The organism is Mesorhizobium sp. M1322 (genome assembly GCF_040318085.1).
Lineage (GTDB): Bacteria > Pseudomonadota > Alphaproteobacteria > Rhizobiales > Rhizobiaceae > Mesorhizobium.
Genome location: NZ_JAMYLP010000024.1, coordinates 1 through 57,248, shown reverse-complemented (window position 1 = coordinate 57,248; position 57,248 = coordinate 1). Strand labels below are relative to the sequence as shown.

Sequence of the window (57,248 nt, the reverse complement as noted above, 5' to 3'; positions counted from 1 at the left end):
GGGTTTTGATGATCGCGATCGGGGCAGGCGTGGTCCTGCTCATGTTCAACGATTCCGCGGGCAGCACATTCGGCGTCGAGAATGACGATTTCAGCCAGCTGATCTGGCTTGGCGCATTGGTCGCGCTCATCGGCGCCAGCCTGCTCAGATCAGGCAGACCCTTGGGCGCGATGGCCCGCAATCTCGGCACCTGGGGCGTCATCGCGCTCGCACTGATCGCCGGCTACCAGTATCGTTATGAATTGCAGGATTTCGCCAGCCGGGTAACGGCCGGCCTTGTTCCCGGCAGTCCGCTGGCATTGGGGCTTGAAGACGGCCATGCCACGGTGACCCTGGATAAGGCCGGCAATGGCCATTTCGAAGCGCGCATCATGGTCAATGGCACGCCGGTCCGGGCGGTGGTCGATACCGGCGCAACCAGCACCGTTCTGACCGCGCAGGACGCGCAAGCGGCCGGATTCAATCCAGCCGCTCTCAATTTCACCATACCGGTTTCCACTGCCAACGGCATGGCGCGCGCCGCCGCCGTGAGAACCGACGAATTGGCGATCGGCGGGATCGTACGCAAGGACATGCCGGTCATGATCGCCGCGCCCGGCATGCTCGGCCAGAGCCTGCTCGGCATGAATTTCATCGGCTCACTGTCCGGTTTCGACGTGCGCGGCGACCGCATGATCTTGCGCGATTGAACAGTCGGGTTGCTTCGGCGGCGCTCAGTGAGCGTTGAGCATCTCGACCGCTTGATCAAACCGGCCGTCCCGCTCCGCCCAGCGCAGGAAGCCCACGCGCTCCACTAATATCTCCTTGGGCGTCGGCTCCCGGCTGAACAGAGCCATCGCCTCGTCAATGAACGCACTGAGCGGCATATACTCGTCGCGCGTCGACTGGCCGGGCGTGAGTTCGGTGCGAACCGCGGGCGGCGCAAGCTCGATCACTTCGACCTTGCCCCTGAGTTGCTCGCGCAACGACACCGTATAGGAATGGATCGCTGCCTTGGTGGCATTGTAGGTCGGCGTGCCACTCAGCGGCACGAAGGCCAGGCCTGACGAGACATTGACGATCACGGCATTTTGCCGAACCGCCAGATGGTCGATCAGCGCGTTGGTGAGGCGGATCGGCCCGAACAAATTGGTGACGATCGTCTCCTCCGCGTCGCGCAGATCGCGGGCTCCGGTCAGATCCTCGCGGCGCATGATGCCGGCATTGTTGATGAGCACGTTGAGCGCCGGGTGCTCGGCGACTAAGCGCTTGGCAAATGCTGTGATCGCTCCTGGGTCTTCGACATCGCCGACCATGGCGTGCATGCCTTCACGCCCGGCGATCGTCCGCTCGAGCGCCTCCTTGCGCCGTCCCGCGACGATTACAGTGTTTCCAAGCGCATTGAAGTGCCGCGCCAGTTCCCGCCCGATCCCGGATCCGCCGCCGGTGATGAGGATCGTGTTTCCCGTCATTTTCATCGTTCTGTGCTCCATCTCTTCCAACGGCTCGGAATCAAACGATGCCACCGTTTGCAAAAACCGTTTGTCCGTTATTCCTGGCGCCGTCCCTGCTGCAGAGCGCCGCGTCGGCGATGTCGGAAGGGTCGCCGATGAGCTGATGTGGCGTACGCGCGGCGAAGCCGGTGATCTGCTCCGGGGTCTTCCTGTCAGTGAACAGGATAGAGTTGACGCCGCCCGGCGCCATCGCGGTTACGGAGATCATGCCCCCCGCGAAGAGCCATGGCGACATTCGCCAGCGCGGCTCGTTTCGGTGACACGTTCTGTCCAGACATATGATTTCCCTTCCTTGTCGAGCGGGCCTGTTCCTACCGGGCGATGCAGTCGACAGCTTGCCAACGCATGCGCAAAACTTGCTCGATCCTGCAGCCCACGTGATGTTTGTCCGCCCGCATGCTAGGATCGCCAGGATCGCGCCGCTGTAGGAGACATTGCATGGACGTCCTCAAACATGCCGTTCACACCTATGCCGCCCGCCATGCAAACCGGGATGGCTTGGCGCTGACGCCAGTGCCGGGTCTGAGGATGATGTGCGTCGAGTCACCACATGGCGACTTGCTTTCGGTCTATCGGCCGCTGGTTTGTCTGGTTCTGCAGGGTGCCAAGCGCATGACTGTTGGCAGGGAGCAGCAAGTCTTCACCGCCGGGCAGTCCGTGATCGTGAGCGCGGACATGCCGGTCGTCGGACGGATCGTGCAGGCAAGCCAGCGCGAGCCCTATCTGGCGGTCGCGGTCGAACTCGAGATGACGCTCCTGCTAGAGATCGCGGCGCAGTTGGGCAGCGTGCGTGCGCAGCGCCCGTCAGAGACACGCACCTTGTTCGCTGAAGACACCAATGCGCCGATTCTAGATTGCGCGGTGCGGCTAATGCGCTTGCTGGACCGACCGGATGCTACGTCGCTCCTGCGCCCCGGAATTATGCACGAACTGCATTATTGGCTCCTCTCCGGTCAGCACGGCGCGGCTCTGCGGTCGCTTGCGGATCCGGACGGCCACGCGAGCCGTCTCGCTGCGGCCATCGCGATTCTTAGAACCGAGTATCGATCGCGTGTCCCCGTCGAGCGCTTGGCGGCCGCAGCGGCGATGAGCCTTACGGCCTTTCACAAGCACTTCAAGCACATGACGTCACTGACGCCGGGACAGTATCAGAAGCGGCTTCGCCTAATCGAAGCACGCCGCCTCATGCTCGATGAAGGCTTTTCGGCAATCAGCGCTGGGTTCGAGGTGGGCTACGAGAGCATCTCGCAATTCACCTACGAATATCGCCGTACATTCCGGGCGCCGCCGAAGCGCGACGCCCTTCGCGTCCGGGACGCGGCACGCGGGATCAGAGAAGAAATGCAGGACGGCGAACGGGCGAGCGCCGCTTAGCTTGACCGGCTTGCCCATCTATCGACGGTCCCCTGGATTGCTGAACGACTGCGCAAGACGCGCAAACGGCCACATGGATATTGCGCGACCGAAAGTCAGGCTGCTTCGGCGTCAGCCCCGCCGAAATCGACTGCAGCGAAAGCCGCCTTCAGCACATCCGGTCCAGCGCCGGGCCTTGTCGCTTCGGTCGAAAGAATCTGCCGGTAGCGGCGCGCGCCCGGCAGACCGTGGAACAGGCCGACCATGTGACGGGTGACATGCCCAAGCCGCCCGCCCCATTCGATATGGCGTGCCGCATAATCCGCCATGGCATCGATCAGCGCGGCAAAATCGAACGCGTTGGGTGTATCGCCGTAAAACGCCGCGTCGACGTCCGCCAGAATGCCTGGCGTGTGGTAGGCGGCGCGTCCGAGCATCGCACCATCGACATGATCAATGTGGTCAAGCGCCTCTTCAAGCGATTGAATGCCGCCATTGATGCCGATGAATTTGTTTTGGTTTTTGGCTTTCAGCCGATAGACCCTGTTGTAGTCGAGTGGCGGGATGTCGCGGTTTTCCCTGGGGCTTAGCCCTTCCAGCCACGCCTTGCGGGCATGCACCCAAAGCGCGTCGGTGCCGGCCGCGAAAACTCCGTTCGCCAGCGCATCGAGCGCCGGCTCAGGGTCCTGCTCGTCGACGCCGATGCGACATTTGACGGTGACGGGAATGCTGACAGAAGCCTTCATCGCCGCGACGCAATCGGCGACAAGGAGCGGTGCTTTCATCAGGCAGGCGCCGAACGTACCCGACTGGACGCGGTCGGACGGGCAGCCGACATTGAGGTTGATCTCGTCATAGCCGAAGGCTTCGCCGATGCGGGCCGCCTCGGCAAGCTTCCGCGGATCGGAGCCGCCGAGCTGCAACGCGACCGGATGTTCCGTATCATCGAAGCCGAGCAAGCGCTCGCGCTCGCCATGAGTGACCGCGTTGGCCACGACCATCTCGGTGTAGAGCAATGCCCGGCGCGTCAATTGGCGATGGAGGAACCGGCAATGCCGGTCCGTCCAGTCCATCATAGGCGCCACGGCAAGTTTGTGGTTTATCTTATTCATTTCATCGTCTTTTTTCTGTCTCAGTCCGTCCAATGCCCGGTTGGAATGATTGGGTAATTTGACAGGTTCGCGCGCTCAACCGTGACCCTTATGCGATCTTACCGCCGCTATTGGAAGCCAACTGGCCATGGTACGCGCCCGCTGCGCGGCTCGACATGCTAATGGCTGACGCGCTCGATCTCGGCCGCTCGGATGAACTTATCCGCGATCTCACCGATGCTCACGGCGTGCCTCTTTTTCCTCGCTGTTCTGCTCCTCACCACCGTCGGGACGATTGATTGTCACCGTGCACGCAATCAGGGTGTTCCAATCCGGGCCATGTTCGATGATGTTATGAAGCTCGGAAATCTCTTCAAGATAATGTTCGATCGTAATCGGGCCGTTCTGGTGGCCGTAGACAAGAACCGCTTTCCAGCGCTTGTCACCATGCAGCGTTACCACGTTACTCATGCCGAATATCTCCTGCGGTCATCGAACAAATCCGGCTGCATTGCCGTGGGCCAAAAGGTAGCGGAACCGACCGGCATGCAGCCGGTTGAATCGGCATGAAGAGTCGTCCTCTGACAACCAGCAATGCAAGGCTACATCATGAGCATTCTGCAGAGTACCAAGAAAGCTGTCGAGCAGGTTACCGGTATCGCAAGACCGGGCAGGCAAGAAGTAACCGATCTTATAAGGCGGCGAAAAGCAAATGAGTTTTGGTTCAAGGATGATGGCCTGGTGCCCAATCATCCCTTTTGGCCGCTTGTCGTCTATCGGGGCGCCGTGAGGCTGCCCGAAGAATTTGATCCCGCAGCCGTCTTGGAGGAGCTTTTCGAGGCCAATGCGTGGGAGGACAGTTGGCGAAACGGCATCTACGACTACGTTCACTACCATTCGCGAATACATGAGGTGCTCGGGGTCGCGGCCGGGACGGCCAAAGTCCGGTTTGGAGGCAAAAAGGGACGAACCCTGTCACTGAAGGCCGGCGACGTCGCGGTTCTTCCGGCCGGCACCGGGCACCAATGTCTTTCGGCATCCGACGATTTTCTGGTTGTCGGCGCCTACCCTCCATTTGGGACCTATGACGAATGCACGACTGCCCAGGGAGCATGATGGCGCGCTGGCGACGATTCGGAAGGTAGGTCGTCCACGCAAGGATCCCGTCTATGGGAGCAAAGGCCCGCTTCTGCAAAGTTGGAAGAAGACCTGAAGCAGGCGCAGATCGATCGGAGACTCAGTAAGTACAGAACGCACGAGCGGGAAGTGCGCAGCTCAGGCTACCGGCCGAGCGCCGCGTTGCGCTCAACTGTCCGTCGGCGGCAGGTGAACGGCCAGCCGCAATCCGGCATTACGGCCGGACGGCCGGTGTCTCGACCAGAAGGCCGCGGGCCCGCTCCGTCAGGTGGAGTTCCAGGTCGACGAGTTCGGGTGCGTCGAAGGTGAAGGGCTCGGCCCTGACCCGATCATGCAGTTGCGCAGGCGAACCGACCGTCTGCCACTCTAGTCGGTAGAGCGGATAGCCGGTCGGATGCGCCTGCGGGATGACACTGCCGCCGAGCCGTTTGCCCCAGTTGTCGTCGTGGCAGGAGGCGCAGGAGAGCTCGAGCTGGCCTATGCGGCTCTGGAACAGACGCCGGCCGTTGTCGCGGAACGGCGCGAGCCGGGCGTCGGTCGCCGGTGTGATTGGCATGCCGCGCGACTGATGCGCCACATAGGCCGTCAGGGCGAGCAACGCGTCAGACTCCGGCGCGAGCGGCTCGGCCTGTTGCCGCTCCGCGCGGCAGGAGTTGATGCGCCCGGCAAGGTCGATCGGCCGTCCCGTCACCGCGTCAAAGGCCGGGTAGCGGGCGGCAACCCCGCGCCCCGTCTGGCTGGCATCGTCATGGCAGCCGGCGCAGGCGACATCCGCCCTGCCCTCCGCCTGTTGAGGGCATCGCGTTGAAAGTACGCCAAACTACGCAAAGGGAGAACAAACGGTGAATTTGGTGGGCGCTCGTTTTGAAAGGTGCCCCGGCTTCCTCGTCTTGTCAGAACGAACAGGAAGATTGCGCCCAACTGCGGACGTTTGACTTCTTCCACATAACTTCCGCTCCGCCGACGGCGCTATGGCGCGGGACAATCCGCCCCGGTCTCGGCCCAGCGACGAATAAGTTCGCCGAAAACCTGCTGCGAACCGGGAACAGGTTCGCGTCCCGCACCGGGCTCCCATCCCCAGCCCACCAGACTGTCCTCGGCCATATGGTCGACGATCTGGTCGACGGTCTTCCCGCCGTTGCGCGCCGGGTCTTTCAGTTGCTGGCAAATCTCTCCCAGTGTCTTGCCGACCCAGGCCATCTCGATCGGCGCCACATGCCAAAGCGGATGGCCGGGAATGCTCTTGATCGTTTCAGCCTGGCCAACGACCTCGACATTGGCCGCTCCGTGGCATGTACCGCACATCATGCCGGGCATGCCGAGGTCGCCCTCGCCGCGTGACACCGGTGGCTCATGCACGCGCATCTCCATGCCCTGCAGGGGTTGATCGCCCGCCGGGTGGCAATTGACGCAGCGTGGATGCTGGATCACCTTGCCGGCTTCCTCGAAAAGCGCCCGAGAACGCTCCGCATTGTCGGCGATTGGCTCGAACTCCGACGCCGCCCGAAGCGTCGTGGCCGCGGCATCCGGCTGGTCCTGAGCCACCGACATCGTTGAAACGACCGCGGCCAGGCTCAACGCCGACACGACAAGGCCGATCGAAGCGGCTTTGGACTTGACCATTCTCATCATGACACGCCGCCTGCTGGAACGATCGGAAGGCGGCGAACCGGGTTGCCGGTGAGACGGCGCCAGGCATTCGCAACGGCGGGACCGATTGGAGGCACCCCCGGCTCGCCAACGCCGGTCGGCTTCTCCGTCGAGGCGATGACGGCAACCTCGACCTCCGGCATCTCGTCGATGCGCAACGAGCGATAATCGTGGAAATTCGACTGCACGATCTCGCCGCCTTCGCCAAGCGTGATCTCGTCAAACAGCACGGCGCCGAGGCCATAGCCGATACCCCCTTCCATCTGCGCCGCGATGACATTGGGGTTGATCGCGACGCCGCAGTCCACCGCACACCAGACCTTGTGGATGCGTGGTATTCCACTGTCGGCTCGCGAGATCTCGACGATCTGCGCGACATAGGTGTTGAAGCTTTTGACCACTGCGACGCCCCACTCATGCCCTTCGGGAACCGGCGAGCCCCAGCCGGCCATCTCGGCGACCCTCGTTAGGGTACCGACGTGACGGGGCTCGTTCGCCAGGAGCGCCAGCCGGCCTTCGACCGGATCCTTGCCGACCTTCTGCAAAAGCTCGTCGACGAAGGTTTCCACCGCAAAGCCCGTATGGGTGTGGCCAACCGAACGCCACCACAAGGGCGGCACCGTGAGTTCCACATTGTGGGAGACGACGCGCAGATTATCGATCGAATAGGGAAGGTTGGACGCGCCTTCGACCGACGTTTCGTCCAGATCGGCCTTTTGCTGGATCGATTGGCCGACGATGATCTGATCCCAGGCTGTGATCTTGCCGTCGGCGTCGATCGTTCCCTTCATCTTGTGCAGATACATGGGCCGATAGAAGCCGCCGCGTATGTCGTCTTCGCGCGTCCACATATGCTTCAACGGACGCGAGCCGTCCGTCGCCTTGAAGACTTCGGCCGCCTCCTGCATGTAAGGCGAGCCGAATTGGGCCCGCCGGCCGAAGCTCCCACCGGCGAACTGCGTGTGCAGCCGCACCTTTGACGGCTCAACGCCGAGAATCTTCGCCGCGGTCGCCTCGTCCGAGCCAGGAAATTGCGCGCCGCTGTAGATGTCGAGCGATTCGTCTTCGGCTTTCACGAACACGGCGTCCAGCGGCTCCATCGGAGCATGGGCCAGGAACGGAAAGACGATTTCGGCTTCCAGGCTCTGCACGCCGTCGGCCGAAGAGGCCTTGTCCACGTCGCCTCTGTTCGCTGCCTCCAAGCCTTTTTCCCCGAATTTCCGGGCAAAGTCAGCGGCGAGCGCCTCGGTCGAGCGCTTCTCCGCCTTGGAGAGATCCCAGTCCACCTTGAGGGCGGCGCGTCCCTTGAGCGCGGCGAAGGTGTTGTCGGCATAGACCGCCACGCCCTGCGGCACCTGTTTAATGTCGACCACGCCCGCGACTTTGCGCGCCTCGGTGTCGTCGAACGATTTTACCGTTGCGCCGAAATGAACGGGGTGCGCGACAAGTGCGATAAGCATGTCGTCAGCAAGGACGTCGAGCGTGTAGACGGCCTGGCCGGTCGTTTTCGCTACCGTGTCGAGTTTCGGCAGGTCCTTGCCGATGAGCACGAAATCTTTCGGATCCTTGAGCTTTGGTTCAGCCGGCGGCGTCCGGGCGGCCGCCTTGTCGGCCAACGCCCCAAACCCGCTTTCCTTACCCGACGCATGCTTTATCCGTCCCTTCGACACGGTGATTTCTTCGGCCGGAACGCCCCATTCCTCCGCGGCGGCCGCCACCAGCATGGCGCGCACCGTAGCGCCCGCCTGGCGGAACTGGTCGTAGGAATTGGCGATGGAAGACGAGCCGCCGGTGCCTTGCAATCCAAAGGCCAGGTTGGCGTAGATCTTGTCGTCAGCCGGCGAATGGACCGCGCGCATCTGGCTCCAGTCGGCATCTAGTTCTTCGGCGACGATGGTTGCGAGGCCCGTGTATGGCCCCTGCCCGAATTCGATGTGTTTCGACAGGACCGTTACCGTATCGTCGGCGGCGATCTTGACGAAGGTGTTCATCTCGATCAGGTCGCCGGCGCCGCCCGCAGGATCACCTCGTATGACGCCTGCGGCGAAAACCTTCGGCGCTATCGCGAAGCCGATGACGAACCCGGCGCCTGAGAGGAAGCCGCGGCGTGTGGTGATGATTGGATGGATCGTCATCGCTCAGCCCTCCAGAGTGCCGGCGGCGTCTTTGATCGCCTGACGGATGCGATGGTAGGTTGCGCAGCGGCAGATGTTTCCTGTCATCGCGGCGTTTATGTCGTCGTCCGTCGGCTTCGGCGTGGATTGAAGAAGGGCTACGGCCGACATGATCTGTCCGGACTGGCAATAGCCGCACTGCGGGACGTCGATCGCGATCCATGCCTTGCGGACGGCTTCCGCCTCCACTCCGCTTACGGCTTCGATCGTGGTGATCTCAGAGCCTTCGACGGTCGATATCGGGGTGACGCATGAGCGGCGCGGCATGCCGTCGAGATGAACCGTACAAGCGCCGCATTGTGCGATGCCGCACCCGTATTTGGTGCCCATTAGTCGTTCGAAGTCTCGGATGACCCATAGGAGCGGAGTATCGGGATCACCGTCGAAAGTCCTGTTTTGGCCGTTTAAGGTGAAGCTGACCATGGGATTGAGCCTCCGTATTTGCGTACCGCTCATTGTTTTGCATGGGGGTTATCTGGCGCTATTTCTCCGGAGGTCAAAAAAATAATGGGGACACGCGTGGCAACCGGGCGCCGCGTCGGCCCATGCCGACGCGCTGGCCACGAGCCCCGCAAACAGAACGGGCGCGAACGATCGTCCACCGAGCCTGTTCTTCGCGCGCCCTACGTCATGCGAGGTCATGGTTTTTCAACGGCAGCGTGCGGATGCGCTTTCCGGTGGCGGCGAAGATCGCATTGAGGACGGCCGGCGCAGCGACAGCGATAGTCGGCTCGCCGACGCCGCCCCAGAAGCCACCGGACGGCAGTATGATCGTCTCCACTTCCGGCATCTCGGCCATGCGCAGAACCTCGTAGCTGTCGAAGTTCTCCTGCTCCATGCGGCCGCCATTGACGGTGCACTCGCCGTAGATGCAGGAGGAAAGGCCGTAGACGAAGGAGCCCTCGACCTGCCGCTCCACTTGTGCGGGGTTGACGACATGACCCGGATCGGTGGCCGCTACGATGCGGTGGATCCTGAGCTGCCCGTCGGTGACCGAAACCTCCGCTGCCGCCGCCACATAACTGCCGAAACCCATGATCTGCGCCAGGCCGCGGTGAACGCCGGCCGCGGGCGGGGTGTCCCAGCCGATCCGTTCGGCAACCGCCTCCAGCACGGCGAGATGCTTCGGATGCTTGGCCATCAGCTTGCGGCGGAAGGCGAGCGGGTCGACGTCGGCCGCATGGGCGAGCTCGTCCATGAAACACTCGACGTAGAGCGCGTTCTGGTTGAGGTTCACGCCGCGCCAAAAGCCTGGCGGGATCGGCGGGTTGCGCATGGCATGGTCGACAAGCAGATTGTCCACCGTATAGCCAAGCGCGCCTTCCGTGCCGGCGAGGACGAGGCCCTGAAAGACCACCGGGTCCATACCGTTCTGCATGCCTTCCGGGCGCACCGCGGCAAGGATCGACTGGCCGGATATGCGCATGTGCAGTGCGGTCAGGTTGCCGTCCGGGTCGAGCGCGCCCGTCAGGCGGCATCGCGTGGTCGGGTGATAGGCGCCGTGCAGCATATCCTCTTCGCGCGACCACATGAGCTTTACCGGCGTTCCCGGCACCTGCTTGGCAATGCTGACCGCCTGGCGCACATAATCCTGGAAGTTGCCGCGCCGGCCGAAGCCGCCGCCGAGATGGATCTTGTGCACCTCGCATTGCTGCACCGGCAGGCCGGCGGCTTCGGCCGCTGCAGCAAGGCTCGCCTCGCCGTTCTGGGTCGGTACCCAAACCTCGCAGCGCTCCGGCGTATAGAGCGCCGTCGCGTTCATCGGCTCCATCGTCGCGTGGTTCTGATAGGGGAACGCATAGGTCGCCGTGACCGTCCGGCCGGCTGCGGACAGGGCAGCACCGGCGTCACCTTGCTTGGCGCCGATGAAGGCGTCATTTGCGCCGAGCCCCTCTTCGAGCATCGCCGCGATCGACGCGCTGGTGACCTGCCTGTTGGGACCTTCGTCCCAGACGACCGGCAAGGCGTCGAGAGCGGTCTTCGCCCGCCACCAGGTGTCGGCGACAACCGCAACGGCGGTCTCGTCGACCTGAACGACGGTGCGCACGCCGGGCATGCCTGCGACCGCCGCCGCGTCGAAGCTCTCCACCTTGCCGCCGAAATACGGGCAGGCCCGGATCGCCGCGTTGAGCATGTTCGGCAGCTTGAGATCGACGCCATAGACCTGGCTGCCGTTGAGCTTGTCTGCCGTGTCAAGCCGCGGCAGCGGCTTGCCGGCTATGGTCCAATCCTTCGGGTCCTTCAGCGTGACATTGGCGGGCGGCGTCATGTGGGCGGCGGCGGCGGCCAACTGTCCATAAAAGGTGGCGCGATCCGATGCCGCATGCGTGACAATGCCCATCCTTGCGGCGCATTCGCTGGCCGGTACGCCCCATTCGGCGGCCGCGGCGGCAATCAGCATCTCGCGCGCAACGGCGCCACCAATGCGCACGTATTCATGCGATTCGCGGATGCCGCGGCTGCCGCCGGTCGAGAAATTGCCCCACACGCGGTCGCGCGCGAGGTTCTGGGCCGGCGACGGATATTCGGTCGTGACCTTGGACCAGTCGCAATTCAGCTCCTCGGCGACGAGTTGCGCCAGGCCGGTCAGCGTCCCCTGCCCCATCTCGGAACGGGCGATGCGGATGACGACCGTATCGTCGGGCCTGATCACCACCCAGGCATTGATCTCCGGCGCCGTCTCGGCGCCCTCGGCAAGTGCCGGCTTGATGAACGGCACGTTGAATCCGAGGGACAGGCCGCCAGCCGTGGAGGCCGCGCCGATGATGAAGCTGCGGCGGGAGATGGAAATTATGGCGTTCATGACTATTCTCCTCAACCGCGCTGCGTGGCTTCGCCGCTTTTGGCGGCCAGCTTGATCGCGGCGCGCACCCGGTTGTAGGTGCCGCAGCGGCAGATATTGGTGATCTCGGCGTTGATGTCCTCGTCCGCAGGGTTCGGGTTCTGCATGAGCAGACCCGCCGCGGCCATGATCATGCCGGCCTGGCAGTAGCCGCATTGCGGCACGTCGAGCGCCAGCCAGGCCTGCTGGACCGGATGTGAACTGTCCGGCGAAAGCCCCTCGATGGTGGTGATTTGCTGGTCCGGCTCGACCGCGCTCACCGGAAGCACGCACGAGCGCGTGGCGACGCCGTCTATATGGATGGTGCAGGCGCCGCAGGCGGCAACGCCGCAACCGTACTTCGTCCCGGTAAGCCCAATCTGCTCGCGGATCACCCACAGCAGCGGCGTGTCCGGATCGACCTCGATATCACGGGGCGTGCCATTGATGATCAATCTGGCCATTGTACAATCCTTTCGATCAAAGGCTGGCGAGGACCGCCGACCGGCTGCCGCCGGCATGGTCTGGCGGCAAAGGCCGGAAGTCCCGGCTAGCGACGAGGCCAAGTTAGGCGGAAGCTGTCGCAGAACCTTGTCCCGAACACCGGCAGTTCATCGCAAGCTGTCGCAGGCGCAGCGCTCTGATACACTTCGTTACACTTCTCACGTTTTGTTGATGCCCGGCGCGATTGCAGCGATGGTGCGGAAGGTGATCATCCGTGTAGACGCAAACTAGATATCGTCGATACTGGCTGACTATTCAGTGGCGGCCTTGGAGCATTGCATGGAAGTGGCGCAGCACATCGCGGTCGTCGACGACCACCGGGACATCCGCGACCTCGTGGGGAAATATCTCACCCAGCAAGGTTATCGCGTCAGCGTCGCCGACAGCACGGCCGCGCTCAAGCGGCTGCTCGACCGGAGCCTGCCCGATCTCATCGTCCTCGACGTCATGATGCCTGGCGAGGACGGCCTTGCGGCCTGCCGCCACGTGCGCGGGACGGTCGACGTTCCTATCATCTTTCTTACCGCCATGGCCGAGGAGATCGACCGGATCGTCGGCCTCGAGATCGGGGCCGACGACTACCTGACGAAGCCGTTCAATCCCCGGGAACTGCTGGCGCGGATCAAGGCCGTGCTCAGGCGCGTCCACAGCCTGCCGCCGCAGCGCGGTCGTCTCAAATCGACCGCGCGGCGGTTCGACCGCTGGACGCTGAATGTAGGCCGCCGCGAGCTGGTCGGGCTCGACGGCGTGGCGGTCGCGCTCAGCACGGCTGAGTTCCGCCTTCTCACCGCCTTCATCGAGCATGTCGGGATCGTGCTCAGCCGGGATCAGCTGCTCGACCTCACGGTTGGGCGCACGGCCGACGGTTTCGACCGGGCCGTCGACAACCAGGTGAGCCGGCTGCGCAAGAAGATCGAGGCGGACCCGAAGAGTCCGATGCTGATCAAGACGCACTGGGGCGGCGGCTACTGCTTCACGGCCGAGGTGGCCCAGGCATGATGCTGTTGTGGAGACGCAGCCTGGCGGCCCGCTTCCTCATGCTGGTGCTGCTTGCGCTCGCCCTGTCGCAGGCTATCACCTTCCTGATCTCGTGGGACGAGCGCGGACAGGCCCTGCACGCGGCGGCCAAAGGCGAGTTCGTTAGCCGCACGTCCTCGCTTGCGCTTCTGCTGGACACCACGCCGCCCCCGCTTCGGCCCGACATCCTTAACGTCAGCGGCACGGCCTATACGCGTTTCTGGACCTCCGATAACGGACCGAACAATCCGCTCGCCTGGCAGCAGGAAGCCTTCACCGAGTTCGCCAAGCCGCTGCCAGGGATTGCCGGCAAGTATGCCGCCTCCATGAACGGGCAGGCCTCGACCGCAGTCAAGGCAGCCGACCCTTCCGTGCCGCCGCGCATGCTGGATTTGTCCGGCAATGGCAGGCCCTTCTCTCGGCCGGCCAAGTTTCTTTATATGGACGCCGCCCCAAACGGCATGGGCCTTTCCGTCCGCCTCGAGGACGGCACCTGGTTGAATGCCGCCTACGCCAAGGCGATGCCGAACGCCTTCTGGACGACGCAATCGGCAATATCGCTGGCGCTCACCGCACTCATCCTGTCCGCCATAGCGATTTTCGGGGCGCAGGCAATCGCGCGTCCGCTGCGACGGCTCGCCAATGCCGCTGAACTGTTCGGACGCGGCGAGGCCGTGCCGCGGCTGCCGGAATCCGGGCCGGACGACATCCGCCAGACCGCCGAGGCGTTCAACCGCATGCAGGAGCGCCTGCAGCGCTTCGTCGAGGACCGCACGCGCATGCTGGCGGCGATCAGCCACGACCTGCGCACGCCGCTGACCTCGCTCCGGCTGCGCGCGGAATTCGTCCAGGATCACGATCTCCAGGAAAAGATGCTGAAGACCATCGAGGAGATCCAGTCGATGACGGAAGCAGCGCTCGCCTTCGCGCGCGAGGACGCCGCGGTTGAGGAGACGCGAACAGTCGATCTTTCGGCGCTGGTCGGCAGCCTCTGCGACGATCTCGCAGAGCTAGGCCAGAACGTCACCGTCAGCGACGGGCCAAAGGTGCTGTACCGCTGCCGGCCGGACTCCCTGCGCCGGGCAATCCGCAACCTCGTCGAAAATGCCGTCCGCTACGGCGAGCAGGCCAAGGTGAGCCTAGTCCGGAGTGCCGAGAGCCTGGACATCGTAGTCGAGGACGCCGGGCCCGGCATTCCGCAAGGCGACATGGAACAGGTGTTCGCCCCCTTCTTCCGCCTGGAGCAGTCGCGCAACCGGGAGACCGGCGGCGTCGGGCTCGGCCTGTCAATTGCCCGCGCCATCGCCCGTCACCATGGCGGCGACATCGTGCTGGAAAACCGGAGCAACGGCCTTCGTGCGGTCATCCGGCTGCCGCTCATCGACATGGCCAAGCAGCTTGCGCCGGCGCCCGTGCCTGACACGAAACCTCCGACAGGATTGCGATCCCGAAACCGTCCGGCGATCGGAACTCCCGCGCTGCCGCGGCATAATTAGATCATCGCTGTCGCAACGAAGGACAAGTCACGACCGGCATCCCCCCGCGCCTCTTCGACCCAGCCGCCGCTCTCGCTGCTGAGCGGCTGGTCCTGCCGGAAGCTTCCGGCCACCAGCAAAGCCCCTCCCCCAACGTTCCGCAGAGGTCATCCGATGAGCCATTCACAAGCCACGACACGCAACCACGTTATTTCCGTTGGAGTTGCGACCGCATCCCTGGCGACGTCCATCACGCGAGCGTGTCCGTCCCTGGCTGCGCTCTTGGCAGCCGGCGGTCTGCTGTTGCCGGGCGCCGCTTCCGCGCAGCAGGCCGACGGCGAGCGGCTGTTCCGGCAGCGCTGCGAGGCCTGCCACAGCCTTGAGCCCGGCCAGAACAGAGCCGGCCCGCATCTGTCGGGCGTCGTCGGCCGCACGGCCGGCAGCGTCGAGGGCGCCCGCTATTCGGCCGCGCTGCGAGAGTCTGATATCGTCTGGGATGGCGGCACCCTCAATACCTTCCTCGCGGCGCCACGCCAGATGGTTCCGGGCACGTCGACGACAGTGGGCGTTCCCAACGCCGCCCAGCGTGCCGCGATCGTCGGCTATCTGGAAGGTGCGGTCGCGCAATAGTGTCCGCTGATGAAACCAACGTGCGTGCGTAGCCCTGTTCAATCGACCTGCCCAGAGTATCCGCGAAGCTGTGAGTACCGGCGGATCTGCTCAGGGGTAAGCAATTCGGCCATCTCGAGATGATAGCGCAGGTGCGCTGCCCGTAGCGCGCCCTGCACCTCGGCTATGGCTTTTGTCATTTCAGCGAGGTGCGCCGACGTCATCTTTCGTTCGGAAAACAAGCGGTCCAGTTCGGTCTCTTTCTCGATGACTAGTCTTCCGAGCGAGATCGTTTCTGCCTTCATCTGATCCAGCAGGGCCTTGATCCGCAACGCCTGTTCATCGGTGAGGCCAAGAGCATCCCAGAGTTCGAGGACATGTGATGGACCCGGATAGGAATTGAGTTCGGCCGCCAGCGCCAGACCCATCCCTCGCCCGGCCAAAAGATCAGCCATCTGCTCGCCCGAGAGCGCTTTCACGCGGCATTTCTCCATCCCGGAATAAGACGAAGTGGCTGGATCCTTTCCTTCAGCGGCCTTGTGATGGTTGATGCTGCCATGCTGCTGTGCCATCCCGTAAGGGACGGCAAGAAAAGTCAGCATGAGGGACAGCACGGCAATGCGGTTCATCGAGCGATCTCCGGCGTTTCTTCTTGCGACGTTTGACACAGCCGCAGGAACTGAAACATGATTGCGATCATGTCGGATCTCCTCTTCGAGCGATTCCTTGAACTCGCGGAACGCGAGCAATCTCTCCCTGCCGCCAGCGTCCTGTTTCGTATGGACGACCCGGTGCTGTCGCTCTTCCTGGTTACCGCAGGAGAACTGCGCCTTGTCCGGGTACTTCCTGACGGGTTCCAGCTGACGTTGCAGCGTGCCGGCTCCGCTTCGATCCTGGCCGAGGCTTCGCTGTTTGCGGACCGGTACCATTGCGATGCGTTGGCAGCCGAGGCATCGATGGTGCGCGCCGTGCCGATCACCAGGGCCATGGCGGTGCTCGAAAGTGATCGTGAACTGGCCTCTGCACTGTTGCGACACTTGGCAGGCGAGGTTCATCGGACGCGGACACGAGCCGAGATATTATCCCTGAAATCCGTCGCGGCGAGAGTTAGTGCCTGGATGGCATGCAACGGCGGCGTCTTGCCGCCCAAGGGACGTTGGCATCACGTTGCGTCGGAGATCGCCGTTACGCCGGAGGCGTTTTATCGGGAGCTTGCCTGTCGGCGATGATGTGCCGCCACAATGCGGCTCATCGTGCGGAGGATTCCCGCCGCGCGAAGACGCGGTTCAGCTCGTCGTGGCGACGGCGCATGTCGTCCGGCCAGCGCGACTTGATGTAGGACAAAGCCGCGATGATTTCGGCATCGGTCAGGATTCCCCCGAAAGCTGGCATCCGCGTTTTGTAATCCTTGAGGTTGGCGGCTTCAGCAACGCCGAGTTTAGTTATCCTGAAAAGCAGCGTGTCCGGGTGGTGCCAGGTGTGACCGCTTTCGTCGTGCGGCGGCGCCGGAAGGAATCCATCCTTGTCCTGCGCTTTCCACTCGGGTTGACCTTCGAGGTTCCTGCCATGGCAAGAGGCGCAATGCGCCACGTAAACGGCCTCGCCGCGCGCGATGACACTGGCATCGTCGGGCTTGAGGATCCCGCCCGACTTACCGCCGAAAACAAGAACCACACAGACCGCCACCAAGGCGGCGAGAGCAAGCGTAAGCGCCAGCTTTCCAATCACCCTACGATCCCCTGTGTCACCGCTTCAACGACCGAGTTCGGTCCAGTTCGCGCCGCCGTCGGTGCTGGCCAGGATGTCACCTTGGTGAGACGCGACAAATATCCGATCCTTGTCCGTTGGATCGACCGCGAGGTGCAGCAGGATTCGGTCACTAAAGCCGCTGGAAAGGGGCGCGAAGTTCAGAGCAGCCTCCGCGGAACGGACAAGTCCTCGTCCCACCACGAACGCGTAGACGGAACCGTCGGCCGTCACCTCAACGAGACTGACTGGCGCGCCATCGACGATCGTTTCCCAAGTTTGACCCCCGTCCCTGCTGACCGACAGGCCTCCTTCAGTCGCGGCGTAAATCGTGTCGGCGTCCTTTGCCGATGCGGCGAGGTCGATCAGCTTTTCGGGCAGCGGTCCAACCACCGACCATGTCTTCCCGGCATCGCGGCTCACCTGTAGGCGGCCATAGGCGCCGTAGAGAACCTGAGGATCGGCCGAGCTGACCGTCATCTGGTGAAAGTCGACCGGGCCGTCTGCTCCCGGCGAAACCTGATTCCAGGTAACGCCGTTGTCGGCTGAGGCGATAAACCCGAGATTGCCCCCACCCGCCGGGTGCCCGCTGGCGTAGAGCGACCTCGGGTCGGATGGGTCCGGCGTGAACCCCATAAAATCCTGCACCGGCGAAATGAGCTCTGCCTTTCCGTCCGACCCGGCGCGAAAGAGGCCGTGGTGGGTCGCTATCAGGAGCTTGCCGGAATTCTCCCTATCTACGGCCAGCCCGTGGATGTGGGTATGCTCCTTCAGTTGCGAAACCGAGACGGCCTCGGCTCCTGCAGCCGATCCGGTCGACGTCGCCGCAATCAGACTCGCGACGAAAATTCCCAGGAGTTGTTTCATCTCGCCGCCTCCAACTTCGCCCTTGCATCATGACAGGCATGATATCAGGGCCGGGATTTCGGTGCATCTGACAAGTCTGCGCAGCCCAGCCCGCCGTCTGACCGACGCGGAGCCGGGTCGCGCAATTGCGCCGCCGATGTCAAGGTCGCCGCGACCGCTTTGTTGCAGTGCAACCAAAAGTGAACGCAACTGCCTGCTGCGATGTCCACGATTTCGGTTTTACATCAGGCCGAGCACTGCTCCGGCGACGACCAGATAACGCGAGATCTTCGCGACTGCGACGATTGCGACAAAGCTCCATAGCGGCTCGCGCAAAACCCCAGCGACCACAGTCAGCGGATCGCCGATGATCGGCATCCAGCTTAACAAGAGCGACCATCTTCCATAACGGCGATACCAAGTCATGGCGCGGTTGAGCGTCGCGGGGCGCAGCGGAAACCAGGGCCTGTCCCGGAAGCGTTCGATCCCTCGACCAAGCCCCCAGTTCACTGCAGAACCCAGGACGTTGCCCGCGCTGGCGATAACAACCAGCATTGCGGGCGAGAAGGAGCCCATAGCGAGGAGCCCTGCAAGGGCGGCCTCCGACTGCGCCGGAAGGATGGTTGCCGCGGCGAAGGCAACAAGAAACAGGCCGCCGTATACGGCAAACACATCCATCTATGTTTCGCTTTGCGGAAAGGCTTCAGGGTTGCACATCGATCACGACCATCAGTCCGCCACCGCCCTTCTCTTCGACATTGTTGTTGGTCGTATGATGCCCGATATGGCAGTGGATCAGCCATTTTCCTGGGCGACGTGCCTGCCAGACGACATCGTAGCGTTGCCCTGGTCCGACGTTGACTGTGTCGGCGAGGAAACGCGCCGTCTCCGGGATAGTCTCGCCGTCGCGGGCGACAACTTCGAATGGACCGCCATGGATATGCATCGGATGGATAAACCCATTGTTGGTGCCAATGAAGCGCACCTTCAGAGTTTCGCCGACCTTCATCCTGATCGTGTCCGTTGACGGATAGGCGCGGCCGTTGATGGTGAAATAATTCGGCTGCCCTCCGTCCATCGGCATCGACGGAAAAGTCAGGCCCTCCCGCATCAGCCATTCCTGAAGCTGAATAACATAGTCGCGGTCTGCCGCAATCTCGTCCTGGGGATTGGCGGGGTCGATGATCAGTGCGCCGTAGAGTCCGAGCGCCTGCTGGCGGTCGACATGGTCATGCGAGTGATAGAAGTAGGTCCCCGATTGGCCCGCTGTGAATTCATATCGATAGCTGCCGTCGGGCGGGATCGGCTCCTGCGTGATCTCGGCCGGGCCATCCATTTCGTTCGGCAGGATCAAGCCGTGCCAGTGCAGGGTCGTGCTCTCCGGCAGGCGGTTCGTGACGTTGATGCGCACCCGGTCGCCTTGCCGGATATGCAGCCGCGGGCCCGGAACCTGACCGTTGATCGCATAGGCATCGACTTTCACGTCCGGCAGGATCGCCCAGCGGATGACCGAGGTTTCCAGGTCGAACACCTTCACCCCGTTCTCCGTCCTGGCTTCCAGTTCCCGGTCGCCGCGAACTTCCAGGCCATGGCTGGCCGTGATCAGGCGAGGATGCACGGCGGCCATGTCCAGCATCGCTGCAGCCGGCGTGTCGCGGTCCATGATCATGCCGGGTGGCATGATGGCGCCGCCGACGTCTCGCGCGCTGAGCGTGAGGTTCACCCAATTGGCCGGAGCGATCATGCCGAGCGCCAGCGCCAGTACGGACACGCCGCCGAAGGCCGCGAGTTGCGGTACAGTTGCATCCGGTTCCATGCCGTGACCGCCATGCGGATCACGCGAGCCGCCATTGTCATGGGAGGAGCCATGGCCGGATCCATGATAGCCGGCCCCCGGATGACCGCCTTGGCTGCCATGTCCGGGGTTGGCATGTTCGTGGAGGCGCGCGTGAGGGTGATTGTGCCCCGCCATCCCGGCTTCCGAGCCGTCATACGCGTGCTCGCGCCCGCCTACCGCCCTGTCGAATTCCGGTTCGCGTTCGGTCATCAGCCCGTGCTTCAGGCCACGGGCCACCATCCATACGTTGGCAGGATATGCGGTGATGAATCCAACGATCACGCCGAACGACATGACACCCCAGAACAGGAGCTCGGTCGGCTCCATGGCCCGCATGTCGCTGCCCATCATGAGGAAACTCATGACCGGCGCCATGCCCGCCATCATAAAATTCATGCTGATGAATTCCGGCATGAAGCTCTTGCGGACATTCTCCCAATAGGTGCCGCCCATCATCGATTTCATGAACAGCGACTGGAAGATGAACAGGCCGAATGCGAATCCGGCAACATACTCAACGATGAGATCAATCCACATCGGCAGCCCAAGCGCAGCGGTGATTGCCGCCGCGAGGATGATGCCGGTGGCGTCTCCGGCCACACAGTGGATCGTCGAGCCGACGCCTTGCTTCCAGAGCGGCTTGGTGAACGCCTCGTGTTCGCCCGGCCGCGGCTCCTTGTCGGCCAGCACGTAAATCAGCAGCCCCAGCGGTCCCATATAGAGCGTGACCAGGATGAAGCCCCATTTCATCACCACGGGTTCGGGATTGTTCCGGAACTGATCCCACGCCACGTAAGCCGTGCTGAGGGCCGCTAGAACGAACCAGACTGCAAGAAAGTAGTCGACGGGCTGTACGAACACTGAAGAACTCCTGTCGGTTTTCTCTCCACTGACGTAGGGCGACGGACTGTTTCGGCCGCCTCCTTGAACGCGCCGCGTCATAGGCCGCTCCCCTGGAACTCCGGAGATGATGTTGGCGGCGAAACCATGCGTAACCCTTCCAGTTGCTGGAAGGTCAAGTTGCCGTCCAGCCATCGCCGATCCGTCGTTTCCAAGAAAGTCAACCGAGAATGAGTTCCATGGGCGTTCTCGCTGCTTGACTCCTCGCTTTTTTCGCGGCAGTTTTCGATCAATAGGTCAGACCAATTTACCGATCCGAGATCAGCCGGATGATTCTGTTGAAGTAGAACTGGGTGACAATGCCGATCCAGACCGTTGAACCGCGTCGACTTTACCGACAGATCGCCGATCAGCTCAGGCAGCTGATCGACGCGGGCGAATTCGCAGTCGGCGATCGCCTGCCGACCGAGCGCGAACTGGCCGATCAGCTTGGCATCTCCCGCCCGACCGTCCGTGAAGCGCTGATCGCGCTCGAGGTCGAGGGGCGCATACGCATTCGCGTCGGCTCCGGCATCTACGTTACCGACCGGCCGCGGGCCGAGGTTTTGACGGCAGAGATGGATGAAGGCCCGTTCGAGCTGTTGCGGGCACGCGAGTTCATAGAAGGGGCGATCGCCGCCGAAGCCGCCCTCCATGTTCGGCCAATCGACATCAAACATATGGACGACGTGCTGCGCCGCATGGAGGACATACCACACCCGACCAAGATGACGATCGCGCTCGACCGAGAGTTCCATACGATGGTGGCGGGCATTCTCGGAAACGCCGTCTTGGTGCGCTGCATCGGCGAGCTTTTCGACCAGCGCATGAACCCATATTTCGAACGCTTGTCGAGCTATTTCGAGAACAGGGATTCCTGGCGGGTCGCCGCGGAGGAGCATCGCGCGGTGCGCGACGCGATCGCGGCGCGTGACCCTGAACGGGCCAAAACCGCCATGCAGCAACATCTACGTCAGTCGCAACTGAGATTCTCACGCAATTTCGGTGAGAAATCCGCAGCCAGGGAGGTCGCGGAATAGAGCATCTGACCCAAAAGTGGGAACCGGTTTTGGGAAAAACACATGCTCAAACCTAGAGGTCTAGCAGCCGACCGGGAGAATCCAGTCGGTACAGTCAAAATCCATTCACAGGGAGGAATATGATGTTGAGGAAATACGCCGTTCTGCTCGGCACGATCGCCGCAATCGCTCTGCCCATGGCTTCGGCCTCTGCACAAACCGCGCTGAAATGGGCCCACGTCTACGAAACGTCCGAACCCTTCCACACGGAGGCCGTATGGGCGGCGGAAGAGATCAAGAAGCGCACCGACGGCCGCTATACGATCGACGTCTTCCCGGCTTCGCAACTCGGCAAAGAAGCCGACATCAACCAAGGGCTGACCCTCGGCACGGTCGACATCATCATCTCCGGATCGAGCTTCGCCGCCCGTGAATTCCCGCCGATCGGCGTGACCTACTTCCCGTTCACTTTCCGCGACGCCGATCACCTGCTAGCTTATACCAAGAGCGACAAATACAAGGAATTGACCGGCGGCTACGAAGAGGCGTCCGGCCACCACATCACGGCGACCACCTACTACGGCACGCGTCACACGACCTCCAACCGGCCGATCGAAAAATGCGCCGACATGCAGGGCCTGAAGATCCGCGTACCTGATGTGCCGGCCTATCTCGCCATGCCGCGCGCCTGCGGCGCCAACACCGCGCCGATCGCCTTCGCCGAGGTCTATCTCGCCTTGCAGCAGGGCACGGTGGAAGCGCAGGAAAACCCGCTGACGACCATCGACGCCAAGAAGTTCTACGAAGTGCAAAAGCACATTATCCTGACCGGGCACATCGTCGATCATCTCAACACGATCGTGTCGCAGTCGCGCTGGTCCCAATTGTCGGACGAGGACAAGGCGATCTTCACCGAGGTGATGCAGGAAGCCGCCGCGCGAGCGACAAAGATCATCGTCGACCGCGAGAAGGCCCTGGTTGAGACCTTCAAGGAGCGCGGACTCACCGTCACCGAAGTCGATCGCGCCGATTTCGAAAAGAACGTGATGGAGAAGGTGACGTTCGAGGAGTTCGGCTACCGCAAGGAAGACTGGGAGGCGATCCGCGCCGTCAAGTAACCTGCATCAATCCGGGCCCGGCGCGACAAGCGCGTCGGGTCTGTTGAGCCCGCTGTCCCAACAGTGTCCGGAGCTTGCCGATGACCCAAGAAGTCCACACCCAGGTAACCCCCGAAGAACTGGTGCATGCATTCGAGGAAGAAACGCCGCCCGTCGATCTGTCGCGATACGCGGTGGAGGACTGGGTCACGCTCGCCGTGTTCTGGGGCATGTCGCTCTGCGTGTTCCTGCAGTTCTTCACGCGCTACGTCATGAACAACAGTTTTGCGTGGACCGAGGAGATTGCGATCAACTGCCTCGTCGTCGTGGTCTTCCTGGGCTCGGTCATGTGCACGCGGACCACGCGCCACATCCACGTCGACGTGCTCTATCATTATCTCCCCGCTGGGGCGGGGCGCTACCTGGCGCTCGCGGTCAATCTGATTACCATTTGCTTCTTCGCCTATATGTCCTGGCTCCTCTGGCGCTATGTCGGGATCGTCCACCGCGAGCGGATGGTCACCGTCAACCTGCCGCGCAACGTCGTCTTCTACGCTGTCTTCGCCGGTTTCGTGCTGATGATGCTGCGCGCCATCCAGGTATTCATCGGCAACATCCGCCGTGGCTACTCGGCGCTGGAGCGCCCGGCCGCGTTCGATGGACTGGGGGAATAGGCCATGCTGCTTCTGATCGGAGCCTTTCTCGTCCTGATGCTGGTCGGCGTGCCCGTCGCTGTGTCGATGGCGATGTCGTCGCTGCTCTACCTTGTCTTCTATGGCGTGGCGCCCGACATCATAGCCGCGCAGCGCATGATCGCCGGTGTCGAGAGCTTTCCGCTGCTTGCCGTGCCGTTCTTCATCTTCGCCGGCAATCTCATGAACATCGCCGGCGTCACCGGGCGGATCTATTCCTTCGCGCTGGCGCTTGTCGGCTGGATGAAGGGCGGCCTTGCGCAGGTGAACATAATCGGTTCGGTGGTCTTCGCCGGCATGTCGGGGGCAGCCCTTGCCGACGCTGCCGGCATCGGCACCATCGAGATCAAGGCGATGAAGGACCACGGTTATCCCGTCGAGGCGGCCGTCGGCGTCACCGCGGCGTCCTCGACGCTCGGCCCGATCTTCCCGCCCTCGCTGCCCTTCGTCATCTACGGCATGATGGCCAACGTCTCGATCGGCGCGCTGTTCATGGCCGGCATCCTGCCTGGCGTCGTCATGACTGTGCTGATGATGGTGACGGTCGCGATCTTCGCCCACCGTCGGGGCTGGGGGTCGGATACGCCGTTCAAGTTGAACCGGCTCGCCGCCGCCTCGATCGAGGTGGCCGTCGTGTGCTGCTTTCCGCTGGCGGTTTATGTCCTTGTCCAGATGGGATTGTCGCTCAATATTGCCGTTGGCATCGCGCTCGTCGTCCTTATCGCCTGCGACTGGTATTTCGATTTCTCCGCCGTCATGGCGCTCATGACACCGATCATCCTGATCGGCGGCATGACCATGGGCTGGTTCACGCCGACCGAAGCGGCCATGGCCGCCGTCATCTGGTCGTTGTTTCTGGGGCTCGTGCGCTATCGGACGATGACACTTTCAGCCCTCGCCAAGGCCAGTTTCGACACGATCGAGACGACCGCGTCGGTCCTTTTCATCGTCACCGCAGCGTCGATCTTCGCCTGGTTGCTCACGGTCAGTCAGGCGGCGCAGCTGTTCTCGGTCTTCATCACATCGCTGACCGAAAACAAATGGGTGTTCCTGATCCTGGTGAACATCCTGATGCTGGTAGTCGGCTGTTTCCTCGACACGATCGCTGCGATTACCATCCTTGTGCCTATCCTCCTGCCGATCGTGGTTCTCTACGGGATCGATCCGGTGCATTTCGGTCTGATCATGACGCTTAATCTGATGATTGGTCTCCTCCACCCGCCGCTCGGTATGGTGCTGTTCGTCCTCTCGCGGGTCGCCAAGCTGTCGGTCGAGCGTACGACCATGGCAATTCTGCCCTGGCTCGTCCCGTTGATCGTCGCGCTGATCCTGATCACCTTCATCCCCGCCATCACGCTATGGCTGCCGACGCAAATGGGACTGATCCGATGACCGGCAGCGCAGTCGCCGCGACGCTGTTCGGCCCCGAGGATCTGCGCGTCGTCGAGTATCCGCTCGGCTCCCTCGCACCGGGAATGGTGCGCGTGCGCTTCGGCGCAGGCGGCATCTGCGGTTCCGACCTGCACTATTTCCGCCATGCGCGGACCGGCGATTTTGTCGTGACATCGCCGCTCGTGCTCGGCCACGAGGTCGCCGGAGAGATCGTCGAAATCAACGCGGACGCGCCCGGACTTGCCATCGGTGATCGCGTGGCGGTCAACCCATCGCGCTGGTGCGGACAATGCGCGCGATGCGCGGAGGGCCGCCCCAATCTCTGCGAAAACATCTATTTCATGGGTTCAGCGTCGAAAACGCCGCACATGCAAGGCGGTTTTGCCAGCGTGTTTGATGCCACGCCGGCGCAATGCATCAAGGTTCCGCATGGTATCGCCTACCAGGCAGCGGCACTCGCGGAACCGCTCGCCGTCAGCCTGCACGCTGTGGCACGGGCCGGCGACATTGCCGGCCGCTACGTCATCCTGTTCGGCGCCGGCCCCATCGGGCTCCTGACCATGCTCGCCGCCAGGCTCAAGGGATGTGGCGAACTCACCGTCGCCGACATAGTAGAGGCGCCGCTCGCCTTCGCCACCAAACTTGGAGCGGACAGGACGATTGACCTGTCCGGCGGCGGCGACGAGCTCAAGGCGCTCGCGGCCGACAAGGCGATCGATGTCGCGTTCGAGATTTCAGGCACCGCAGCGGGCCTCGCGGCGGCGATCGCCAGCGTCCGGCGCGGCGGCACGGTCGTTCAGGTCGGCAATCTTCCGGGTGGTCAGATCCCTGTGGCGGCCAACGCGGTGATGGCCAAGGAGATCAATCTGAACGGCACGTTTCGTTTCGGCGCGGAATTCAACCAGGCGGTCGATCTCATCGTCGGCGGGAATATCGACGTCCTGAAGCTGGTGACCGCCGAACGCCCCCTTTCCTCGGCCCGCGATGCGTTTGCCCTGGCCGCCGACCGCTCGAAGAGCGTCAAGGTCGTGCTGACCGCTGACTGAGGGTTTGCCCAGCGCCTGCCATCAGCTGTTATTAACCGTTCCCAGACTCAGCGCGCCGGCCCCGTTTCCTTCCTGTCCGCCTGCTTGCGCGCCCGCGCAAACTGCAGCCCGGCGACGCCTGCGGTCGCAGCAAGCGCCAAGCCGATCGGAATGAGGCTCGAGGGCTGGTCGGCCTTTCTGAGCACGGCCACCACGTCATATCCGACATCCAGCCCAATGCGCTTGGCGTAGGATCCGAAATCGACATTGCTGATCATCAGCGCGTCGCCCGCTTGCGTGATGGTAAGACCGATGCCGCGCAGCCGCTCCAGCGGTTCGCCCGGCTCGCCGAGCGGGACGTTGACAGTTTTGCGTACATCTTCGCCCATGAGGTCAACACCCTCGACGACGAAATTGATGCGGCCGTCGGCCGGCGCCTGCCCGACCGCCGACAGGAACTCGCTCGCCGGCAATTCCTCGTAAGGCGGCGACACCCGATTGAGCCACCAGTCCGGCCGAAACAGCGTGAAGCAGATGAGAAGCAGGGCCGCACTTTCCCACAGACGGCTTTTCGTCACGAACCAGTTCATCGTGGCGGCCGAAAACAGCAGGATGGCGATCAGCGAAACCGTCGCCACCCAGATCGTTTGAGGCCAGGTGTCGACTCCGATCAGCAGGATCGCCGGATTGAAGATGAAGACGAACGGCAGGATCGCCGTACGCAGCGAATAGAGCGCACCCTGGAAACCTGTGGCAATCGGATCCTCCTTGGAAATCGCCGCCGCCGCGAAGGCCGCCAGCCCGACGGGCGGGGTAATATCCGCCATGATGCCGAAGTAGAAGACGAACAGGTGAACCGCGATCAGCGGGATTGGCAATCCGGCCTGCGCACCGAGATCGACCACGACCGGCGCCATCAGCGTCGCGACCAGGATGTAGTTTGCGGTGGTCGGGATACCCATGCCGAGCACAAGACTGATCGCGGCGATCAGGATCAGCATCAGGATGACGTTGCCGCCGGAGATTAACTCGACGAGTTCCGTCATCATCAGGCCGAGACCGGTCAGCGTGATCGTGCCGACGACGATGCCGGCGGTGGCCGTGGCGATACCGATGCCGATCATGTTGCGGGCGCCGAGCGCCAGCCCGTCGATCAGGTCGTCCCAGGCAGCCCGTATTGAGGCGGCGAGGTTTTCGTTACGGAATACCGCCATCAGCGGCTTACGCGTCATGACGATGCCGAGAATCGAGACCGTTGCCCAGAACGCCGAGAGGCCAGGCGACATCTGCTCGACCATCAGGCACCACAGAAGCACGGCGATCGGGATGAGGAAATCGAGCCCGGTCCGCGTGACGTCCCAGGCGCGCGGCAGTTCCAGGATTGGCGCGTTCGGATCGTCCAGTGCTAGGTCCGGATAGCGGGAGGAATACCAGACGGAGGCGACGTAGAGAGCCACGCCAGCGATTGCGAGCACCGGCGGCGCGGTCCCACCCAAGACAGCCTGGATAGCAACGATGCCGTAATAGACGATACAGACGGCGAGAACGCTGCCCGACAGTCCCAGTCCCATCCGCAGCATTCGTTCTCTTGCCGGCGTCGGACGCTGCGGGATCGTCTTCAGGTCCATCTTTATCGCTTCGAGGTGAACCATGTAGAGCAGTGCTATGTAGGAAAAAACCGCCGGCAACAGCGCGTGCTTGACGATCTCCGAATAGGGAATGCCGACATATTCGACCATCAGGAAGGCGGCCGCACCCATGACCGGCGGCATGATCTGGCCATTGATCGAGGCCGCGGCCTCGATGGCGCCCGCCTTGACGCCGGAAAGGCCGGTGCGCTTCATCAGCGGGATGGTGAAGATGCCGCCTGAAACCACATTCGAGACGGACGAGCCGGACACGACGCCGTTGAGAGCCGATGAGACCACCGCGACTTTCGCCGGGCCGCCGCGCAAATGGCCGAGCAGCGCGATCGAGATCTGCATCATCCAGTTGCCGGCGCCGGCCTTTTCCAGAAGCGTACCGAACAGGACGAAGAGAAAGACGAAGCTGGTCGATACGCCAAGTGCAATCCCGAAGACGCCTTCGGTGGTCAGCCATTGATGATTGAGAAATTTGTTAAGTGATGCGCCGCGATGTTGAATCACGTCCGGCATGTACTGGCCGGCAAAGGTGTAGAAGATGAAGAAACATGCCACGACCACCATCGGAAGGCCGAGCGCGCGGCGCGTCGCCTCGAGGAGCAACAGGATGCCAACGGTGCCGGTAACGAGATCGAGCGTGGTCGGCTGGCCCGGGCGCCCGGAAAGCTGGACGTAGAAGAGAAAGAGATAGGAACCGGCAAACCCGCCGACCACGGCCAGCACCCAGTCAAGCAGCGGCACACGATCGCGGGGGGAGGATCTCAGCGCCGGATAGGCGAGGAACGTCAAGAACAGCGCGAAGCCGAGGTGAATGGCGCGCGCTTCCGTATCATTGAGGATGCCGAACCCGAACACGAACGGCAAAGGCGAAGCGTACCAGAGCTGGAAAAGCGACCAGGCAACTGCAACCCAGAGCAGGATTCGAGCGACTGTTCCGCTCGGATGCCGGCCACCCGTATCAGCCTCCGCGACAAGCTGTTCGAGCTCTTCGAGATCGACGCCGGCCGGTTGTTCTTTCACTTCGCTCAATGACGCCTCCTGTTGCGGATGGCCCCGGCGGGTCCGCTGAACCCGCCGGACTGTCGTCAGATCACGAAGCTTACTTCAGCCAGCCCTTCTCCTTGAAGTATTTTTCAGCGCCCGGATGCAGCGGCGCGGAATTCCCCTCAGACACCATCTTGGCCGGATCGAGATTGGCAAAAGCCGGATGCAGCGACTTGAACTCGTCGAAATTCTCGAACACCGCCCTGGTCAATTGATAGACGCTCTCGTCGGGAACCTTGGCCGAGGTGACCAGCGTGGCGAGCACGCCGAAAGTTTCGGTATCGTCGGGATTGTTGGCGTAGAGCCCGCCCGGGATCGCCGCCTTGGCGTAGTAGGGATTTTCTGCGACCAGCTTATCCACGACTTCCCCGGTCAACGGCACCAGCTTGGCAGCGCAGGTAGTGGTCGGATCCTGAATGTTCGCCGAGGGATGGCCGACGCCGTAGAAGAACCCGTCGATCTTGCCGTCGCAAAGCGCCGGGCCGTGCTCGTCAGCTTTCAAATCCGATGCGAGCGAAAAGTCGGCCAGCGTCCAGCCCATCGCGCCGAGCAGACGTTCCATGGAGGAGCGCGTCCCGGAGCCCGGATTGCCGACGTTGAAGCGCTTGCCCTTGAAGTCCTCGAATTTCGTCACGCCGGCATTCGGATGCGCCAGGACCGTGAACGGCTCCGGATGAATCGAGAAAACCGCGCGCAGGTCGGTATGGGCGCCACCGTCCTTGAAAGATTCCAGCCCCTTGTAGGCGTTATACTGGACGTCGGACTGCGCCATGCCGAAGTCGAGTTCGCCTTCCTTGATCGTGTTCACGTTGAATGCCGATCCGCCGGTCGATTCGACCGAGCAGCGGATGCCGTGTGTCTTGCGGTCCTTGTTGAGCAGGCGGCAGATAGCACCGCCGGCAGCATAATAGACGCCAGTGACGCCACCGGTCCCGATAGTAACGAAGTTCTGCTGCGCCATTGCGCTGGCCGAAAACAGCAGCGCGGCCGACAAGGCGGCGATCTGCGCTCCGAGGCGTGCAGTCCGGGCATGTTTCATCTGGTTCTCCCTTGGTACTTTGCGTGCCGTCGCGGCCGTCCGGTGTTCGGTGTCAAGGCACGTCGATGCATGCTACGATTGTTGCGCTTTATCAATCAAGGGAAATGCTTGTTACAATGAATACGCGGGAGATGGGTTTCGACGCGCTTCTGGCGCGCATATTGGCCGAACTCCCCGAACTGAGCTCAGAACTGCGCAAGGCGGCGCGATTCCTGGTCGATCATCCCGACGAAGTGGCGCTGGTTTCCATGCGGGTTCTGGCCGCGCGATCAGAGGTGACACCGACAACCTTCGTGCGATTGGCACGGCGGCTGGGCTTCGGCGACTGGGCGGCGCTGCGCAAGCCGTTCGAGGACCGGCTGCGCTCCGGCAAGGCGCCTTTCGCGGCAAGGGCCGATGCGCTTGTCAAGCGCGGGTCGGAGGCGATTTTCGCGGAATCGCTGAGGACGACCGTCGCCAATCTGGCGGCGGCCGAAGCGGCCAACGGCAGCGAAGAAATAGCAAGGGCCTGCGCGATACTGGAGAAGGCACAGCGCATACGCGTCGCGGGGTTCCGAAGCTGCCGCGCGCCCGCCCACGCGCTCGTCTATCTCTGTCGGATGTTTCGGCGCGACGTCACGCTGCTCGGCGGCGACGGCGGTGCGATCGAGGCGGAACTCGCAGCGCTTGGAAAGAGGGAAGCGGTCGTCGCGATCGGCTTTTCGCCCTATTCGCGTGAACTCGGGCCGGTGATGGAGGCTGCGCAACGACACAGCGTTCCGATTGTCGCGATCGTAGACAGCATGGCTGCTCCGATCGCGCGGCATGCCGACGTCACTTTGCGATTCTCTACCGACAGCCCGTCCTTCTTCCCGTCGGTAGCCGCAGCTATGGCTATCGTGGAAGCGCTGGCTGCAACGATGCTGGCGCGCAGCGGGCCGGCCGCCGCGGCTCGTGTCAGGGAGACGGAACTGGAGTTACAGGCGTTCGGTGCCTACCTGCCGGAATGAAGAGCACTGGCGCTATGCCACTGCAGCGTCTATCGCGTCGCCGAGCCGTTCAACAACCGCATCGATTGCTGCGGCGTCTATGATGAAGGGCGGCGCAAGCAGCACATGATCGCCGCGCACGCCGTCGATCGTGCCTCCCGCGGGATAGACCAGCAGTCCGCGCGCCATCGCCTCGCGCTTGACGCGCGCATTTAGTTTGCGGTCCGGATCGAACGGCTCTTTCGACGAACGGTCTTCGACCAGCTCAAGCCCCATGAAAAGGCCACGCCCGCGAATGTCGCCGATATGGGCATGGTTGCCGAACCGTTCGCCCAGTCGCCGTGAAAGATGTGCTCCCATCGCCCGAACATTGGCGAGCAGATCGTCGCGAGCGATCACCTCCTGGACGGCAAGCGCCGCCGCGCAGGCCATCGGATGGCATATGTAGGTGTGGCCGTGCTGGAAAAAGCCGGAGCCTTCGGCGAAAGCGTCGAAGATGCGGCGCGACAGCAGCACCGCACCGATGGGCTGATAGCCTCCGCCGAGGCCTTTGGCGATTGTCATCAGGTCGGACGCGACACCGTCCTGCTCGCAGGCGTGCAGCGTTCCGGTGCGGCCCATGCCGCACATCACCTCGTCGAGGATGAGGAGCACACCGTAGCGGTCACAGATTTCGCGGATGCGCCCGAAATAGCCAGGAACGGCCGGCACCGCTCCTGCTGTCGCGCCGACGACAGGTTCCGCGACGAAGGCCATGACAGTGTCCGGACCGAGTTCGAGAATTTTATCCTCGAGCGCCTGGGCGGCGCGCAGGCCGTAGGCCTCCTCGCTCTCACCGGCTTTCTGGAAGCGGTAGGCATAGCATGGCTCGATGTGATGCGTGTCGATCAGCAACGGGCGGAATTGGGCGCGGCGCCACTCATTACCCCCGGCAGCGAGAGCGCCGAGCGTGTTGCCGTGATAGCTCTGTCGGCGGGCGATGACGTTTCGCCGCTCGGGCTTGCCAGTTTCGACGAAAAACTGCCGTGCCATCTTGAGCGCCGCCTCCACCGCTTCGGAGCCGCCGGACACGAAATAGGCATGGGTAATACCTTGCGGCGCGCCAGCGACGAGCTTGTCGGCCAATGTCTCGGCCGGCTCGTTGGTGAAGAAGCTGGTGTGGGCATAGGCGAGCTTGTCGGCCTGTGCGTGGAGCGCGGCCGTCACGTCGGGATGGCTGTGGCCAAGGCAGGAAACCGCCGCGCCGCCTGAAGCGTCGATATAGGCGCGGCCATCGCGGTCGAAGAGTTCGATACCCTTGCCGCCTATCGCGACGGGCAAAGTCGCATGTATCTGGCGATGCAAGATGTGTGTCATGCTTTCCCTCGATTGACGATCGCGCGATTTGGAGCGACCCTATCATGCAACATATGTTACATCGTACACAATACTGAAACAATTGGACTGCACCTATGACCGTCGACAGGGACGTGACCGGCCCCGGACTTATCGCGCCGACGGCAATCGCCGTTGCGCCGAATGGTGGACGGCGTGGCAAGCAAGACCACCCTGCCCTGCCGATCGGCCCCCAGGAACTGGCCCGGACCGCCGTCGCCTGCCTCGAGGCGGGCGCCGCTATGATCCACACGCATGTCCGTGATCGCGACGGCGGCCATTTGCTCGACGCGCACGCCTATCGCGAGACGACGAAAGCGATACGCGATGCGGTGGGCGAGCGGCTGATCATCCAGATCACCAGCGAAGCGGTCGGCCGACACCAGCCGGCCGAGCAGATGGCGATTGTTCGCGCTACCCGCCCTGAGGCGGTTTCGCTGGCGCTGCGCGAACTGGTGCCGGACGCTGCCCATGAGACCGCTTTCGCGAAGTTCCTGTGGTGGCTGAAGAGCGAACGGATCGCCCCTCAGATGATCCTCTACGCCCCCGAAGAGGCGTCGGCCCTAGCCGCCATGCAGCAGCGCGGGCTGGTGCCTTTCGACGACTTCCCGGTGCTCTATGTGCTCGGCCGCTACACGCCGGGACAGGTTTCGCGACCGGCCGACCTGCTTCCCTTCCTTGCGCATGATCGCCCGCGCTTCGCGCACTGGATGGTCTGCGCCTTCGGTCGGCAAGAAACCGCTTGCGTTACGGCCGGTGCGCTGCTGGGCGGTCATGCCCGCGTCGGCTTCGAGAACAATTTCACTCTGGCCGACGGCACAACCGCTAAGGACAATGCCGCGCTCGTAGCAGCGACCAAAGGTGCCCTGACTGCTTGCGGCCTCAGGACCGCCCAAGCCGACGACCTGCGCGCCGCTTGGTCGATCCAGCGTTAACCCTCGCCCGCACGCCTTGAACGGCCTCGTCGGTTCGTCACATTTGTCAAAAATCTCTCTGCTACGCTGCAACCGAACTCTTTGGATGACGTTTAAGGCTGCAATGGGCGCTGGGGAGGCTTTATGCAGACATACCTCGTCGAACAAATGGAGGGCGATGACGTGATCGCGGTGCGTATCATCAACGCGCCGAGCCCTTTCAAAGCCGCCGCCATGTCGACAGATCGACATGTTACCCTCCGAACGTGGGAAAAGGATTGGATCCGGGTAACCGACGAGAACCGAGGCAATATCTTTGCATACTGCTTTGTCTCCGACGTCGACTCCGACACCAGCGGGCGTGGTCCGACAACAGCACCAGGTAAACCAAGAAAAGCCCAAAAAACCGATCAGAGAGCCGGGTAAGCTCAAAACCACTGATCTTTGCTCCTAGCTGTATCGCGCTAATTTCCTGACGACTTCGCGACCACCGACAGCGGTGGCGCCTACTGCCACATTGCCGATTTTCGCCCAGAACCGCAAAAAACCACGAATTAAGCCAATAGCGGCGCTGCTGGTCGGTTGTCAGGCGCGCCGTGAGCCTTCCGTCGACGCGAAGCGTCCGCAGCACGAGATGACGCCAAAGTGAGCAACCGCAGCCGTCTGGCGAAGATCGCGGCATCATCAGAATGATCGATGAAAAGATTTCGGCCGGGGGCGATAAGTGGCCTTAATCATAGCGTGGGCAACTCATGTCTCCGGCATATTTGGGATCAGAAAAAGCGCGTCTGGATCTAGGGGCCGATTGTCAGCCCGCGGCCTCCCGTAGGTGGTCAAACGTCCCGGATTACGCACTTGATCAGGGCGGTCCTGTACTGCGCCCTCATCAACGTATGGGCGTCGATTTTGCGAACATTACCGTCTTCGATCACCTGAGAGACGTCACCAAGCAACATCCTAACAAACTCGCGATCAGCGACGGCACCACTCGTCTGACGTATTCCCAGCTTGTCCAAGCCGTCGAGATGCTGTCCCACCGAATTGCGGCCGTCGTTCCCACCGGACAGGCGATCGGGATCCTTCAGGCCAACTCGGCCTGGTACCCTGTGGCTATCTTGGCGAGCATGGCGGTTGGGCGGCCTTCCGTGCCACTCAACACGAAAGACCCCTACTCGCGAACCAATGAGATTGTTGTTGCGGCGCGGCTCTCGGCGGTCATAGGCGATGGCAATGTTCGCCCTGTCGGTTTGGCTCAGGATGTCCACTGGATTGATGCGACCACCAGCATCACGCCACAAGTCCAGCCGATACCCCAGTCCTGTTCGGTCTCGGTCGACGCGCCCGCGATAGTACTCTACACCTCAGGTAGCACTGGCCATCCCAAAGGCATCGTCAACAGCCAGCGCAGCCTGCTGTGGCGGGTTCAGCAATATGTCGACGCATGCCACATCAATTCGGACGATGTTTTCCTGCCCTTGACCGGGCCCGCCACGATCGCCGGTTGCCGGGAGATTCTCGCTGCCGTTCTAACCGGCGCCACCTTGCATCTCGCCGAGCTCGAAGCCATCGGCCTGCGGGCGGTCCAACGCCTGGTAGAATCCGAAGGCGTGACGGTCACCTATCTGGTGCCGGCCTTGCTTCGCGCGCTCATGGCGGACAAACCTGCTGACGCCTTCCGCTCGCTCAGAGTGGTCCGGATCGGGGGAGAGACGGTGTCATGGACCGATATCGCCCTGCTGCGCAAGGTCGTTTCGAGCACTTGCCTCATCCAGATCGGTTACTCGTCGTCCGAGACCACAGGGTCGCAATGGTTCTTGCCGCAGGACTGGCCGGAGGAAGGCGCCTCGGTTCCGGTTGGCTGGCCGCTTCCAGGAATCGCGTTCGCGATTGTCGACGAAAAGGGACGCCGCGTTCAGCCGGGCAAGAGCGGAGAGCTCCTGATAAGAAGCCCGTATGTCCTGCTTGGCCATTGGGAGAATGGCGCCGTCGTGCCGGCGGAATCGGATCCGGATTACCCGGATCTTCGGATCTTCGCGACGGGTGACCTCGTCCAACTTGACAGTCATGGCCTGCTGCGGATCGTCGGACGCAAGGGGCGCCAGATAAAGATCAATGGTCGGCGTGTCGAGCCAGCCGAACTCGAACGGGTGTTGCGTAACGCGCCTGGCGTGGAAGATGCCGTTGCTATCGTGACGGCGGCAAACGAGCTTGTTGCATTCGCCATCCCACAGCCATGGGCGGGGCCAGCCTTTTCGGACGAGCTTCGCCAGCTTGTCAGAACGAAGCTGCCGCCGCCGCTGTGTCCCTTGCGGCTCCACACGATCGCTGGGATTCCGCATCTGCCGGGCGGCAAGGTCGACATGGCTACGCTTGCGGAGATCGATCTTTCAGCCAGGAAGATCGCCCCCGCCGCGCAGCCGTCCAATACGAGCGAACTGACCGTCCATCGGATCGTGCAGCATGCCTGGAACAATATCCTTAATACACGCGTCGCCGCAGGACGCTGGGATGACGCAGGTGGAGATTCGCTGAAGCTGCTGCAATGCGTCATGGAAATCGAAAACGCCGTCGGGCAGGAACTCAGTCTCGATGGGTTCACGATCGGTATGAGCGCGGACGAAATGGTCAAGGCGGTCCTGTCGGCACAAGCTAGCGCCCTACGCACGCAAGTACAAAAGCACGACCCCCCAATTCTATTCCTGCTCCCGGGATCCGCCGGCTATGGCCCAAGCTTTGCCGCCTTTGCGTCTTCGATGGGCAAGATCGCACGAGTGGTCCCCATCAGATATCCTGCCCTGGCTATGATATTGCGCGGACCAAACACTGTCGCAAATATCGCCGAGGGCGCGGTTCAGCAGATCCGCCGCGCTCAGCCAACGGGTCCGATAAGACTTCTCGGCCATTCGCTCGGCGGCGCCGTCGCGTTCGAGGTTGCGGAGCGGCTGCTGGCCGCGGGGCGAACTGTGAAGTTCCTGGGCATCCTCGACACGAGCCTCCTTGGCGAGCGCAGCACCTATTGGGAGATGTTTGTCCGCACATATAATCGGATCCGAACCAACCGCGTCACCGCGGACCGGATGGTTTGCCGCTTCGTTGCAAAAGTCGCTGTCAAAATGGGCTTCGAGGCGCAGCTCGCCCGCATCCTCGATCGCTATGCGAAGGACGGGTTCAACACGACGAGCTTCAGGACCAAGCTGGAACTGCAGGGCCAATTGCGAGGGCGAGCCTTCTATCAGTGGTTGGCGAGACCCAGACCGACGCTGCCGATCACTGCAACCCTCTTCCGCTGCGCTCGGCCCAAAATGCCTCTGGCCATAGGGTGGGATGGCGCTTTCGTGCGTCTGGATGTGATTCCGGTCGTTGGCAGTCACTTCGATATCGTTACAGAGCCCCATCTCGCCACCAACCGCCCACTCATCGAGAAGGCGTTGGAGCAAACCTATTCTGCGGGTGAGCTTCGCAAACGGGAGTACAGACCATCGACATGATCTCACAATTCAGCACGGGCACGCTGGTGCTTGATGCTCGCGCGGAGGTCGACCGCATCGTTCAAATCCTGCGCGAGCAGGTTTTTGGCACGCTGCGGCGTCGTGGCGTGGTTGTCGGCCTCTCCGGGGGTATCGACAGCTCCGTTGTCGCATCGTTGTGCGCACGCGCGTTTGGGAAAGACAAGGTCTTGGGGATATTCATGCCGGAGCGCCATTCCTCCGGCGATTCGCTAAGGCTTGGCCGCAGCGTCGCAGCTCAGCTTGGCATCGATACGATCCTGGAAGACATAGCACCAGCACTTGAGGCCGTCGGCGCCTATCGCCGACAGATCGAAGCGATCCAGACGGTCGTTCCCCAATATGACGACGGCTGGAAATGCAAGCTCGTGCTCGCGTCGGTTCTCGAGAGCAACGGTCTCAACATTACACGCCTCACGGTTCAGGATCCCGAGGGCAAGACCGATACGGTGCGTCTGTCGCCGGCAGCCTATCTGCAGATCGTTGCTGCAACCAACTACAAGCAGCGCCTGCGCAAGATGACCGAGTACTACCATGCGGACCGCCTCAACTATGCCGTGGCAGGTACGCCAAACCGCCTGGAGCATGACCAAGGCTTTTTCGTCAAGCAGGGCGACGGAATTGCCGATCTGATGCCAATCGTCCACCTCTACAAGACCCAGGTCTACCAGCTGGCTGAATACCTTGGGGTGGATGAAGAGATCCGGCGGCGGCCGCCGACCACGGACACTTTCTCCATGGCCCAGAGTCAGGAGGAATTCTATTTCGCGCTGCCTTATCATCTGATGGATCTGTGCCTCTACGGCTTGAACCACGGAATTTCTGCCGACGAGGTCGCCGCAGCTGCCGGCCTCACCGCGGCCCAGGTTCAGAAAGTCTTCAAAGACATCGACAGCAAACGGCGTGCCGCACGCTATCTTCACGCGCGGCCGTTGCCGACCACTGCGATGGGCGAGGGCTGACCGGATGTGCGGCATCGCCGGGATCATCTCGCTAAGCGCCTACGCGGCGCCTCCTTCGCGCGAGGCACTGATGCGCATGGTGGGCGCACTCGCGCATCGCGGCCCTGACGAGCGCGGCCTTTACCGCGACAAACGCGCGGGATTGGCGCATGCCCGCCTGTCCGTCGTCGATCTCTCCACCGGCCAGCAGCCACTCGCGGACGCGGGCGACACGACGTGGATCGTCTTCAACGGCGAGATCTTCAATTACCTCGAGCTGCGTGAAAAGTTGATCGCCCTCGGCCACCGCTTCCGCACCCATAGCGACACAGAAGTCATCGTCCATGCATATCGCGCGTGGGGCGAGGCTGCCTTCGAGCGGATGAATGGGCAATGGGCGGTCGCAATCTGGGACTCCGTGGCGGGTCGTCTCGTGTTATCGCGCGATCGGTTTGGCATCTGCCCCTTGCATTTCTGCGAGCATGGCGGCCGCCTTTACTTTGCCAGCGAAGTGAAAGCCATTTTCGCGGCCGACATGGATATAACCCGTGCCTTCGATCCAGCCGGCATCGATCAGACTTTCACGCTCTGGACAGTCGTGCCGCCGCAAGGCGTATTTCAGGGGATCAGCGAACTCACCCCGGGGCATGTCCGCATTTACGACAATGGCACCGTTCGCGAGCGGGCGTTCTGGAAGCCTTGCTATCCCGAAATTTCCGATCCCCGTCGTGACGAATTCACCGGCTCGCTCGACGACGCGGTGGAGGAGGTGCGCGGCGCCCTGGAGGCTGCGACGGCGCTCAGGATCGTGCAGGCCGACGTGCCGGTCGGCTGTTATCTGTCGGGCGGGCTCGACAGCTCGCTAGTCGCCACACTGGGAAGGCGCTACGCGGGCAAGCGGTTCCAGACCTTCTCCCTGCGTTTTGCCGACGCCGAGTATGACGAGACCCGTTTCCAGCGTCTGGTCGCTGGCGCGACCGGGAGCGAGCACCATGAGGTGGTGGTTTCGCGCAGCGACATCGCCGAGATCTTTCCCGAGGTGATCTACCACACCGAGCATCCAATCCTGAGGACCGCGCCTGCGCCGCTGTTCCTGCTCTCTAGGCTGGTGCGAGAACAGGGCATCAAAGTCGTGCTGACCGGCGAAGGAGCTGACGAAATGTTCGCTGGCTATGACCTGTTCCGCGAAGGCAAGGTTCGCCGCTTTTGGGGACGCCAGCCCGCATCGACACGACGCTCACGGCTGCTGGAGCGCCTGTATCCCTATCTCAGCCGCTCGCCGGTACATCAGCAAGCAATGGCGCGCCAGTTCTTCGGGCGCGATATCCAGGCCTATGACACGCCCGGCTTTGCGCATGACACCCGCTGGCGCACCACCAGCGCCATCAAGCGATTGTTCTCCGCCGACATGCGCGCCGAGTCCGAGCGCCGCAATGCCGTGCCCGAGCTGATCGCCCGCCTGCCCGCGGAGTTTTCGCGATGGGGCTCGCTCGCGCAGGACCAGTATATCGAGATCCAGACGCTGATGTCGGGATACCTGCTTTCTTCGCAAGGGGACAGGATGCTCATGGCCCACTCCGTCGAGGGGCGCTTCCCGTTCCTGGACGATGAACTCGTGACGCTCGCGAATTCGCTTCCGGCTGCCTACAAGCTGCGCGTCCTCGACGAAAAGCACGTGTTGAAACGGGTGGCGGAACCGATCGTGCCGTCGGAAATCGTGGCCCGCAAGAAGCAGCCGTACCGGGCGCCCAACGCGCTTTGCTTCGTTGCCGACGATGCTCCGGCCTATGTCCGCGAAGCGCTTTCGGAGGCGGCGCTGCGCGAGGCGAACGTTTTCGATCCGAAGTCGGTCACGCGCCTGCTGGACAAGTGTCGAGACAGGGCGAACGGCGGCGATCTGTCCAACTCCGACAACATGGCGCTGGTCGGCGTGCTGTCGACCCAGCTCCTTTACCAGCAGTTTGTCGCAAGCCGTCCCGGTGGGGCCCGCTTAGGTGAGCTCAGCGTCGACGTTGACCGCGAGCATCGCGAAGAGGTGCTGGCATGATGCATGGCGCCGTACCACTGCTGCATGACTACCTCACCCACGCCGCCAGCCGGGTCGGTGAGAAGGTGGCACTGGTGTGCGGCGGGCAACGTGTCACCTATGGCGAGCTCGAAGCGCGCTCGAACGCCGTCGCGCAACATCTGGCCGCGGCTGGGGTTGCACGCGGCGATCGCGTGATGATCTTCGCCGACAACACTGTCGAGACGGTTGTCGCCTTCTGGGCGGTGCTCAAGGCGAACGCCGTGGTGTGCATCGTCAATCCGCTCACCAAGAGCGACAAGCTTGATTACCTGCTCAACGATTGCCGACCGACGGCATTGATCACGGACAGGCACCTGCACTCGATCTTTACAGAGCCGGCACGCAACTGCCCGTCATTGCGCCGGGTGATCGTCTCCGGGCCGATCATCGGCGCCGATCTGACAGGATTGCCGCACGCCGTGCGCTGGGACAGCGTGGTTGCCGTCGACGGCAGCGCACCGCCGTCGCGCCGCTGCATCGATATCGATCTGGCTGCCATCATCTACACATCCGGATCGACAGGCGAACCCAAGGGCGTGATGCTGACGCACAGGAACATGACTGCCGCGTGCACGTCGATCGCTTCATACCTGAAGCTGTGCGAAGACGAGGTGATCCTCAACGTCTTGCCTCTCGCCTTCGACTACGGCCTGTATCAGATGATCATGGCGTTTCGCACTGGCGGTCGGCTGGTGCTTGAACGCTCGTTCGCTTTCCCGGCGCAGATCCTCGGGTTGATCAAGCAAGAGAGGGTGACAGGTTTTCCCGGCGTGCCGACCATCTTCGCCGCACTCTCTGACCTCAAGACGCTGAAAGACCACGATCTTTCGAGCATTCGCTACGTCACGAACACTGCGGCTGCCCTGCCGCTCAAGCACATTCTCATGCTTCAGGACCTGTTTCCGGATGCGCGCATCTATTCAATGTATGGCCTCACCGAATGCAAGCGCTGCACCTACCTGCCGCCGGAAGACCTTGAGCGAAAGCCATTGAGCGTCGGGGTCGCCATCCCGAACACGGAAATGTGGATTGTCGACGAGCATGACAAGCCGGTCGGTCCTGATGTCGTTGGCCAACTCGTCATCCGCGGGGCGACGGTGATGAAGGGCTATTGGGGCAAGCCGGAAGCCACGGCCAGAAAACTCAAACCCGGCCCGTTGCCGGGCGAGCAGGTCTTGTACACCGGCGACTACTGCCGGATGGACGCGGAAGGCTACCTCTACTTCATCGGTCGCGGCGATGAGATCATAAAGTCGCGAGGAGAGAAGATAGCGCCGAAGGAGGTGGAAAACGCGCTGCTGGATATTCCGGGTGTGCGGGAAGCCGCGGTCATCGGCGTTCCGGACGAGTTGCTCGGACAAGCTGTGAAAGCCTTCGTCGTGATCGAGCAAGGAAGAATCGTCGGCGAAAGGCAGTTGCAGAAAGAATGCCAGAGACGATTGGAAAACTTCATGGTTCCGAAGTCGATCGTAATCGTACCCAGCCTACCGATGACAGACACGGGCAAACTCAAAAAAACGGCCCTGTCATGAGGCGGTTTCTGGATGAAATTAATCAGCATTCATCTTATATCGGAGGAGGATTCAATGTTGTCTACCAAGGATAGAGCCGAGACCTGCAAGGACCAGATTCGCGCTTTCCTCGCGTCGAATTTCTACATAGCCGACGCGGACGCCTTGGAGAGCGAGACGTCCCTTCTCGACCAAGGCATCGTCGACTCGACAGGGGTACTCGAGGTTATCGGCTTTATCGAGGAGACCTTCGGCATCACTGTCGAAGACAGCGAGCTCCTGCCGGAGAACCTCGATTCCATCCAAGGAATTGCGCAATATGTTCTCCGCAAGCAAAACTGATTGCCGACATCTGGCTAGAGCGGTTCATCGTTTCACGGAAACGCCGAACCGCTCTATCTCTTTGTTTTGCGCAATTCGGACGGAAAACCGTTTCACACTTTTCCTGGAATTGCTCTAGAGCTGTTTTACGCCGCCGACAGCGCCACCGAGCCTGCCGCAGTCGCGGCATGGCTCATGCTTGCGAAGTGGTATGTCCCACAACCACCCTGCCCTCGCCGGCTTCGTTCGTGACCGCGCGGATGTTCTCGTAAGTCTTGGAACGCTCCAGCAGACTGATGACCTGCCTGTCCTGGCCGAGGCCGACCTCGAAGAGCAGGATGCCTCCGCGCCGCAAGTAACGCGGCGCGTCCTTGATCACACGCATATGGATGCTCAGGCCGTAGGGGCCGGCCGCAAACGCTTCACGCGGCTCGAGCTCCGTCAGATGCGCGCGGTCGCCCTCAAGCCGCTTTTCCGAAATGTAGGGCGGATTGCAGACGATCACGTCCATCGTACCATCAAGCTCCAAGCCCGAGAAAGCACTGAACAAGTCGCCCTGAAGCACGGACACGCGATCCGCCATGCCGTGATGGGCGACGTTGCGGCGCGCGACTTCGACGCATCCATCGGTAAGATCGCTCGCCCAGACACGCGCGGTGGGAGCGTAGTGCGCGATGGCGCACGCCAGATTGCCGGCCCCGCAGCACATGTCGACGACGCGTGGCGCCGGCAGGTTCCTTTGACTCAGAACATCGAGAGCGGTCGTGCCGAGCAACTCCGTCTCCGGCCGGGGAACGAGCGCACCGGGCGCGATGAGCAACTCCAGCCCCATGAAGATGGTGCGGCCTTTGCTGTAGGCTTCGGCGACACTGATCTCTTCGCTCATGACAGACCCGCCTTCCTGACATTGCCGGTGCCGTTGTCCGACAATTCCGTCCCAATTAAGTGTATCTCAAATTCATTAAATTCTCGATGGGCAAATCGAAAAACACTCGCCGCCCTAAGGTTTGAAGACATGATGCAACAAAAGGTGATCATGAGCCCTCTCATCTGTCGCAAGATTGGGAATATTGTCCCATCATTGGAAATATCCGGGTTCCCAGCCCGGTTATCCCCAACCTTGCAAAGCCAATTCCCGAATTCTCGGTCCCGCGTCACGATTTTGCTACATTTTAATCAAAAGGCACATACGTAAGCAAAACGTAATGTTTCAGTAGCTAACGGAAAGCAGCCGCTTCCCGCAAGGCAAGAGGGTCTACCCATCATCGACATGACCAACACGTTCGCGCGGCAATTTCGCACGAAAGATCGCAGATCATGAAGTCAACGCAAGGGCGCTCGCCCGATCTACGTTCCGCTATGTTCGGCTCAATGCATGGACTGGTTGGCGTCGGCGTTTTCTCGGCAGTGATAAACGTTCTCGCCCTGACCGGCTCCGTCTACATGCTCCAGATCTACGATCGCGTGCTGCCTTCGCAGAGCATCCCGACTCTCATCGGATTTACGATCGGGATGCTTGGCCTTTACGCTGTCTATGGCCTCCTCGATTTCGTCAGGCTTCGCCTGTTGGTCCGCATCGGCAGCCGCCTGCACAGAGATCTGCAGCAAAAGGCGTTCGCTGCCTCGCTTTCCCTGCCGCTTACTGCTGGGCAGGATGCGAACCGGGTGCAGCCGCTTCGCGATCTGGACCAGTTGCGCGGATTTCTTTCCGGACTGGGACCGACGGTCGTCTTCGACGCTCCCTGGATTCCGTTTTATATGGTGGTCATCTATCTGCTGCACCCTTCGCTTGGTGTGTTGGCAACCATCGGCGCGGCTGCTGTCGTACTTTTGACGGTAGTCGCGGAAGTCGTTGCCCGCAAACCCGCCGCGCGCGCGTCTGAAACGCTCGTGGCACAGCGGCTTCTTGCCGATTCCGGCCGCCGCAATGCGGAGGTTGTCCAGGCGATGGGCCTTTCCGCCCAGCTCGGTCGGCGCTGGAATGAGATCAGCCATCTTTATCTCAAGAACCAGGAACAGCTCTCCGATGTCGTCGGCGCAGCGAGTTCATTGTCGAAGACACTCCGAATGGCCTTGCAATCCTCGGTCCTGGGGCTGGGTGCCTACCTTGTGATCGGCGGCGAGGCTTCGCCCGGCGTGATCATCGCATCGTCCATTTTGCTGGGTCGCTCATTGGCGCCGGTCGATGTGGCAATCGCAAACTGGAGAGGATTTCTGGCCACCCGGCGAAGCTACACCGATCTGGCGGCAGCGTTGGATGCTTTCGGTAGCCAGAAAGACCCTATGGAACTGCCGCGCCCACAGACACAGCTTGCGGTCGAGGAACTGACGGTCGCGCCGCCAAGTCTGCAGAGACCAACCCTCGTCAATGTAAGCTTTCGCCTGTCGAGCGGCGCGGGGTTGGCGATCGTCGGCCCGAGCGGCTCTGGCAAAACGACGCTCGTGCGTGCGTTGGTCGGGGCATGGAAGCCGCTTCGCGGAACGGTAAGGTTGGACGGCGCCTCGCTCGATCAATGGAATTCGGAGCTGCTCGGCACCCATATCGGCTACCTGCCGCAGGACGTCGAACTGTTCGACGGAACGATCGCAGACAACATTTCAAGGTTTGGCGGCAAGAGTGACGCAAAGGGCGTGCTGGCAGCCGCCAAGGCTGCGGGCGTGGACAAGATGATCATGCGGCTGCCGGAGGGTTTCCAAACGCGCATCGGTGAAGGCGGAGCGGCCCTGTCGGCTGGGCAGAGGCAGCTCGTCGGGCTCGCCAGGGCGCTTTATGGCGATCCATTCCTTGTCGTTCTCGACGAACCAAATTCCAATCTGGATGCAGATGGCGATGTTGCCCTGGCTGGGGCAATCCTGACCGTGCGCGAGCGTGGCGGCATCGCGATTGTTGTTGCGCATCGTCCGTCAGCTCTCGCCAACATCGACCAGGTGCTCGTTTTGTCGAATGGCATGCTCCATTCATTTGGCTCGCGCGAAGACGTTCTGGCAAATGTTGTCCGGCCATTCCCGCGGCAAAATAGTGTCGTCCCGTTGCAACAAGGTGCAAGTGGCCATGCGTGAGGTGTTGCTACGTCTCTTGAGGTCTTGCTCCGTGTCTGCTGTGACCCTGTCACGTCTCTTTAGGTCTGCTGTGACCCTGTCATCATTTGCTCCTGTCGCTCGCGCAAGCCAAGACGCAAGCCAAGAGACCGGGACCAATCCAATCGAAGAGCCGGATGGTATCAGGGCCAATCTGATCCTGGGACTGGCGACCACCTTGCTGTTGATCTTCGGCGGAGGGCTCTGGCTGGGGTTGACCAAGATTGCCGGCGCGGTGATTGCGCCTGCCACCGTGGTGGTCGAAAGCAATATAAAGAAAGTCCAGCATCAGACCGGCGGCACCGTCGGCGGCATCTTCGCCCAGGACGGGGACCATGTGCGTGCCGGCGATGTGTTGGTCAGGCTGAACGACACGTTGACACGAGCAAACCTGCAGATAGTAAGCGAGGATCTCGATCGCGCCACCATTCGTCTGGCGCGGCTGGAGGCCGAGCGACAGGGCCTGCCGGAAATGCAACTTCCACCCACCGTTCGAGCCCGGATGGGCGACCCGCAACTGGCGTCACTTGTCCGTGGCGAACGCGCCGTGTTCGAAAGCCGTGCCGCGGCGCTAGCTGGCCAGAAGGCACAGTTGCAAAGCCGCTCGAAGCAATTGGAACGTCAGATCGATGGCCTCAAAGCGCAGCAGGCGGCGATGGATGAGTCCTTGGACCTGCTGACGCTGAACCTTGCTGACGTCGAGTCTCTCTACTCAAAGAAGTTGGTCTCTAAAGAGAGGCTGAGCACTATCAGCTTGGAGAAGAGCCGGACTCGCGGCGAGTCAGGACGGCTTGTCGCAGCAATCGCAGAGGTTCAAGCGCGCATCAGTGAAACTGACCTGCAGGTGCTTCAGCTCGATGAGCAAATGCGGAGCGAGGTAACGAGCGAACTGCGCGAGACGGAAGCCAAGCAGACTGAACTCAATGAGCGCAAGGTCGTGGCGGAAGACGAACTCGCCAGGACAGATATTCGCGCTCCACAGTCGGGAACGGTACAAGAATCCTCAACCCACACCATCGGAGGCGTGATTGCCCCCGGAGAAGTGCTCATGATGATTGTGCCTGATGCCGACAACCTGGTCGTGGATGCGCTCGTTTCTCCAGAGCGTATCGATGATGTACGTCCTGGACAGCGGGTTTCAATTCGCTTTCCGGCTTTCGACGCAGGGACGACACCTGTTTGCCAAGGCTCGGTCAACCGCATCTCTGCAGATCTGATCAAAGATCAGCAACGCCAGCTTTCGTACTTCTCGGCACGCATCAACGTCGAAAATGCGGCGACCTGCCTGACGGGAGCGAAAATCCTCAAACCCGGCATGCCCGCCGAAGTTCACATACGCACCGACGAGCGCAATGTATGGTCCTACTTGCTGAAACCCTTTACCGACCAGGTTTCCAGAGCTTTCAGACAGTAACGCAATCGGCAATCGCGACAGAACAAGGTGCAGCAGTCTATCGGGTCGCGGCGGTCTCGAGACCGCTGCCGAACCTTACCTCTATCGTGTCACCCGGTGATACCTCGGTGTCTTCTCCGGCCGGCTGTTTGCGCCATTCCTCACCGACCTTGCGGATGATCGTGACCTGAGCCTGGATGGTCTCGCCGGCAACTGGCAGTGGCTGGGCGGACGCCCCCGTGGGCTGCAACTTTTGGCTGGCGGCGCGAAGTCTTGCGGTGATGTCGGCAAGACGCACGTTGGTATCCTTCAGCTCAGTCAAAAGAGCCATCCTTCTCAGGTTGTCATTGCGCTCGCGCTGCCTGACAAAATCATCCTGCTGGCGTCGTGTTCTCATGAGCTCAACCGACGTTTCGAGCGCCCGGCTGGAAGAGAGAATCACACCGCGCCGGACATCGGCGAGTCTATCGTTGGTCAGATTGCCTGCTTTATGCACTTTCGTTATTCGTGCCAGGTCTTCCTCGTCCGCTTTCACTGCCTCGGCTTCGGCCTTCTCGCGCTTGAGCAGCACCTCGATCTGCGCCGCAGCAGCCTTGGCACTTTGTTCAAGGTAGCTTTGCTCCTGCTGGAAGTTGTCCAGGGAAATCTTGAGCCCTTCTGCTTCAGCCTGGGTGATTGCCGAAACGAAAGCGGCCGACAAGGGTGACCCTTGTGGTGCCTTCATGTCGAAATTCGCCTGGTTCTGAAGTTCGGCGCGCAGGCGGGCGCTATGAAAATAGTCTCTGGTGTACTCCCCCCAGGCCGATTCATAGTCACGCCGCAGATCCACCGGATCTGGGCCAACCTGGTTTGCCCGCGACCGCAGGAGGCTGAAACCGCCAGACACGGCGATCGCCTGCCGCACGGTCATGAGCGGTCGGTAAGCCTGCTGCCCGGGAGTGAGTACGTCGCCGGTCACATAGATCGGGCGATACTCTGCGATCACGGCGGTGACGTCGCTCGGCTTGACGACGATCATTTGCTCCCGCCCATCGGGCAGACGCTGGTGAAATATCTTGGTAGTCAAGATCGTCTCCATGCGTGTCTGCAATTCGGCGGGAGTGAGGCCGCCGACCGAAACCATGCCGACTTCGGGAAGCGCGATCGTGCCGTCCATTTGAACCATGACACGTTGCGTCCGTTCCGGGATGGAGGCAATTCCTATCTCGACGGTATCGCCGGCGGAAAGTCGATATGCGACCCGCGTCTCCGCTGCGGCAGCCATACCCATCGCAGCCAGGATACCAAGCGCGGCAAGTAGGATTCGATTAGTGAAGACCATTGGTGACAATCTCCTTCCGGTTCAACGTCGACTCTTCCGGCCAATCGACACGGGAGACGAAGTCGTAGACTGGCCCGCCGGCCACGCCCCAGTTGCTCGACCAGATTACCTGCGAGCCGTCAGGCGACGGCGAGGCATGACTCTCGCTTCGATAGTCTAATTGAGTGCTTCTCGTTTGTGCGATGCGGCGAACCTCGCCACTGCCATCGATGCGCAGCGCGATCACTTCCTGTGCATATGGCGCCCAGTCCAGGTGAGCCGATATTTCGTCCGGATCGCCGCCATAGGTCAGGAACACCCAGCCAGGCCTGTCCAGCGCACGCAGAGATGCATGCATAGCTTCGCCATATTTCGTAAGCGGGGTGACCCTGCCGTCGGACAGCCTTCGCTTGATCACCTGAAACTTGTCCGGATCGGACTTGCTGATGCCGACATAGACTTCGCTGCCGTCTTCATCGACTGTCATATCGCCGTGTCCGGGCCGGTGATGTTCCACCCACCTTTGGAGCAAAGTGCCCTCGACACTGAAAATGAAGCCCTGTTCGACGTCTCTTGTTATCTCCTGAAGGCATAGAATGTTGGTTCCGAGCGGAGAAATCGAGCAGGCACCGTTGGTTCCGCCAATATGCTCAAGTTCGATGTCCGGGAATTTCCGCCGCCGCTTGAGATCGTAGGCAAAGACCACCGCATCACCATTCTTACGCACCGCGCGCACGGCTATGCGGTCACCGTCACGGCTTGGGTTGCCCTTGCCCGGCCCGAAATGGAAATCGTGATGCTCAGTCGAAACAAACAGGACGTCTTCGCGATTGGTCCGTGGCGCCCAGGTTGATACTTGCCGTCCCTGAACGCAGATCATCAGATCGGCGTTTTCAGGGTGCCATTCGCATTCAGTCGATCGAGCGCGTCGGAACAGCGGGGCATATGTATGCCCGTCGAAAAAGCACATGCCGCCGCTACAGCCATTGGTGATGATGAGAAGGCTCTGGTCTGAATTCCAGGCTTGAGCACTCGAATAACGGTGGCTGCAATACTTGTTCTCGCACGCGACACCATTGCCAAGCACTCCTGGCTTGGTAATGCGCGTAAACATTGTCCCAAACGCCGGATCCGTCACTGGGCGCAGATAGTCGGGCAGATCCATCATCACCGGCGCGACAAATTGTGTCTGCTCGCTGCTTTGCCGGCTTCCGGCCGCGGGCAGACCCAACGACATGGCAACGGCAATCAACAGCAGAGCCGATGCACGCTGGTAGAAGGTCATGTCATATAACCCATTTCGCGGCGTACGCGGCCTTCGCTGAGGCGCGCCTGCCACCATCCGATGGTCCGCTCCAATCCTTCCCGCAGGCTGGTCTGCGCCCGCCATCCGGTCTTCGTCTCGAGTTGCGAAGAATCGGCTAGCAAGGCACGGACTTCGGAATTCTGCGGCCGCAGACGGCGTTCGTCGCGGTGGACCGGTTTCTTGGAGCCGCTCAACTCGAGCACCAGATCCAATACGTCGGAGACCGTCACAGCGCGCTGGCTTCCGGCATTGTAGGCATGGCCGAATTCGAGCTCGGCCGAACCTGCGGTCAGGAATGCCGCCGCAGTGTCTTCCACAAAAGTAAGGTCGCGGACCGGACTTGTGTCCCCGACCATGATCGCCGGGCAATTTTTGTCGAGAGCCTGCCTTATGATGGTCGGCACGATGGCCCGCTCACTCTGACGTGGGCCGTAGGTATTGAACGGTCGCATAATCACGACGGGGACGTCGAACGACCTGGCGTAGGACTCTGCCATCATGTCCGCGCCGATCTTGGATGCCGAATATGGTGACTGGCCCTGCAGCGGATGGGATTCGCGGATAGGCATGGTCTGTGCGGTGCCATAGACCTCGCTGGTCGAGGTGTGCACCACACGCTCTGTCTCCCATTGCCGCGCCGCTTCGAGGACATTCACTGTGCCCAGGATGTTGGTCTCCACGTAGGATTGGGCGGCCGCGTATGAGTATGGAATCGCGATGAGTGCGGCGAGATGAAACACAACGGCCTGGCCACGCATGATCCGGCTCAGGAACGCGCTGTCGCGAACGTCGCCGCGGACGAGGTTCAGCTGGCTTCGAATGGTGTCCGGCAAATCATCCAGCCAACCATGACTGTCGAAGGAATTGTAGAGGGCCAGCGCCGTGACATCCGCCCCACTACGGACGAGCGCTTCTGTGAGATGCGACCCGATGAACCCATCAGCACCCGTTACCAGAACTTTCCTACCCCTGTAGTTCATGACTAAACGTACCCCCTATGACGTGAAGCGCTGACCTTGCGAATTCACCAGAGCGTGGCCATGCCAAGCATGGTCTCACATGCCGATTGGTGGCGGCGAGACCAGGCCGACCGGCGGCCGCGAGACCAAGCCGAGAACCGCCAGAAAGCCGCGCATCATCCAGATGATGTCAGCGGCTATCGTCCGCTGCGGATAGTAGGAGAGGTCGATCCTGGCCTTGGCAGGAAACAGAACCTCGCGGTAGAACAGTACCGGATCCGCGGATCGCGGATAGAATTTGGCCTCATGCCGGAAGAGAACCTGGGCCGGACCCAACAAGCCCGGCTTGTATTGCAGAACAGCCTCAAAGCCACCACGGAAACAATCGGCAAAGACAAGGCTCTCCGGCCGCGGCCCGACAATTGCCATCTCGCCTCTGAAGACATTCCACAGTTGTGGGAGCTCGTCGAACTTGGTGAGGGCGAGGAACCGACCTATTCTCGTCATGCGGCTGTCGCCGGCCATGGTCAGCGCCAAGCCACCGGGATCGCATCGCACCGCGAATTTGCGGAACTTGTACATGCGGAACGGCCGCCCCCCGGCCCCCACGCGGGTCTGCGTAAAGAAGATGGGCCGGCCGCCTTCCAGTAAGAGCGCGAGAGCGATCACCAGCATCAGCGGAGCGAAGACTATGGCGGCTGCTGTAGCGATCACGAGATCGATTGCTCGTCTCGCAAACCCATGGGCGGCGCTTGAGACAACAGATCGATGGATGGATAAATCCAAGGCATTCATGCTGCTGTTCCTGCTTGGGCGCAACTGTGGACTGCAGCGGCAAGAGCGGCCGCCACTGATTCGACGACAGGCGCGGTGATCTGGGGATGCAGTGGCACCGTGAGCTCACGCTGGGCAAAGTCCTCTGTCCGCGGCAAATATGTGCCGGGGAAAAGCTCGCGATAGAGCGTCATCTGGTGCACCGGCGGATAGTGGATGGTGGTTTGTATTCCTTGCCTGCGCAATTCATCGATGACGTCTTGCCTGTCAGCGTAACGCGGTAAAAGGACGGGCATGATATGATAGGCGGACGTCCGCGGCTCGTGGAACGGAACTGTCACGGCCGGACAATGTTTTGCGATCAGACGTCGATACAGCATGACCAGAATACGCCTGATCTCGTTCCACTCCTGCAAATTCTGCAGCTGGACCAGTCCGATTGCAGCGCGCATTTCATCCATGCGATAGTTGAATCCAAGCATGGTGACATCGTACTGCGGCGTGCGACTGTTCAGCCTCTGATGTGTTCCCGTGGTCATGCCGTGCCCACGGGCCTGGCGGATTGTCTCAAGCAGCTTGGGATCTCGGGCAATCACGGCCCCACCTTCCGCTGTGGTCATATTCTTGTTGCCATAGAAGCTGAAGGCGGCCGCGGCACCAAATGTACCTACCTCCTTCAGGCCGGGCGCATGCGCGGCATCTTCGATGATCTGCAGCCCTCGGGCACGGGCGAACCTCTGCCATTCTTCCCGATTGGCGAGATAGCCGGCGAAATGTACGAGAATGACCGCCTTGGTGCGTGTGGTGCATCGCGCTTCAGCTTCAACGATCGACATCAGCGGCACGTCGGCCGACTCGATGTCGACAAAGACCGGAGTGGCACCGACGTAGAGAACCGCGTTTGTGGTCGCCACGAAGGTCAGCGACGGGACCAGCACTTCGTCGCCTGGTCCGATACCGAGTGCATGCAGAATGAGATGAAGCGCCGCAGTACAAGAATTGACCGCGACGCAATCCTCTGCACCATGCATGTGGGCAAAAGCCTCTTCAAAGGCTCTCACCTGCTCTCCCATGGTCAGCCAGCCGCTATCGATGACCTTGGACAAAGCTGCCTTCTCCGGCACACCCAAAATTGGGGCACTGACCAAGAGCATCATAACCTCCTAGACTGTTGGACTGTGGGATCGGCTTGGCGATCTCGTCATGCGGCCGTGGCAGTGACCTCGATCGAGGCCGATTGGTCTTCCCAGGAAATGGCTTGTGCATTCTGGAAATCGTCGACGCGCCCGATATCGAGCCAGAGACCATCATGCTTGTACACGTGGACAGTTGTACCGTTCTGCATCATCTGCAGCATCAGGTCGTCAAACCCGAAGGGAATGCCAGATGGAATAAACTGCAGAACGTCTGGATTCATGCAGTAGATTCCCATGCTGACCAAGTGCGAAAGCGTCGGTTTCTCGCGAAAGACCTGCACGGTGTTGTCGACTTCATCTATGACGCCGAAGTCCATCTTGATCAGGCGGCAGGCTGTGGCGATCGTCACCGGATCGGTGTGCTTGCGGTGCGCTGCCACAAATCGACTGAGGCTTAGATCGGTAAGGACATCGCCGTTGAGGACTATGAATGGTTCTGTCAGCTCGTCTCTGATCAAGGAGAGCGGTCCGATGGTGCCGAGCGGCTCCATCTCTTGCGTGTATCGAATTTTCAGGTTCCACTGCGAGCCATCTCCGCATACGGTGCGGATTAAGTGGCCGAGATACCCGGTTGTGATGTAGACCTCTTGGATGCCATTGCGTCGCAGCCATTTCAGAAGCATCTCAAGAACCGGTCGAGCACCGATCGGCATGAGCGGTTTCGGCAAGATCGATGTGAAGGGGCGAAGGCGTGTCCCCATTCCACCACATTGAATCACTGCTTTCATCTGGTCCTCCCATGTTCACTCGACCTGAACGCCATCGTTACAGCCACAGCATCCGGAAAGCCGCGTTCTTGTTCTCTTAAAGGACCGGTGAGGTTTCCCGCCGGCCCTGATCCGGACATTGTAGCTAGATGGTATGTGGCCGTCGGGGGGGTGTCGTCGTGCATTCGAATGGTAGTGATTCAGACATTCTGGTATTCAATAACCGTGCTGATCGACGAAGGCTGGCGCCTGTCGCAGAGGCAGGCTCGGAGCTCGCTTCAGCGATCAGTTCTTAGCCGATCAGCTTGGGGCCACAAGACCGACAAACCCGAATGAGTGCTTACATGAGCCTAGCATCCATCAATCGCCGGAACGACCCACGACAACCCGGCGATTGCGCTGTATCGGCATCAACGCGAGCTGTTGGGACACGGGTCTTGGACGCCGAGAACGGATATTCGACAGGTCAGCGGGCTCCGTTCGCGGGTTTCAAAAATAAGAGGAGCGTTTCCCGTTATTTGGGATTATATTAGCAATCTGACGCTTGCGGTGTTGGGGCATCGCAGGTGTTGACTGGATGAATCGACGAGTGGTCGGCCATGACTTCAAGGCCATCACCGTTCAATCATTCCAGGATTCGTTGGGGTAGTTCAATGTATCGAATCGTCATCGCCGACGATCACGGCTTGTATCGTCGTGGCTTGCGATTGGCACTGACCGCAGGCATTCCAGGTGTGGAAATATTTGAGGCGTCGTGTTTCGATGCCGTACTCAGTCTGCTGGCGGAACAGGCGTCAGTTGATCTTGCGATCCTGGACCTGAACATGCCGGGATTGTTCAATCAGGAAGTGCTCAGCGGCATTCTGTCGGCTTATCCGGATACACGCTTCGCGATCGTTTCCGGGAATGATTCACGCTCGGAGATACTCACGGCTCTGTCGATCGGCCTTCACGGCTATATTGTAAAGTCGCAGAGAGACGAGGAGGTCGTTATGGCCGTCAACGAAATCCTCTCGGGCCGCATCTACGTCCCTGCACTTCTGTCGCGCCCCGGCGCCGCGCAAGCAACTCACGTACCTACTCCCTCCGAGCATATCCCCCACCGACGTACCACCAGTGGCAATCTTGGCAGGCTGACCTCGAGGCAAAAGGAGGTCCTCAAGCTGATGGCGGAAGGGTATTCGAATAAGGAAATTGCGCGCGATCTGGAAATCGCCGAAGCGACGACGAAAATCCATGCCGCTGCGGTTCTGCGTGAGCTTGGGGTACGGAATCGGACAGAGGCTGCCGTTATGCTGAAGACCTGGCTAACGAGGGATATCAACTAGAGCGCCGCGTCCTGTTGGGCGCGCAAGGGACGCTCTAAAACTTTGAATCTTCGCATTATGGCTTCTAGAAACGAGCCCGGTTTTTTGCGCCAATGCGTTATAGGCCGATTTCCTTGCGCGACAGCCGCAGCGAATATCGCAGCCCGTGATCCGACATTTCCAGCTTGGGCGAGTAACCGACAAGCGGCGCGCCATCCACTCCGATTATCATGGAACCGAAGCCATGACGGACAACTTTTGAAGTCCGCCGCCGCCCCGATTCCACCCACTCGAACACGATGTCACTACCTGCGTCTTCAGACGCGAACGTCCAATTTACCTCGACCCGGCCCTTTGAATCGCCAAGCGCTCCATGTTTCAAGGAATTGGTCGCAAGCTCGTGAACAACCATCCCAAAGCTTTCGGCGGCGCCGCCTGATATCACAACGGAAGGACCGCTGACCGATATGTCGCGTGTTCCCATATACGGCTGCAACTCCTGAACAACGAGATCGTGGAGCATCCCCGACGCATTGCCGTTGCGTGAAAGCAGCAGATGCGTTGCTTCGAGCGCACGAATCCGGTCGATGAGCGTCTCCTTGTATCTGGCGACATTGTTCTCGGGAACATCGACCATGTTCACCAGCGCCGTGATCACAGGGAATAAGTTGCTGAACCTGTGGCGTTGTTCGAGCATAATGCGCTCGCGCTTTTTTGCCGCGGCGCGCAGCAGCGTGGTTTGTCGTCGCTCGGTCAGGTCGGCGGCCACGCCGAGCCGCTGTAGACGATCATCGTATTTCTCTTCCCTTCCGCGCAAGGCAACCCAGCGGATATGTCCGTCCGGTCGTCGGACGCGAATCTCGACGTCGTAGTTCGTGACTGATGCGAGCTTTCTCGATGCTACCAGCTTTGGCCAGTCCGCCGGATGAACGACGGCTGACAGTTCGTCCAAACGGCGGCTAGCGGCCGGGGGCAGGCCGAGAATGTCCCAGAACGTGCCCGAGCCGGTGACGATCCCGTCTTTAAGATCGATCCGCCACGTCGCCAGGCGTCCAGCAGACAAAGCGAGATCCAGCCACTCCTTCTGAGCCCGAAGCGCTTCGTGTACGGCTCGTCGTTCCGAGATATCGTCGACCACCACGAAGATGCTCTCTGAGAGAACTCCGTCGGGCATGGATGAAGACAGGGTTAGCCGCGCCCAGAATGCCGAACCGTTCTTTCTTAACAGACGCACCTCCGAAGCGAACGAAGCAGAGTCGTTACCCAGGCCCGCCAGCAACTGCTCCAAGGCATCACGGTCGTCCGGATGAACGAGTGTCTCGAGCCGCAATTGGGCAAGCTCCTCCTCCTCGTAGCCAGTCATCTCACTGAGGCGTCTGTTGGATTGCAGCAGCTCACCTTTCTCGTTGGTGTTTGCGAATCCCATGGCGGCGCGTTCGAAAGCCCAACGGTAGCGGCTTTCGGTAGCTTCGACGGCAGCGAGTCTGGCTTCTGCTACTTCCAGCAGCTCACGTAAGTCCTGCCGCAGCCGATGAAACGTCATGGCAATCACGCCGCCCGAAACCACAAGCAGAATGGCGCGCGCCCAATCTTCGCTGGATATCTGACCATGCAGGGTGCTTCGTGCCCACAGGCCGGCAGCCACCATCAGGATTGTCGCCGCAAGCGCAGGCCCACGGTCTTCAAGGTAGGAAATGATTATAATAGCTGGAATAAATTCCAGAAAACTCGACCCTTCCCCAATATATACTGACGCTTTTGTTTCAAATATCAGTGTAGCCGCCAGTACCAATGCGGAGGCCATATGAGTTAGCAGTCTGCCTGATGGGTTCGAATCCGACCTGCGCGACTGCGAGTTCATGGGCGTAGACTACAACCTTTTGACTAGGCCGTCGAGACTAGAGCAAAAAACGTACAACCTAGTCCAACTGCCGGATTGCCATACCACTATCCCAGCGCGCATTTTATCAGACGGGGGGAGGCATGACTTGGTCAGAACTCCTCAGAATATATCGAGTTTCAACGTAATAGGGCCCGTATTTGCGAGCCCTATGCATACAAGACTGTTTGTAAATCCCGAACAACTTATTTCGGGCCGTGAAACTTTGGGGAGCTTGAAAAATGACTCTGATCGATAGACACAGCGATGTCGTTGCGGGCAAACGATACATTACAATCGAGGCCAAGTATAATCCCGACGCGCAGATGATGCGACCCACATATGCCTATCCTTTAGCTCGTGCATCAGATCGACCGGACGCGGGGGTCGACGAACCAAGAAGACGCAGCCTGGAATCCATCACCGGCATGCTTGACCGCATCGGCTGTGGTTATCTCGTACTGAACCGCGAAAGAAAAGTAGTCGAATGGAACGCAGCCGCTCAAACCACGCTGGAGCGCCAGGGCGAAGCGGCTGATACAGCCAGTGAACTTTCGATAGCCTTAAGACGACTGATCGCAAATGTTCCGGCTAATTTCCTGCCGGGTTCACTGTCTTGGGTGGTGATCCGCAGCAGAGGCGACAGGCCAGTGATACTGAAAGAGAACGGCCTTGTCGCTCCTGACGGAACGAGCATTGTGGCATTGCTGGACCGTGAGAACAGGTCGGGGCCAAATCCTCAGACGTTGCAAAAGATGTTTGGCTTGACGAGCGCGGAAACGCACCTTGCGCTGCGCTTGGCTCAGGGCGATGCGCCGTTGGAGATCGCCCGCAGTTGGCGCCTCAGCCGCACCACGATCCGCTCCCAGCTTGCTTCGCTGTTCGCCAAAACCGAAACGAGACGTCAGGCGGAACTGGTGGCTCTTCTGGGCCGCATTTCGGTCTTGCCATAAAGGCCGCCGCCTAGAGCATGTTCCATCCCGATAGAATCGGGATGGAACTCTAATTTTATTTTTACCATGATCGTCCCGAAAACCGGTTTCCACTTTTCTGGATCCGGGCGCCGCCTCCACCAGGATTCAGGCAACCGGAATTTGGAACTGTTCCATGTAGGTTGCCCTTCGAATTCGGTTTGAACGTGTTATCCCGTTAGAGACCCCGTCGCTGACGCTTGGGGCCAACAGTTGCACTGCTGCCATGCCAAAAAGTTGACTGATTTCAAGTTCCTTGCGAGCAGGATCTGAAAAGAAAAAGGTCAGAGCGGCGGATCATGCCAAACAGTGTCGCCGCCGCCGGCGACCTTTGCAGAGCAAACCTGACTACAGCGCAATCGACAACTGCGCCCAAGCTGGTCAACCCCGCACCACCGATGTAGATCAAAGAGCGAAGATGGCTGGCGCAGCCAAAGCTCCGGCCCATGTCTCCATTGTGGGGCAAAACTACATCCGCTGGAGCAATGGCGGCCGCGGAGACTCGGGTGGACTTCGGATCGCTATATCGCTTGCGTCAGCGTCGAGCCTTTCATGGCCGCGTTTAGCCGCGTTTGGCCGCTGGTCCACCTCCGGTATGCAATATCTTCGAGATTATCTCCTGCTCGACTGACTGAATGCTCTCTAACGATGATTGGTTGTTGAGCGTTTCGATTGGAATTATTCTTCGATTCGATTGCATGAGGATGTCATTTATGGTTTGAAACATCCCAAAAGCGCGCATGCTCGTATCGAAATCTGGCTCGAAAATTCGCTCTGCAGGCGGTTCATGCTCCATCCGCTGCAGCAAGCGTGTCTCCACGATCGCTTGTGGCACCACAACTCGGAGCGTGATATCGGCGACTGGCGCTAGGCTGAGCGCCTTTGCAAGCGCGACATTGTCTGCGGTTCCGTTGGACATTGCGAGCGACGCAATCGCTTGGACATAGCCCTGATCGAATATTTCTACATCTCTAGATTGCTTCGCTTGATCCCACCAGCGCGAAAGCTTCAATAGATATTGCCAGAGCCGGGCACGCCATATTCGTTTTTTTGGCGGAAGCATTCTGATCATGGAAAGGGACGTCGAAAGATATATTGTAAGCGCTGTTCTCAGGCCACGGCCCTGAGTTCGGGAGCCGGGATGTAGGCCCAGGGCAGCAGGTCGTCGATCTGGCTGTTCGGGTGGCCATTG

At 61.1% G+C, this 57,248-nt stretch carries 50 protein-coding genes and 1 pseudogene (1 of these 51 running past the window's edge); 24 read left to right on the top strand and 27 right to left on the bottom strand.

Annotated features, from left to right (window positions below):
* Nucleotides 1-689, top strand: partial view of a TIGR02281 family clan AA aspartic protease gene (locus NKH12_RS12060; protein WP_352953310.1) — the 3' portion only. 16 nt of this gene lie to the left of the window's left edge; the window shows 689 of its 705 coding nt (coding positions 17-705); its start codon lies off the left edge, out of view; its stop codon occupies nt 687-689.
* A gap of 24 nt (nt 690-713) precedes the next feature.
* Here NKH12_RS12060 and NKH12_RS12055 read toward each other — a convergent pair whose 3' ends face one another.
* A complete protein-coding gene (locus NKH12_RS12055) occupies nt 714-1,457 on the bottom strand; it encodes an SDR family oxidoreductase (RefSeq protein WP_352953309.1) in 744 nt (247 codons plus the stop codon).
* A gap of 34 nt (nt 1,458-1,491) precedes the next feature.
* Nucleotides 1,492-1,701: a Rossmann-fold NAD(P)-binding domain-containing protein gene (locus tag NKH12_RS12050; protein ID WP_352953308.1), complete on the bottom strand. Its 210-nt coding sequence runs from the start codon at nt 1,699-1,701 to the stop codon at nt 1,492-1,494.
* Between the two features lie 230 nt (nt 1,702-1,931).
* Here NKH12_RS12050 and NKH12_RS12045 point away from each other — a divergent pair, with 230 nt between their 5' ends.
* Nucleotides 1,932-2,867 carry an AraC family transcriptional regulator N-terminal domain-containing protein gene (locus NKH12_RS12045; RefSeq protein WP_352953307.1) on the top strand — a complete coding sequence of 312 codons (936 nt, stop codon included), beginning with the start codon at nt 1,932-1,934 and terminating at the stop codon, nt 2,865-2,867.
* A gap of 95 nt (nt 2,868-2,962) precedes the next feature.
* On the opposite strand, the gene dusA is transcribed toward NKH12_RS12045, so the two are convergent.
* A complete protein-coding gene (gene dusA / locus NKH12_RS12040; RefSeq protein WP_352953306.1) occupies nt 2,963-3,958 on the bottom strand; it encodes a tRNA dihydrouridine(20/20a) synthase DusA in 996 nt (331 codons plus the stop codon).
* A 210-nt stretch (nt 3,959-4,168) separates the two neighbouring features.
* A complete protein-coding gene (locus tag NKH12_RS12035; protein WP_027151810.1) occupies nt 4,169-4,408 on the bottom strand; it encodes a hypothetical protein in 240 nt (79 codons plus the stop codon).
* Nucleotides 4,409-4,546: 138 nt separating this feature from the next.
* Here NKH12_RS12035 and NKH12_RS12030 point away from each other — a divergent pair, with 138 nt between their 5' ends.
* Complete coding sequence (locus NKH12_RS12030; protein WP_352953305.1) at nt 4,547-5,053, top strand: cupin domain-containing protein; 507 nt, start codon at nt 4,547-4,549, stop codon at nt 5,051-5,053.
* Nucleotides 5,054-5,288: 235 nt separating this feature from the next.
* On the opposite strand, the pseudogene soxA reads toward NKH12_RS12030, so the two are convergent.
* The 6 genes and pseudogenes from soxA to NKH12_RS12000 form a co-directional block, all read right to left on the bottom strand.
* Nucleotides 5,289-5,855, bottom strand: a pseudogene (soxA, locus tag NKH12_RS12025) (sulfur oxidation c-type cytochrome SoxA); the annotation flags it as partial.
* Nucleotides 5,856-6,043: 188 nt separating this feature from the next.
* Nucleotides 6,044-6,706: an Isoquinoline 1-oxidoreductase subunit gene (locus NKH12_RS12020; protein ID WP_352953304.1), complete on the bottom strand. Its 663-nt coding sequence runs from the start codon at nt 6,704-6,706 to the stop codon at nt 6,044-6,046.
* Nucleotides 6,703-8,859 carry a xanthine dehydrogenase family protein molybdopterin-binding subunit gene (locus NKH12_RS12015; protein WP_352953303.1) on the bottom strand — a complete coding sequence of 719 codons (2,157 nt, stop codon included), beginning with the start codon at nt 8,857-8,859 and terminating at the stop codon, nt 6,703-6,705. Before NKH12_RS12015 ends, NKH12_RS12020 begins: the two co-directional genes overlap by 4 nt.
* A gap of 3 nt (nt 8,860-8,862) precedes the next feature.
* Nucleotides 8,863-9,321, bottom strand: coding sequence for a (2Fe-2S)-binding protein (locus tag NKH12_RS12010; RefSeq protein WP_352953302.1), 459 nt, complete (start codon nt 9,319-9,321; stop codon nt 8,863-8,865).
* Between the two features lie 205 nt (nt 9,322-9,526).
* Entirely contained in the window at nt 9,527-11,701 is a 2,175-nt protein-coding gene (locus NKH12_RS12005; protein ID WP_352953301.1) for a xanthine dehydrogenase family protein molybdopterin-binding subunit, read from the bottom strand.
* 11 nt (nt 11,702-11,712) lie between these two features.
* Entirely contained in the window at nt 11,713-12,183 is a 471-nt protein-coding gene (locus tag NKH12_RS12000; RefSeq protein WP_352953300.1) for a (2Fe-2S)-binding protein, read from the bottom strand.
* 319 nt (nt 12,184-12,502) lie between these two features.
* Between NKH12_RS12000 and NKH12_RS11995 the strand changes: the two genes are divergently transcribed.
* From NKH12_RS11995 to NKH12_RS11985, 3 genes are all read left to right on the top strand, one after another.
* On the top strand, nt 12,503-13,222 hold the full coding sequence (locus NKH12_RS11995; protein WP_352953299.1) for a response regulator: 720 nt from the start codon (nt 12,503-12,505) through the stop codon (nt 13,220-13,222).
* Nucleotides 13,219-14,736 (top strand): ATP-binding protein, encoded by a 1,518-nt coding sequence (locus NKH12_RS11990; RefSeq protein WP_352953298.1) that lies wholly within the window; start codon nt 13,219-13,221, stop codon nt 14,734-14,736. Before NKH12_RS11995 ends, NKH12_RS11990 begins: the two co-directional genes overlap by 4 nt.
* Nucleotides 14,737-14,997: 261 nt before the next feature.
* The gene (locus NKH12_RS11985) at nt 14,998-15,345 is read left to right on the top strand and encodes a c-type cytochrome (RefSeq protein ID WP_352953297.1); all 348 of its coding nucleotides are present in this window, start codon (nt 14,998-15,000) and stop codon (nt 15,343-15,345) included.
* A 38-nt stretch (nt 15,346-15,383) separates the two neighbouring features.
* Here the strand turns inward: NKH12_RS11985 and NKH12_RS11980 are convergent, their stop codons facing one another.
* The gene (locus NKH12_RS11980) at nt 15,384-15,953 is read right to left on the bottom strand and encodes a Spy/CpxP family protein refolding chaperone (protein ID WP_352953296.1); all 570 of its coding nucleotides are present in this window, start codon (nt 15,951-15,953) and stop codon (nt 15,384-15,386) included.
* A gap of 57 nt (nt 15,954-16,010) precedes the next feature.
* Here NKH12_RS11980 and NKH12_RS11975 point away from each other — a divergent pair, with 57 nt between their 5' ends.
* Nucleotides 16,011-16,553 (top strand): Crp/Fnr family transcriptional regulator, encoded by a 543-nt coding sequence (locus NKH12_RS11975; RefSeq protein WP_352953295.1) that lies wholly within the window; start codon nt 16,011-16,013, stop codon nt 16,551-16,553.
* 19 nt (nt 16,554-16,572) lie between these two features.
* On the opposite strand, the gene NKH12_RS11970 is transcribed toward NKH12_RS11975, so the two are convergent.
* The 4 genes from NKH12_RS11970 to NKH12_RS11955 form a co-directional block, all read right to left on the bottom strand.
* Nucleotides 16,573-17,052 carry a c-type cytochrome gene (locus tag NKH12_RS11970; protein ID WP_352953294.1) on the bottom strand — a complete coding sequence of 160 codons (480 nt, stop codon included), beginning with the start codon at nt 17,050-17,052 and terminating at the stop codon, nt 16,573-16,575.
* 24 nt (nt 17,053-17,076) lie between these two features.
* The gene (locus NKH12_RS11965; RefSeq protein ID WP_352953293.1) at nt 17,077-17,937 is read right to left on the bottom strand and encodes a WD40/YVTN/BNR-like repeat-containing protein; all 861 of its coding nucleotides are present in this window, start codon (nt 17,935-17,937) and stop codon (nt 17,077-17,079) included.
* A gap of 219 nt (nt 17,938-18,156) precedes the next feature.
* Nucleotides 18,157-18,594 carry a YqaA family protein gene (locus NKH12_RS11960; RefSeq protein WP_352953292.1) on the bottom strand — a complete coding sequence of 146 codons (438 nt, stop codon included), beginning with the start codon at nt 18,592-18,594 and terminating at the stop codon, nt 18,157-18,159.
* A 25-nt stretch (nt 18,595-18,619) separates the two neighbouring features.
* Complete coding sequence (locus tag NKH12_RS11955; protein ID WP_352953291.1) at nt 18,620-20,614, bottom strand: multicopper oxidase domain-containing protein; 1,995 nt, start codon at nt 20,612-20,614, stop codon at nt 18,620-18,622.
* Nucleotides 20,615-20,952: 338 nt separating this feature from the next.
* On the opposite strand from NKH12_RS11955, the gene NKH12_RS11950 reads away from it, so the two are divergent.
* The 5 genes from NKH12_RS11950 to NKH12_RS11930 all read left to right on the top strand — a co-directional run bounded on the left by NKH12_RS11950 (nt 20,953) and on the right by NKH12_RS11930 (nt 25,878).
* Complete coding sequence (locus NKH12_RS11950) at nt 20,953-21,672, top strand: FadR/GntR family transcriptional regulator (protein WP_352953290.1); 720 nt, start codon at nt 20,953-20,955, stop codon at nt 21,670-21,672.
* Between the two features lie 122 nt (nt 21,673-21,794).
* A complete protein-coding gene (locus NKH12_RS11945) occupies nt 21,795-22,769 on the top strand; it encodes a sialic acid TRAP transporter substrate-binding protein SiaP (RefSeq protein ID WP_352953326.1) in 975 nt (324 codons plus the stop codon).
* Nucleotides 22,770-22,849: 80 nt separating this feature from the next.
* Nucleotides 22,850-23,422 (top strand): TRAP transporter small permease, encoded by a 573-nt coding sequence (locus NKH12_RS11940; protein ID WP_352953289.1) that lies wholly within the window; start codon nt 22,850-22,852, stop codon nt 23,420-23,422.
* A gap of 3 nt (nt 23,423-23,425) precedes the next feature.
* The gene (locus tag NKH12_RS11935) at nt 23,426-24,832 is read left to right on the top strand and encodes a TRAP transporter large permease (protein WP_352953288.1); all 1,407 of its coding nucleotides are present in this window, start codon (nt 23,426-23,428) and stop codon (nt 24,830-24,832) included.
* Nucleotides 24,829-25,878 carry an L-idonate 5-dehydrogenase gene (locus NKH12_RS11930; RefSeq protein WP_352953287.1) on the top strand — a complete coding sequence of 350 codons (1,050 nt, stop codon included), beginning with the start codon at nt 24,829-24,831 and terminating at the stop codon, nt 25,876-25,878. The genes NKH12_RS11935 and NKH12_RS11930 overlap by 4 nt, the downstream gene beginning before the upstream one ends.
* 47 nt (nt 25,879-25,925) lie before the next feature.
* Here NKH12_RS11930 and NKH12_RS11925 read toward each other — a convergent pair whose 3' ends face one another.
* Nucleotides 25,926-28,418 carry a TRAP transporter permease gene (locus tag NKH12_RS11925; RefSeq protein WP_352953325.1) on the bottom strand — a complete coding sequence of 831 codons (2,493 nt, stop codon included), beginning with the start codon at nt 28,416-28,418 and terminating at the stop codon, nt 25,926-25,928.
* A gap of 181 nt (nt 28,419-28,599) precedes the next feature.
* Nucleotides 28,600-29,583: a TAXI family TRAP transporter solute-binding subunit gene (locus tag NKH12_RS11920; protein WP_352953286.1), complete on the bottom strand. Its 984-nt coding sequence runs from the start codon at nt 29,581-29,583 to the stop codon at nt 28,600-28,602.
* 116 nt (nt 29,584-29,699) lie between these two features.
* Here NKH12_RS11920 and NKH12_RS11915 point away from each other — a divergent pair, with 116 nt between their 5' ends.
* Nucleotides 29,700-30,572 (top strand): MurR/RpiR family transcriptional regulator, encoded by an 873-nt coding sequence (locus NKH12_RS11915; RefSeq protein ID WP_352953285.1) that lies wholly within the window; start codon nt 29,700-29,702, stop codon nt 30,570-30,572.
* A gap of 12 nt (nt 30,573-30,584) precedes the next feature.
* Here NKH12_RS11915 and NKH12_RS11910 read toward each other — a convergent pair whose 3' ends face one another.
* A complete protein-coding gene (locus NKH12_RS11910) occupies nt 30,585-31,907 on the bottom strand; it encodes an aspartate aminotransferase family protein (RefSeq protein ID WP_352953284.1) in 1,323 nt (440 codons plus the stop codon).
* A 95-nt stretch (nt 31,908-32,002) separates the two neighbouring features.
* Between NKH12_RS11910 and NKH12_RS11905 the strand changes: the two genes are divergently transcribed.
* From NKH12_RS11905 to NKH12_RS11875, 7 genes are all read left to right on the top strand, one after another.
* Complete coding sequence (locus tag NKH12_RS11905; RefSeq protein ID WP_352953283.1) at nt 32,003-32,860, top strand: beta-keto acid cleavage family enzyme; 858 nt, start codon at nt 32,003-32,005, stop codon at nt 32,858-32,860.
* A 123-nt stretch (nt 32,861-32,983) separates the two neighbouring features.
* On the top strand, nt 32,984-33,265 hold the full coding sequence (locus NKH12_RS11900; RefSeq protein WP_352953282.1) for a hypothetical protein: 282 nt from the start codon (nt 32,984-32,986) through the stop codon (nt 33,263-33,265).
* 326 nt (nt 33,266-33,591) lie between these two features.
* Nucleotides 33,592-36,327, top strand: a complete 2,736-nt coding sequence (locus NKH12_RS11895) for an AMP-binding protein (RefSeq protein ID WP_502910781.1) — start codon at nt 33,592-33,594, stop codon at nt 36,325-36,327.
* The gene (gene nadE, locus NKH12_RS11890) at nt 36,324-37,307 is read left to right on the top strand and encodes an NAD(+) synthase (protein ID WP_352953280.1); all 984 of its coding nucleotides are present in this window, start codon (nt 36,324-36,326) and stop codon (nt 37,305-37,307) included. Before NKH12_RS11895 ends, nadE begins: the two co-directional genes overlap by 4 nt.
* 4 nt (nt 37,308-37,311) lie before the next feature.
* Entirely contained in the window at nt 37,312-39,333 is a 2,022-nt protein-coding gene (gene asnB / locus NKH12_RS11885; protein WP_352953279.1) for an asparagine synthase (glutamine-hydrolyzing), read from the top strand.
* Nucleotides 39,330-40,886: a class I adenylate-forming enzyme family protein gene (locus NKH12_RS11880; RefSeq protein ID WP_352953278.1), complete on the top strand. Its 1,557-nt coding sequence runs from the start codon at nt 39,330-39,332 to the stop codon at nt 40,884-40,886. Before asnB ends, NKH12_RS11880 begins: the two co-directional genes overlap by 4 nt.
* Nucleotides 40,887-40,940: 54 nt before the next feature.
* Complete coding sequence (locus NKH12_RS11875) at nt 40,941-41,207, top strand: acyl carrier protein (RefSeq protein ID WP_352953277.1); 267 nt, start codon at nt 40,941-40,943, stop codon at nt 41,205-41,207.
* 172 nt (nt 41,208-41,379) lie between these two features.
* On the opposite strand, the gene NKH12_RS11870 is transcribed toward NKH12_RS11875, so the two are convergent.
* Entirely contained in the window at nt 41,380-42,072 is a 693-nt protein-coding gene (locus NKH12_RS11870) for a N5-glutamine methyltransferase family protein (protein WP_352953276.1), read from the bottom strand.
* A 431-nt stretch (nt 42,073-42,503) separates the two neighbouring features.
* Here NKH12_RS11870 and NKH12_RS11865 point away from each other — a divergent pair, with 431 nt between their 5' ends.
* Entirely contained in the window at nt 42,504-44,246 is a 1,743-nt protein-coding gene (locus NKH12_RS11865; RefSeq protein WP_352953275.1) for a type I secretion system permease/ATPase, read from the top strand.
* 76 nt (nt 44,247-44,322) lie between these two features.
* Nucleotides 44,323-45,678 carry an HlyD family type I secretion periplasmic adaptor subunit gene (locus NKH12_RS11860; protein WP_352953324.1) on the top strand — a complete coding sequence of 452 codons (1,356 nt, stop codon included), beginning with the start codon at nt 44,323-44,325 and terminating at the stop codon, nt 45,676-45,678.
* 37 nt (nt 45,679-45,715) lie between these two features.
* On the opposite strand, the gene NKH12_RS11855 is transcribed toward NKH12_RS11860, so the two are convergent.
* The 6 genes from NKH12_RS11855 to NKH12_RS11830 all read right to left on the bottom strand — a co-directional run bounded on the left by NKH12_RS11855 (nt 45,716) and on the right by NKH12_RS11830 (nt 51,920).
* Nucleotides 45,716-46,978 (bottom strand): polysaccharide biosynthesis/export family protein, encoded by a 1,263-nt coding sequence (locus NKH12_RS11855; protein WP_352953274.1) that lies wholly within the window; start codon nt 46,976-46,978, stop codon nt 45,716-45,718.
* A complete protein-coding gene (locus NKH12_RS11850) occupies nt 46,965-48,242 on the bottom strand; it encodes a hypothetical protein (RefSeq protein ID WP_352953273.1) in 1,278 nt (425 codons plus the stop codon). The genes NKH12_RS11855 and NKH12_RS11850 overlap by 14 nt, the downstream gene beginning before the upstream one ends.
* Nucleotides 48,239-49,243: an SDR family NAD(P)-dependent oxidoreductase gene (locus tag NKH12_RS11845; protein ID WP_352953272.1), complete on the bottom strand. Its 1,005-nt coding sequence runs from the start codon at nt 49,241-49,243 to the stop codon at nt 48,239-48,241. The genes NKH12_RS11850 and NKH12_RS11845 overlap by 4 nt, the downstream gene beginning before the upstream one ends.
* A 75-nt stretch (nt 49,244-49,318) precedes the next feature.
* On the bottom strand, nt 49,319-50,017 hold the full coding sequence (locus tag NKH12_RS11840; RefSeq protein WP_127208687.1) for a sugar transferase: 699 nt from the start codon (nt 50,015-50,017) through the stop codon (nt 49,319-49,321).
* Nucleotides 50,014-51,150, bottom strand: a complete 1,137-nt coding sequence (locus NKH12_RS11835; RefSeq protein ID WP_352953323.1) for a DegT/DnrJ/EryC1/StrS family aminotransferase — start codon at nt 51,148-51,150, stop codon at nt 50,014-50,016. Before NKH12_RS11835 ends, NKH12_RS11840 begins: the two co-directional genes overlap by 4 nt.
* Before the next feature lie 47 nt (nt 51,151-51,197).
* The gene (locus NKH12_RS11830) at nt 51,198-51,920 is read right to left on the bottom strand and encodes a nucleotidyltransferase family protein (protein ID WP_352953271.1); all 723 of its coding nucleotides are present in this window, start codon (nt 51,918-51,920) and stop codon (nt 51,198-51,200) included.
* Nucleotides 51,921-52,552: 632 nt separating this feature from the next.
* On the opposite strand from NKH12_RS11830, the gene NKH12_RS11825 reads away from it, so the two are divergent.
* On the top strand, nt 52,553-53,227 hold the full coding sequence (locus NKH12_RS11825; RefSeq protein ID WP_352953270.1) for a LuxR C-terminal-related transcriptional regulator: 675 nt from the start codon (nt 52,553-52,555) through the stop codon (nt 53,225-53,227).
* 97 nt (nt 53,228-53,324) lie between these two features.
* Here the strand turns inward: NKH12_RS11825 and NKH12_RS11820 are convergent, their stop codons facing one another.
* Nucleotides 53,325-55,010 (bottom strand): PAS domain S-box protein, encoded by a 1,686-nt coding sequence (locus tag NKH12_RS11820; RefSeq protein ID WP_352953269.1) that lies wholly within the window; start codon nt 55,008-55,010, stop codon nt 53,325-53,327.
* A 317-nt stretch (nt 55,011-55,327) separates the two neighbouring features.
* On the opposite strand from NKH12_RS11820, the gene NKH12_RS11815 reads away from it, so the two are divergent.
* Complete coding sequence (locus tag NKH12_RS11815; protein ID WP_352953268.1) at nt 55,328-56,038, top strand: helix-turn-helix transcriptional regulator; 711 nt, start codon at nt 55,328-55,330, stop codon at nt 56,036-56,038.
* A 580-nt stretch (nt 56,039-56,618) separates the two neighbouring features.
* Here NKH12_RS11815 and NKH12_RS11810 read toward each other — a convergent pair.
* Nucleotides 56,619-57,128: a hypothetical protein gene (locus NKH12_RS11810; RefSeq protein ID WP_352953267.1), complete on the bottom strand. Its 510-nt coding sequence runs from the start codon at nt 57,126-57,128 to the stop codon at nt 56,619-56,621.
* Between the last annotated feature and the right edge of the window lie 120 nt (nt 57,129-57,248).

Bases quoted from the DNA above. Each gene is read 5' to 3' on its own strand.
- NKH12_RS11960 (WP_352953292.1), bottom strand. From the start codon at position 18,594: ATGGATGTGTTTGCCGTATACGGCGGCCTGTTTCTTGTTGCCTTCGCC.
- NKH12_RS11895 (WP_502910781.1), top strand. From the start codon at position 33,592: ATGTCTCCGGCATATTTGGGATCAGAAAAAGCGCGTCTGGATCTAGGG.
- NKH12_RS11855 (WP_352953274.1), bottom strand. From the start codon at position 46,978: ATGGTCTTCACTAATCGAATCCTACTTGCCGCGCTTGGTATCCTGGCT.
- NKH12_RS11840 (WP_127208687.1), bottom strand. From the start codon at position 50,017: ATGAATGCCTTGGATTTATCCATCCATCGATCTGTTGTCTCAAGCGCC.
- NKH12_RS11815 (WP_352953268.1), top strand. From the start codon at position 55,328: ATGACTCTGATCGATAGACACAGCGATGTCGTTGCGGGCAAACGATAC.
- NKH12_RS11945 (WP_352953326.1), top strand. From the start codon at position 21,795: ATGTTGAGGAAATACGCCGTTCTGCTCGGCACGATCGCCGCAATCGCT.
- NKH12_RS11820 (WP_352953269.1), bottom strand. From the start codon at position 55,010: ATGGCCTCCGCATTGGTACTGGCGGCTACACTGATATTTGAAACAAAA.
- NKH12_RS11935 (WP_352953288.1), top strand. From the start codon at position 23,426: ATGCTGCTTCTGATCGGAGCCTTTCTCGTCCTGATGCTGGTCGGCGTG.
- NKH12_RS11950 (WP_352953290.1), top strand. From the start codon at position 20,953: ATGCCGATCCAGACCGTTGAACCGCGTCGACTTTACCGACAGATCGCC.
- dusA (WP_352953306.1), bottom strand. From the start codon at position 3,958: ATGAATAAGATAAACCACAAACTTGCCGTGGCGCCTATGATGGACTGG.
- NKH12_RS11940 (WP_352953289.1), top strand. From the start codon at position 22,850: ATGACCCAAGAAGTCCACACCCAGGTAACCCCCGAAGAACTGGTGCAT.
- NKH12_RS12000 (WP_352953300.1), bottom strand. From the start codon at position 12,183: ATGGCCAGATTGATCATCAATGGCACGCCCCGTGATATCGAGGTCGAT.
- NKH12_RS11930 (WP_352953287.1), top strand. From the start codon at position 24,829: ATGACCGGCAGCGCAGTCGCCGCGACGCTGTTCGGCCCCGAGGATCTG.
- NKH12_RS12030 (WP_352953305.1), top strand. From the start codon at position 4,547: ATGAGCATTCTGCAGAGTACCAAGAAAGCTGTCGAGCAGGTTACCGGT.
- NKH12_RS11850 (WP_352953273.1), bottom strand. From the start codon at position 48,242: ATGACCTTCTACCAGCGTGCATCGGCTCTGCTGTTGATTGCCGTTGCC.
- NKH12_RS11900 (WP_352953282.1), top strand. From the start codon at position 32,984: ATGCAGACATACCTCGTCGAACAAATGGAGGGCGATGACGTGATCGCG.
- NKH12_RS11980 (WP_352953296.1), bottom strand. From the start codon at position 15,953: ATGAACCGCATTGCCGTGCTGTCCCTCATGCTGACTTTTCTTGCCGTC.
- NKH12_RS12005 (WP_352953301.1), bottom strand. From the start codon at position 11,701: ATGAACGCCATAATTTCCATCTCCCGCCGCAGCTTCATCATCGGCGCG.
- NKH12_RS11965 (WP_352953293.1), bottom strand. From the start codon at position 17,937: ATGAAACAACTCCTGGGAATTTTCGTCGCGAGTCTGATTGCGGCGACG.
- NKH12_RS11990 (WP_352953298.1), top strand. From the start codon at position 13,219: ATGATGCTGTTGTGGAGACGCAGCCTGGCGGCCCGCTTCCTCATGCTG.
- NKH12_RS11995 (WP_352953299.1), top strand. From the start codon at position 12,503: ATGGAAGTGGCGCAGCACATCGCGGTCGTCGACGACCACCGGGACATC.
- NKH12_RS11865 (WP_352953275.1), top strand. From the start codon at position 42,504: ATGAAGTCAACGCAAGGGCGCTCGCCCGATCTACGTTCCGCTATGTTC.
- NKH12_RS11910 (WP_352953284.1), bottom strand. From the start codon at position 31,907: ATGACACACATCTTGCATCGCCAGATACATGCGACTTTGCCCGTCGCG.
- nadE (WP_352953280.1), top strand. From the start codon at position 36,324: ATGATCTCACAATTCAGCACGGGCACGCTGGTGCTTGATGCTCGCGCG.
- NKH12_RS11830 (WP_352953271.1), bottom strand. From the start codon at position 51,920: ATGAAAGCAGTGATTCAATGTGGTGGAATGGGGACACGCCTTCGCCCC.
- NKH12_RS11920 (WP_352953286.1), bottom strand. From the start codon at position 29,583: ATGAAACATGCCCGGACTGCACGCCTCGGAGCGCAGATCGCCGCCTTG.
- NKH12_RS11975 (WP_352953295.1), top strand. From the start codon at position 16,011: ATGATTGCGATCATGTCGGATCTCCTCTTCGAGCGATTCCTTGAACTC.
- NKH12_RS12020 (WP_352953304.1), bottom strand. From the start codon at position 6,706: ATGATGAGAATGGTCAAGTCCAAAGCCGCTTCGATCGGCCTTGTCGTG.
- NKH12_RS11875 (WP_352953277.1), top strand. From the start codon at position 40,941: ATGTTGTCTACCAAGGATAGAGCCGAGACCTGCAAGGACCAGATTCGC.
- NKH12_RS11880 (WP_352953278.1), top strand. From the start codon at position 39,330: ATGATGCATGGCGCCGTACCACTGCTGCATGACTACCTCACCCACGCC.
- NKH12_RS11810 (WP_352953267.1), bottom strand. From the start codon at position 57,128: ATGATCAGAATGCTTCCGCCAAAAAAACGAATATGGCGTGCCCGGCTC.
- NKH12_RS12035 (WP_027151810.1), bottom strand. From the start codon at position 4,408: ATGAGTAACGTGGTAACGCTGCATGGTGACAAGCGCTGGAAAGCGGTT.
- NKH12_RS12010 (WP_352953302.1), bottom strand. From the start codon at position 9,321: ATGGTCAGCTTCACCTTAAACGGCCAAAACAGGACTTTCGACGGTGAT.
- NKH12_RS11825 (WP_352953270.1), top strand. From the start codon at position 52,553: ATGTATCGAATCGTCATCGCCGACGATCACGGCTTGTATCGTCGTGGC.
- NKH12_RS11915 (WP_352953285.1), top strand. From the start codon at position 29,700: ATGAATACGCGGGAGATGGGTTTCGACGCGCTTCTGGCGCGCATATTG.
- NKH12_RS11835 (WP_352953323.1), bottom strand. From the start codon at position 51,150: ATGCTCTTGGTCAGTGCCCCAATTTTGGGTGTGCCGGAGAAGGCAGCT.
- NKH12_RS12055 (WP_352953309.1), bottom strand. From the start codon at position 1,457: ATGAAAATGACGGGAAACACGATCCTCATCACCGGCGGCGGATCCGGG.
- NKH12_RS11905 (WP_352953283.1), top strand. From the start codon at position 32,003: ATGACCGTCGACAGGGACGTGACCGGCCCCGGACTTATCGCGCCGACG.
- NKH12_RS12050 (WP_352953308.1), bottom strand. From the start codon at position 1,701: ATGATCTCCGTAACCGCGATGGCGCCGGGCGGCGTCAACTCTATCCTG.
- asnB (WP_352953279.1), top strand. From the start codon at position 37,312: ATGTGCGGCATCGCCGGGATCATCTCGCTAAGCGCCTACGCGGCGCCT.
- NKH12_RS12015 (WP_352953303.1), bottom strand. From the start codon at position 8,859: ATGACGATCCATCCAATCATCACCACACGCCGCGGCTTCCTCTCAGGC.
- NKH12_RS12045 (WP_352953307.1), top strand. From the start codon at position 1,932: ATGGACGTCCTCAAACATGCCGTTCACACCTATGCCGCCCGCCATGCA.
- NKH12_RS11845 (WP_352953272.1), bottom strand. From the start codon at position 49,243: ATGAACTACAGGGGTAGGAAAGTTCTGGTAACGGGTGCTGATGGGTTC.
- NKH12_RS11870 (WP_352953276.1), bottom strand. From the start codon at position 42,072: ATGAGCGAAGAGATCAGTGTCGCCGAAGCCTACAGCAAAGGCCGCACC.